The organism is Pseudoalteromonas sp. AOP31-A2-14 (assembly GCF_052378035.1).
GTDB lineage: Bacteria > Pseudomonadota > Gammaproteobacteria > Enterobacterales > Alteromonadaceae > Pseudoalteromonas.
On sequence record NZ_JBQSXI010000001.1, the window covers coordinates 3,304,728 to 3,352,500 of the forward strand.

Here is a 47,773-nt window from a genome sequence, read left to right on the forward strand (position 1 = left end):
TGGTTTTATATTGCAGAATTGCCGGTTTTTCCCCGTACGAGAAAAAAGAGCACGTCTTGCCTGAACAGTTACAGATTCAAAGCTTTTGCCAAATTCTGATGGATTACTTATCTGCCGGCCATTTTGAAGTTTATGATGATATAGCCAATGCGTGTAAAAATCGTGGCCCAGAAAGCCAAGAGCTTGCTAATTCGCTTTATCCGCGAATTACAGACACCACAGATATTGCCTTAGACTTTAACGATAAATACGCTGAAGTTAGCAAAGACGATTTACTAAATGAGTTTGATAATGACCTTTCTAAACTTGGCGAAGCACTTGAGCTACGCTTTGAGTTAGAAGATGAGTTAATTGATAACTTATATTCAAACCATACCGAAAAGTAAATATTGGTTTTAATAATAAGGGAGCGCTCGCTTCCTTATTCGTTTTATATCATATTTAATAACATTACCTGCGCAAACAAAATAATCAAATATTCCTAACAATCCCAAAAATTTGTAATATTTATTTTAATGCTGTAATTATAGGCTAATAGTGCATTAAAACCATAAGAGCCTAGACTATGAATAAACGTACATTTTTAAAGTCAGTATCATTAATTAGTGCCGGATTGCTCGCTAGCAATGGCGCTCACGCTGTTGACTTATCAAGCTCGAAAACACTCACTTTAAAAAAACCGAGCCCATTACCAAAAAAAGGCACCATTGGTGTAGTAAGCACGTCAGCAGCAACTTCGAATCAAAAAGACATTGTTTTTGCCACACAAATTATTGAGGCTCTAGGTTATGAAGCCAAATTAGCTCCTAATATTATGGCTCGCCGTGGACACTTAGCGGGCACAGATGCCCAACGAGCAGGCGATCTAAATGCTTTATTTTCCGATAGTAGTGTTGATGCTATTTTTTGCTTAAGAGGAGGCTCAGGCGCTGCGCGTATTTTACCTTTACTTGATTACGAATTGATCCGCGCTAACGCTAAACCATTAATGGGCTACTCTGATATCACAGCGCTGCATAATGCGCTACTTGCTAAGGCAGGTATTGTAAGCTTCCATGGTCCTAACGCATCAAGTGACTGGAATCCGTACCATGTACAGCAATTTGAAAATATGTTTGAACAGCAAAAGCGCATGCACTTTAGTAACTTACCTAAAGGTGAAAATGAGCTAATTAATAGTCAATACTTAACGCAAACAATTACGCCAGGTGAAGTAACAGGCCGCCTTATTGGCGGAAACTTAACCGTACTAACCGCATTGGCAGGATCTGAATACTTACCTGATTTTGAGGGCGCTATTTTATTTTTAGAAGATATCGATGAAGCACCCTATCGTATAGATCGCATGCTTAGTACTTTAAAGCTAATGGGTGCGCTTGATAAAATTGCCGGTTTTGTATTTGGTGATTGCAACGATTGCAGCCCAGGCAATGGTTATGGCTCATTAACTCTTGACGAGATTCTTGCTGATTACATAAAGCCATTAGGTATTCCAGCCTATCGGGGAGCGATGATTGGCCATATTAAACGTCAATTTATATTACCCGTGGGCACACAAATAACCCTAAATGCCGATGCAGGTACATTAACCATGAAAGAGTCTGCATTTAGCTAATTCAAAATCGCACGCACAAAAAAGGGGCTAATTAGCCCCTTTTTTCTGTAGAGTAAAAGTTACTCTACAGCTTCTGCTTGCTCTTCGTCTTGAATTTCAAGTAGTTCTACTTCAAAAATAAGTGTTGAGTTAGCTGGAATTTTACCTAGGTCACGCTCGCCATAAGCAATCTCTGATGGGATTGTAAATTTATATTTAGAACCCACATTCATAAGCTGTAAACCTTCAGTCCAACCCGCAATTACGCGATTAAGCGGGAAAGTTGTTGGCTCGTCACGTTCATAAGAGCTATCAAACGTTGTACCGTCTAATAAAGTGCCTTTGTAATGTACTTTAACTACATCTGTCGCTACTGGCTTTTCGCCGTCGCCTTCAGTAATTACTTCGTATTGTAAGCCTGAATCAGTAACCGTAACGCCTTCTTTTGTAGCGTTCTCAGCTAGGTATTTTTCACCTTCAGCTTTACTTTTTTCTGACTCAATTTTAGCTTGTGCTTCTTGCTTTGCACGTATTGATGTATCAAGTGTAGTTAATATTTCGCGAATTTTTTCTTCGTCGATTTTTGAGTTGCCTGCAAGTGCATCTTCAAAACCACGAATAAGTAATGTTTGGTCAAGCTCAACACCTAACTCTTTTTTCTCTGCTAAGTCTTTATTTAAAAAGCTACCTACAGATGCACCAATACCATAAGCCTGTTGCTGTACTTCAGTCTCAAGTTTAACTTCAGCTTGCTGTTCTTTTTTTGCTTCTTGATTACAAGCTGTTAGCGCTAAAACTGAAGCTGCAATCAATGACAATTTAATCGTCTTTCTCATTTTTAAATCTCCGACATACTTTGCAGTTGTCATTTATTGTATTATTACTAGTTAATGATTGGCGGCCTACTATGGTAGGCTGCTTGTTTAATAACTAATTCTATTTTGTTCGCTACACTAATTAGCACAAGTGATTAGACAAACAACCTAGGCCTTCAACAGCACCTAGTCTAACCTCTCAATCACTAAGAGTTAAGGGGAAATACCTGTAATATGTCGATATTTCGTACTTTTTTGTATCTCCTGAGCTGTACCTTATTAGTATCCTGCACAGGCCCTAAAGAAGATGCAATAGCCAGCTATGAACATTCAGCAAAAGGCTCATTTGCCTCTGCGGTATCACATGATGGCAAATACAGCATCATTTCCTCTATACACCATGGGGTCGCTCTGTGGGATAATCAACAGCAGGTGTTAAAGTACCAATGGTTTCAACAACCAAATGAAGAAAGCTTGGTACATACCGTGGCTTTTTCGTTTGATGATAGCCACGCCGTCACCGCTGAAAAAACCACTTTTGCAATATGGGATGTCACCACAGGTAAAAATACCGGCTATTACAAAATAAAAACCGCCACGATTCGCGATATCGCCATAAGTAATCAAGGCCAAAGTGTTTTGTACGGGCGTAGCGATAATGTAGTGGTGTATCTAAATTTAACAACCGGCAGACGCATTGAGTTTCTGGGTCATCAAGAAAAAATTAACGTGGTTGATTTATCACCTAACGGAAACTTTGCCTTGAGTGGTTCTAACGATTACGCAGCCTACTTTTGGGATACCCGCACCGGTCAAGTTACTCACCGCTTTAATCATCCAAGTAGGGTGACGCAAGTAGCACTTGATCCGCAAGGTCGCTATGCCTTTACCGCCGATAGTATGGCACAAGCACATGTATGGCAGCTGACTACAGGTGACCTTGTTGGTAAACTGGAGTATATTGCTCGCCAGAAAATTTTTACTGCGGTACGCTTTAATCAAGCAGGTAATTTACTGGTAACAGGTTCACCAAATCGATTAGTCGATTTATGGCAGTTACCCAGTGGTAAAAAAATTCAAAGCTGGCTGGTTGCCCCCCGCGAAGGGAGTCGGCCTAAATCGGCAGTGGTGCTTGATGTGGCTTTTACGGACAACGAAACCCAGCTACTAACCGAAAGCTCCAGTGGTATTGCAGAGCGCTTTAAACTAACTGCGGTAGATAAGTAATCACTCTGTTATTTACTTAACTCACGAGTTTACAAATCTCGCGTTGCGATTAAATCGCCCCTAGATTGAACAAATTTTAATCCTGAAAGGTCAACGTAACCTACTCATTATTATAAGAGAAACAAATGAACACGATTGAAAATCGCTTAACCGAACTTGAAGCTAAAGTGGCTTTTCAAGACGATACTATTGAAATACTTAACGATGAGCTAAAAGCACACCAACAATTGCTAGCAAAAATGAAGCGCCAAACAGAACTGTTAGCAGAGAAGGTTAAAGAGTCGCAATCATCTCCCTCGTTGATGTCACAAATGCCAGAGCCACCTCCGCCACATTATTAATACAGCTAGTGGATATTAATCGCCCGGTTTAAACACGCCAATAACTTGCTCAAATTGGCGTGTTGAGGCTTGCACAGCCTGATCTGGTTGGGTCATTTTATGGCCGCACTTTACGCACTCAACTTTTTCTACATCATTCTCTTTGTATAGCATCATTGTATCCATCGTTTTACATTCTGGGCATGATGCCCCTGCTATAAACCGCTTTTTTTGTCTCACAACTTTAATTCCCATGTCCTGCTCTTTGCCTTGCGTTATTTTAACGCATAAACCTCAAGGTTGATACGCCGACAATTGAAATACAGGTCAGCTTCCGTGCTATGATGTCGGCAATTAAATTAAGGCTTAGAAAAGTAACGCATTCATGATCCAGATTTCAGAAATAGAACTACTTCGCGGCGGTAAAGCACTGCTAAAAGATGCATCTGCAACCTTGTTTCCAGAACACAAGGTAGGCCTTGTTGGCCCTAACGGCTGTGGTAAATCAACGCTATTTAGTTTATTAAAATCTGAACTACAATTGGATGCTGGCAATTGCCACATTCCTAAAGACTGGTCTATTGCCTCAGTTAAGCAAGAAACCCCAGCACTTGATATCAGCGCCATTGACTACGTGCTACAAGGTCACCCCAAATATTATGCGCTACGTATTGCGCTTCGCGAAGCTGAAAAAAATAACGATGGTGACGCACAAGCCAAAGCACATATTGGCCTTGAGAACATTCAAGGTTATAACATTGAAGCCAAAGCCGGTGAACTGTTACATGGTTTAGGGTTTGCCAATCACCTTATAGAAAACCCAGTTAGTGACTTTTCGGGTGGTTGGCGTATGCGTTTAAACTTAGCCCAAGCGCTTATTCGCGATGCAGACTTACTACTGCTAGATGAGCCAACTAACCACTTAGATTTGGACGCCGTTTATTGGCTTGAGCGTTTTTTACGCGCCTACACCGGCACCTTAGTGCTTATTTCACACGACCGTGAGTTTTTAGATGCCGTTATCGACCAAATTTGGCATATCGACAAACAAAAAATCAACGTTTACAAAGGTCACTACTCACAGTTTGAGCGCCAAAAGGCCGAACGTCTATTGCAACAGCAAGCTATGTTTGAAAAACAACAAGATCAAATAGCGCACCTTGAACAGTTCATCACCCGCTTTAAAGCAAAAGCCACCAAGGCCAAACAAGCGCAAAGCCGCGTTAAAGCCCTAGAGCGCATGGAAAAGCTTGCTCCAGCTCATGTTGACTCACCATTTAGTTTTGAGTTTGCCGAGCCTTTAGCGCTGCCTAATCCACTTATGAGCTTAGATAAAGCCAAGGCAGGTTATGGTGATACCACCATTTTAAATAGCATTAAGTTAAACCTCGTGCCGGGTAGCCGTATTGCTTTATTGGGTCGTAATGGCGCAGGTAAGTCGACGCTAATTAAATTACTCGCCGGAGAGCTTGCACCACAAGCCGGTGAAGTATTTCAGCATCAAGGTTTAAGTGTAGGTTACTTTGCTCAGCATCAGCTTGAATCACTGGATTTAAAAGCGAGTGCGATCACCCATATTCAACGCTTAAACCCACAAGCAAGCGAACAATCACTGCGCGACTTCTTAGGTGGTTTTGCCTTCATTGGCGACAAAGCCCTTGAACCGGTAGCCCCATTTTCAGGCGGTGAAAAAGCCCGTTTAGTATTAGCTATATTGGTTTATCAAAAACCAAACTTATTGTTACTAGATGAGCCAACTAATCACCTTGATTTAGAAATGCGCCACGCACTGGTCATGGCATTACAAAGTTTTGAAGGCGCAATGGTCACGGTATCCCATGACCGTCACATGCTTAAAAATACCGCCGATGAGTTTTACTTAGTCGATAGCGGCGAGGTAACTCAATTTGGTTACGATTTAGACGAGTATTATCAATGGCTACTCAATGCCAATAAAGAAGCCGCTAAGGTAAACCAAGCTGACGATGAGCCAAAAGCCAACTCACAAGTTAACCGTAAAGAACAAAAGCGCCTAGAAGCCGAATTCAGGAAAAACACTCAACCACTTAAAAAACAAATTGAAAAGCTTGAAAAACAACTCGATAAGCACTCCGCAGAGCTTAGTGAAGTCGAAGAAGCGCTTGGTGATAATGAGCTTTACAACGACGATAACAAAGCCAAATTAAAAGAACTACTAGGCAAACAAGCCACATTAACGCCAAAGCTTAATGACATCGAAGAGGAGCTATTGATGGCACTCGAAGAACTTGAAGAAAAAGAACAGGCCTTTGCCGATGAACTTACTTAATAGTAATGACTTTTGGCAATTTTCTTGTTCTTTTTATGAACAGCGTGAGCACCAACAAACCTTACTTGCTTTACAAAACAAGCAGGGTAAAAACGTAAACTTATGCTTGTTGCTACATTACTTAGATTCTCTAGGGCTGAAAACTGACAGAAAACAGTTAAATATTTTAGTCGCAACGATAAGCAAGCTTGATCAAAACGTAATGCAACCACTACGCGCCGCCCGCGCTCACCTTAAAGCTAATCAAGCAGCGATTAGCGATTACAGTAACATTCGCAAAGAGCTGCTAAGCGCCGAACTCAAGCTCGAAAAACAACAACAACAAATGCTGATTGATGTTGTGAATGAATTTAACTTAACACCTTGCTCAACTCCAAATAACAGCGCTTTATATATGGACATTCAAGTCTTGTAGGATCTGGCTTTAGGTACGGATCAGAGAAAAGCTCAATAATGGCACTAATAGAGTGCCGCCACCTGTACCGCTCATGATAGACAGCCCACCTTTAATATCGTCAATAGGCCTTTATTAGGCATTTAACGTTCAATTATAGAGCTTCTTTTGGTACTGCTGTAAAACACCCTTGACCACACTGAATTCCACACTTACACAAAACACTAAGCGAACAACTTTTCTGGTAACCGTGCTAGCATAAAACCACTAATAAGAGCACCTAGGGCAACTCCCGCCATAACCCAAGAGGCTAATTTCCAGGATACATTGCCATTTTAAAGATAAGCAATTGCTGAAAAAGTTGATGTAAATAATATCGATACCAGTGACGTTGCAATTGCAACGGTGACCACCTAACTTGATGGAAAACACAACCTAAACCACTGTTTAATAACAGCTATTTAAAGTTCCACTACATTCAGCACAAATATACTAATATAAATGGCGCCCATGCATACTTTAAACTGCGATAACGCCTGAATATTCCTCATACTTTATATGAAATAAATACATCTTACCATTTTGGAGGTCTAGACGTTTAGATTACCAAGTCAGGCTTTTTATATTTTCATCCGATATCGTGAGTAAATTCTAATTAGGAGTGCTCACTTAAAATGAATAATGAATGTGGTTCATGTTTTAAGTGAAATAAAACCATTTTTATTCATCTACCAATCCACGTATAAATAATGCAGGTTTTATATCAGAAATTGGATACCAGATCACAATGAAAGATTTTATATTTACGATTAAGAGCACTAGCCTCGATGAAAACTATCACCCGTCAGACAATACGCGCATTACGACCAACTTTGCTAATTTGGCTAGAGGAACCTACCGCCAAGCAAACCTGCGCAATGCCTTAAAGATGATTGATAATCGTTTTAATGCTTTGGCGCATTGGGATAACCAAAAAGGAGAGCGTTACAGCGTAGAACTTGAAATCATTTCCGTTGATATAGATATTGAAGGCCGTGGTGATACCTTCCCATCTATAGAAGTATTAAAAACAAATATTGTTGATCATAAAACAAACAAGCGCATTGAAGGTATTGTAGGGAATAATTTTTCTTCTTATGTGCGCGACTATGATTTTAGCGTATTACTGCAAAACCATAATAAAAATCAGCCCAAATTTAGCATTCCAGATAACTTTGGAGAACTGCATGGAAATATATTTAAATCATTCTTAAATTCGAGCGCTTACCGTGAAAACTTTAATAAACCACCGGTTATATGCCTCAGTGTTTCGGATAAAAAAACCTACCATCAGACTGAAAATCAGCATCCTATATTGGGCGTTGAATACCAGCCAACTGAATCTTCGTTGACTGAGCAATATTTCAAAAAAATGGGGTTACAGGTTCGCTACTTTATGCCGCCAAATAGTGCTGCCCCTTTGGCTTTTCATTTTATTGGTGACTTACTCAATGATTACACTCATCTTGAGCTTATTAGCACCATTAGCACAATGGAAACTTTTCAAAAAATATACAGACCTGAAATTTATAATGCTAATGCTGCTGCAGGGAAGTGTTATCAACCAAACTTGAATAGCTTAGATCATTCATTAACTCAAATTGTTTATGATCGAACTGAACGTAGTCAATTAGCTAATGAACAGGGGAAGTTTACTGAGAAGCACTTTATAAATCCACATCAAACGGTGCTTGAGCAATGGTCTGCTAATTACACTTAATAGCTGCATTTTATAGCTACGTTTAATAATTATCCTAAATATACGGCATTATTCATTATGAAAACATTTCTTAACAAAACAATATTACCGACTTCAACTGCTGGCAGTTTGCCTAAACCTTCTTGGCTTGCAGAGCCTGAGACACTTTGGTCACCTTGGAAACTACAAGATGACCAATTAACGGAGGGCAAACACGATGCCTTGCGCGTATCGTTACAAGAGCAACAACAAGCTGGTATTGATATTGTCAGTGATGGCGAACAAACACGCCAACATTTTGTTACGACGTTTATTGAGCACCTAAACGGCGTTAATTTTGAGAAGCGTCAAACTGTTAGAATTCGTGATCGCTACGATGCGAGTGTACCGACAGTTGTAGGTCCTGTTACCCGCCAAAAACCTGTTTTTGTTGAAGATGCCAAATTTTTACGTCAGCAAACCAAGCAACCTATAAAATGGGCCCTACCTGGCCCCATGACAATGATCGATACACTTTATGATGACCATTATAAAAGTCGCGAAAAACTAGCTTGGGAATTTGCCAAAATTCTTAATCAAGAAGCCAAAGAATTGGAAGCGGCGGGTGTTGATATTATTCAGTTTGATGAACCCGCATTTAATGTCTTTTTTGATGAGGTAAATGACTGGGGAATTGCGACTTTAGAAAGAGCAATTGAAGGACTTAAATGCGAAACTGCCGTACATATTTGCTATGGCTATGGCATCAAAGCCAATACAGATTGGAAAAAAACGTTGGGGTCAGAATGGCGACAATATGAAGAGGCTTTTCCCAAGTTGCAAAAATCTAATATTGATATTATCTCATTAGAATGCCACAACTCGCATGTTCCAATGGAACTACTTGAACTCATTCGAGGTAAAAAAGTAATGGTAGGCGCGATTGACGTTGCAACCGATACCATCGAAACACCAGAGGAAGTCGCTAATACTCTACGAAAAGCACTGCAATTTGTAGATGCCGATAAACTCTACCCTTGTACCAACTGCGGCATGGCCCCTCTATCTCGCCAAGCAGCAAGAGGCAAACTAAACGCCTTGAGCGCAGGCGCAGACATCGTCCGAAAGGAACTACTAGCCTAGTTAGCGTTATAATAACAAATGGTAAAGTTACCTTTTCGGCTTGTATAGTATATAGGTGCTGCGCTTTAGAGGAAAATAGGCTAGGTGCTAAGTAAATCATGGCTAAAACTAGCTTCTACACGTGTTCAAATCTTGTAGGAGCTAGTTTTAGCTGCGAATGAGCTTTATATATTTATATTCGTGCTCATCCTTTTTTCTTTGTGTAAAAAGGTTTTAAATTATGTTGTAGTCACTAATTCCAAACATTTATAACTTACAGGTAGTATCGCAGAGCGCTTCTGTAACCTCGGTGGTGCAGCCACTTATACCGAAATATTGCCCGCATCTCACTTTAACCTCTTTTATTGCTAATTTTACCCTTGCAAACTCGCTAACTTCACTTAACTTTTTTGATCCAAATCAACTTCTATCTCGCTGCTTATCAACTTAATAAAATTGTTTGATCTCGATCATATCGACCATATTCAACCCACCCTATGATTAACTCATAGACATTAGGAGGCGGTTATGGACATATTCTTCAGAGATTTTTTTAGCGACCCAGTACTATTTTTATCATTTGGTTTTTTGGGCGTTGTGATTAGTTTATGTCTTTTCTTTGTGTATTTTTTTATTAAAAAAGTGCATGAAGCAAAACTCCCTAACCAACCACATTAAGCACGACGCACTAAAGCGCCTAATCAATTTATTGATTAGGCGCTTTTTATTTCTCTTTAAAGAAAGTTTGTTACACTAACCCTCAATTTTACAAAGTGCGTAGTCCCTTTATGATCTCACAGTTCAAGCCTGCGTGGTGGATGACTAATCGTCATGTGCAAACCATAATGCCACGATTTTTTCGCCCATCTCACGCAACTCGTTATCAATTAGAATTACTTGATACACCCGATGGGGATTTTTTAGAACTGGCTTGGTCACTTCCTAAAGACGATAATACGCCGCTTGCCATAGTGTTACATGGACTAGAGGGTAATATTAATAGCTTTTATGCCAAAGGCATGATGAAGGCGTTAAAAAAGCAAGGCTTTAGCGTAGTATTAATGCACTTTCGTAACTGCTCAACCGAGGCTAACCGCTTACCCCGCGCCTATCACAGTGGCGAAACTGGCGACTTAGACTTTTTGCTCCGCCACCTTAAACAACAACTCCCTAATCGCCCGATGGTTGCAGTTGGTTTCTCGCTGGGCGCAAATGTATTGGCCAAATATTTAGGTGAACAAGGCGAACAATGTTTACTCAAAGCCGCTGCGATAGTATCTGCACCTTATGAATTATCGGCGTCATGCCAAGTGATCCGTAAAAGCTTAGCAAAGATTTACCAAAAGTATTTACTCGATCGTATGAAGCAATCAATGACGCGCAAGCTCCCGCAAATAAAACAACAACTAGCCCTAACTCCCGAGCAACTAGCTGATATCGATGACCTATGGGATTTTGACAATCAACTTACTGCACCGTTACACGGTTTTTCAGGCGCTGAAGATTATTACCAGCAAGCCAGCGCGAAACCTTACTTAATTAAAATAGCCAGACCGACATTGCTAATACACGCGAAAGATGACCCCATGCTGTCAATCAAAGCCGTGCCGACTAGGCAGGAAGTAAGTGAGCATGTTACGCTGCGCGTCTCAGAGAAAGGCGGCCATGTTGGATTTATTAGTGGCAACAACCCTTTTAAACCTGTTTATTGGTTAGAGCACGCTATTCCGCAATATTTTAAGCAACAATTAGAGTCGTTATGATCATCCCACACGAACAGCTAGATAAAGATACCTTATATAATTTAATCGAAAGCTATGTGCTACGTGAAGGCACCGATTACGGCGAACAAGAGTTCAGCATTGAAAGTAAAGTTGCACAGGTTAATCAACAATTACAAAATGGTGAAGCCATGGTGTTTTTTTCAGAGCTGCACGAGTCAGTGACTATTATCTCTAAAGGTGAATTTGAAGCTCTGCAAAGCGAAGCGCAATTTAACGAGTAAACTTGCCAGCTGCACAATAAAACCTCACAATGTTTTTTTACTTTAAGAGCCATTAAAAATGATAAAACTAAGCTCAATTGTTATTGTCGCTTCACTTGCCCTCAACGCAAGCGCACAAGCACAACAAAAAACATATGACGCATCAGAAAAAGCGATAAAACTGACCCACGAAACCATTTTAATCGATACTCACATTGATGTTCCGTACCGTATTCATAAAAACTGGGTTGATGTCACCAAAGCGACAGATGGTGGCGATTTTGATTATCCTCGCGCTGTGAAAGGCGGTTTAAACGCCCCGTTTATGTCAATATATATTCCTGCTCATTTAGAGTTTGAAGGTAAAGGGAAGAGCTATCAGCTCGCCAATCAAATGATTGATAGTATGGAATCTATAGCTTTACGTGCACCCGACAAATTTGCAATTGCCAGCTCAACCGCTGATATAAAAGAGCAGTTTAAACAAGGCAAACTGTCTATTGCTATGGGTATGGAAAATGGCTCGCCAATTGAAGGCGACATGAAAAATCTACAACACTTTTTTGACCGTGGCATACGTTACATTACGTTGGCCCACTCACAAAGCAACCATATATCAGACTCATCTTATGATATTCGCCGTAAGTGGAAAGGCCTCAGCCCATTCGGTAAAAAGCTAGTAACTGAAATGAACAACATCGGTATGTTAATTGATGTATCACATATCTCTGATGATGCTTTTTACCAAGTAATAGAGCAGTCTAAAACACCGGTAGTGGCGTCGCACTCATCACTACGCAAATACACCCCCGGCTTTGAGCGTAATATGAATGACGATATGCTCTTAGCGCTTAAAGAAAACGGCGGGGTAATTCAAATTAATTTTGGTTCAAGCTTTGTCACTGCAAAAGCAGGCACTTGGGGTAAGCAATTAAAAAGCTCAAAAGAGTCTGCTAAAAAAGACGGGGCGACATTAACCAAAGATTTTGATGCTGCGTACCGTGCTAAAAATCCCTACCCATTTGCGAGTCTTGAGCAAGTGCTTGATCATATCGATCACGTAGTTGAGTTAATTGGTATAGATTATGTAGGTATTGGCTCTGATTATGACGGAGTTGGTGATTCACTACCAAGAGGCTTAAAAGATGTGTCGAGCTATCCTAATCTTGTTCAAGGTTTAATGGACAGAGATTACAGCGACAAAGATATTAAAAAGATTTTAAGCGGCAATATACTAAGAGTATGGCAGCAAGCCGAGGAATACGCTAAAAAGCATTAATTTTATTAAGCTAAACATGTAAAATTTAGGAGCGCGAACTATCGCGCTTCTTTTTTATTCATTGTTATTTGTCCGCCTCAATTGCCTTAGCAACCTCTTCAGCCAACGGACCTTGTGCAGTCGTTGCCGCTTGATTAATAAGCTTAAGTATATCGCTGTCCTTTGGAATCTTCGCTTGGGCGCAGCTAAAATCTTGCTTTAAATCCATTTTAAATTGCGATGCTTCAGCCAATAAACTACCGCTAGCCACCTCATAAGCATACATTTTTGCATTCGTATCTAGCGTCAATTAACTTGGCCGGTTCCGCGTCAATTATCTTGGCCGGTTGACACCGAATTTTATTTGCTCTTATTGAGCGCTGTTTTGCGTCGGTAACTTTCACCTTCGCAATGAATAATCGTTGCATGATGAACCAAGCGATCTATTGCCGCTACAGTCATCGTTGAATCATCAAATAGTTCATCCCATTGTTCGAATGATTTGTTTGATGTGATGATCATGCTGTGTCGCTCATAGCGATGGGCTATCAATTCAAACAGCACGCTCGTTTCCTGTTCCGTTTTTCGTACGTAACCAACGTCATCAACGATTAATAAGCTGTATTTATCGAGCTTTACAAGTTCGTCTTGCAAGCGTAAATGTCGCTTTGCTTGCTGGAGTTGTTGAACAATCGCTGACGCGGCAACAAACTTAACTTTATGGCCCTGCTCGATAAGGCCATAACCGATACTACTGGCGATATGCGTTTTACCAAGACCACTGGCGCCAAATAGCAATATATTGCCACCGTGCTTCAACCAATCCGGCTGATTTATTAAATCAGCAACAAGGGGCTTACTAACCCCATCAACAAGGGTAAAGTCGAAGCTGCTAAGGTGTTTACCCACGGGCAATTTTGCATCTTTTAAAAGCCGCTGAAGGCGTTTATCATCGCGTGTCGCAAGTTCAATATGGCACAGCTCAGATAAGTATTGCTGTGGGCTCCATTGTTCTTCTATCGCTTTTTTGCCCAGGGTATTCCACTGTTGAAGCATGGTGCTAAGCTTTAATTGTTTCAGCATTAAAGGTAACGAGGCCGTGAAGTTATCCATGTAGACCTCCCGGTATCATGCTGCTATAAGCGCTCAAGCTGTGTTGCTTTATTGTTATTGTGGGTATGTTTGATGCAATCACTAAAAATTGCGCTTCACATTCTCGGATGGCCGGTAATTGTCGCTGAGTAATTGACGCTGCTACAAATCGTCCTAATTGACGTTCGCACCCACTTTGTTTTGCTAAATGGAGCAGTTTTACCATGTAATAGCTCGCTTCATCCGCTAAAAGGTGGGCATTAACGTATTCCCAAATAGCTTTGTAATTGTCGCTTGGAAGTAAGTCGTCACGTAGTTGTGAGTAGCGAAATGCCAATGGTTTTTTAACCAGTGCGTCAATAACATGCAAGTAACTAATATTACGTGCACGGCATCCTTTAGAAGCATAGACACGCGCTAACGTTTGAACTAAATCGCTGCCATAGTGCAGCTCTAAACGGTTGTCATATAAACGAACCAGTAATCGGCTACCAATAAGGCGTGACGGGACGCTATAGGTAACACGTTTCAATGAAATAGTACTCGTACGTGACACCGTTAGATAATGCTCGGTGTAATTGACGCTCATCGTCCGTGGTAAAGCATGTAATTGTCGCTGCTCTACTGCGTATTTATCACTTACACGGCGATTACGGCGAGCTACAATGTCGGCAACAAACGATTCATAGACTTCTCTTGTCTGAAAGTCATAACTACCACGGATTTTTAATGCTTGCTCCAGTTGCGATTTAAGATGCCCATGAGGGCTCTCAATAGCCCCATTTTCATGCGCAATACCGCGGTTATTGCGGGTCGCTTTAAAGCCATAATGGGTGACTAATTCATTAAAGCGCTCTGTAAAATCGTTATCATTAGTGTGATTACGATAGGCGGCACTCAGACTGTCTGTACGCACTTCTTTAGGCACACCGCCGGCTGCTTTAAATGCGTTTTGCACGCCATCAGAAAAAGCAGCAAAGCTTTCACCGCCGTAGATCACTTGGGCGTAAGCCCAGCCACTGGCGGGCATACGATAATGAAACAACATATGCTTTAAGGGTTCACTAGCAATGGTAACGGGTGACTTCACATGTGTAAAATCACACATACCTAATAGGCCATACTCGTGTGTTTGCAGGAATACGACCTCTTTACTTGAGCCATACAGTGCCCGCCATTTATGAATTCGACGCTCTAATGTACGCCGTGAGCTAGGGTTAAATTTGTCGGTGTGAAACTCGCAAAGGTGATCAAAAATTCCCACCGGAGTTAACGTTGCATCACCTTGAAGTAGAGGGACAACAATACTGTCCCAGATAGACTCAAGTGGATCTATACGCGTTCGCCATTGGCGTTTATTAGACAATGGCTGCTCATCCAGTTTATCAATGCGCCTTGCTGAACGTTCTGAAATACCTGCTTTCGCAGCCGCGATAACTTGGCTATTACGTTTTCTATGTTTCATATAAATAGTGACCTGCTGATCAGTGATTCGTGTTCCCGGCACAGTGAACTCCTCCGTTCTGCTGTACCGAACCTTATCAGATCAACCGGCCAAGATAATTGTCGCTAGACCGGCCACCGTAATTGTCGCTTAATACATTCGTGTTTAATGCGTTATCACTTGCATAAAAGCCTTCTTTTGACTTGTAATGATAGTCACCATCAAAAATAACTAGCATATCCACCTCATCGCTATTGTTAAACTCTAAGTTTTGCCATAACGACGCCCCCTGTTCAGCATCTTTGAGTATAATAAGCTCTCGCTTAAGCGGAACAAACTCCGTGTTCACCTGTGAACTTACATCAGTTAGCGTTGAGCTTAATTGCTCGCTAAAGCTTTTATTTAATGAATGAGGCAGCTTATAAACCTGACGCTCGTTACTAAATACCGTCAAAGCGGTATAAGTACAGAGTAAGTTATCGCCAAGTGTGGAAATAACTCCAATCTTCTTAATTGGCTGCTGAGTAAGTTTTACTTTTGGTGCCTCTGATTGAGCTGCGCATCCTGATAAAAATAGTACAATGAAAATCCACCTACTCATTTCCGCATCCCTTATTTGTTTATAATTTTAAGACGCTCAGTATATTCAGGTATAGCTTAATTTTATATGAAAATAACCATTTACATGAGCGTTTTTCGCTATTATTGATAGTGCTGTTTATCAAGATTAAACTTTCGACATTAAAGCGCCACCTACAAAATCCAAAGCTTGTAACTCAAATCGCAGGCATTAAAAAAGGCCACCTAAGTGACCTTTTTAGTAAGTAAATTAGCTAAGCTAATAATTACTTAACGATAGTTGCTACTAAGCACCTACGTCTAAGGTAACAGCGCCACCTTCACATGACACAAAACTCAAATCGCAGGCATTAAAAAAGGCCACCTAAGTGACCTTTTTAGTAAGTAAATTAGCTAAGCTAATAATTACTTAACGATAGTTGCTACAACACCAGCACCTACAGTACGGCCACCTTCACGGATAGCAAAACGAAGACCTTCGTCCATCGCAACTGGCGCGATAAGCTCTACAGTCATCTTGATGTTATCACCAGGCATTACCATTTCTACGCCTTCTGGTAACTGTACGTCACCTGTTACGTCAGTTGTACGGAAGTAGAACTGTGGACGGTAACCTTTGAAGAATGGAGTATGACGGCCACCTTCATCTTTCGAAAGTACGTATACTTCTGAAGTGAAAGTTGTATGTGGGTTGATTGAACCTGGCTTAGCTAGTACTTGACCACGTTCAACGTCTTCACGTTTAGTACCACGTAGAAGTGCACCAATGTTCTCACCAGCACGACCTTCGTCAAGTAGCTTACGGAACATTTCAACACCCGTACAAGTAGTCTTAGTAGTATCTTTGATACCTACGATTTCTACTTCGTCATTCACGTTGATGATACCCGCTTCAACACGACCAGTTACAACAGTACCACGACCTTGGATAGAGAAAACATCTTCGATAGGCATGATGAATGGCTTATCGATGTCACGCTCTGGCTCTGGGATGTAAGAATCTAGTGCTTCTGCAAGCTCAACGATCTTGTCTTCCCATTGCTTTTCACCTTCAAGTGCTTTAAGTGCAGAACCTTGAATTAGTGGTAAGTCATCACCTGGGAAGTCGTATTCAGAAAGAAGTTCACGAACTTCCATCTCTACTAGCTCAAGTAGTTCTTCGTCATCAACCATGTCACATTTGTTCATGAACACAACGATGTAAGGAACGCCAACTTGGCGAGAAAGTAGGATGTGCTCACGCGTTTGTGGCATTGGACCATCAGTCGCCGCAACTACTAGAATAGCGCCGTCCATTTGTGCAGCACCCGTGATCATGTTTTTTACATAATCGGCGTGACCAGGACAATCTACGTGTGCGTAGTGACGAGTTGGCGTATCGTATTCAACATGTGAAGTTGAGATTGTGATACCGCGCTCGCGCTCTTCTGGAGCGTTATCGATTGATGCGAAATCTTTAGCAACACCGCCGTATACTTTTGCAAGTACGTTAGTGATTGCTGCAGTTAGGGTTGTTTTACCGTGGTCAACGTGGCCGATTGTACCTACGTTTACGTGCGGTTTTACGCGTTCAAACTTTTCTTTTGCCATGACGGAACCTATCAGTTTTGTGTATCTAGACTACATATGAAAATAATCCACCATAAGTAGATTAAGTTAATTTTTTCAAATTTTAAATAGTTTTTTCTGACAGATAAAAGGAGAAGTCAAGAATGGGCTTAGAAACTGGTGCTGATAGGCAGATTTGAACTGCCGACCTCACCCTTACCAAGGGTGCGCTCTACCAACTGAGCTATATCAGCAACACCAGAAACTGGAGCGGGCAGCGGGAATCGAACCCGCATCATCAGCTTGGAAGGCTGAGGTAATAGCCATTATACGATGCCCGCGTAAGAACCTGTTCTTAAACTACCTCTAACCGTCAAGAATAAAGTGGTGGAGGGAGCTGGATTCGAACCAGCGAAGGCTGAGCCGTCAGATTTACAATCTGATCCCTTTGGCCGCTCGGGAACCCCTCCACGAAAATTCTTTACTAAGTCACTTCCGGTAAAAGGAAAGTGGTGCCGACTAACCGAGTCGAACGGTTGACCTACTGATTACAAGTCAGTTGCTCTACCAGCTGAGCTAAGTCGGCACTGCTTTAGTACGGGGCGAGATTCTAGAGTAAGGTTTGTTGGGATGCAACAACAAAATCAAAAAAAGTGTGAATTTACACTTCAAATGCTCAGTTTTCAGACAAAAGTAGCTGTTTTTAGTCTTTAATACTGAGTTGCTGCCAATAACTCAATCCTTTCATAACTAACAAAGAATCAAAATCACTACCTGGAAGGTGCTGTTGTAATAACGCTCCATACCCCCCTGCTAAAACTATTTGTGCTTCATCAGGTAAATGCAACATTGCTTGTTCAATGGCACCAATGGTAGCTACTAACGCGCCATTTTTTAAGCCATTTGGGGTATTCACTCCCAGCTCATTACTAAAAAGCGTATTTTTATCATCAAACACACGTTGAGTGTTTTGTGTTAATGATTGGGTCATCAAATCTAGGCCCGGTAAAATCCACCCCCCTAAGTGCTGCCCCGTATCTGTTAACACATCAATGGTGGTTGCCGTGCCTGCATCAATAATAATGCAATTTTTTTTAGGCCACAGGCTATAAGCGGCAATAAGTACTAGCCAACGATCAATCCCTAAATTATTTACTTGTCGGTAAGCGCATTTAAGCTTACCAAGTTCTGCGGTTACTTTAGCCTCGGTGCAATTAATTCCTAGTTCAGTAGCGCGAGCTAAAAGCTTGTTCATCATCTCGCTTTTACCTACGCAGGCGTAAACCAACTCGGTTACTTGTGACCAAGGAATACTATTAGCTTCGCAGGGAGTTAGCTGCTGCGTTTGGCATAGCACTATTTTGACTGAAGAGTTACCCACATCAACAAGTAGCTTCATGATTTAACCTTACGTAAAGAAATTTCTCCACCGTAATAACTTTTCACTTCGCCATCGCATCTAATACGAATCCCCCCTAGACCGTCAATCCCTTCACAAATACCTTGCCAGCTGCGATTTCCGGTAGAGAGCTCCACATACTGTTTGGCAAAAGCATTAAGGCTATTCCACTGCTGATACATCTGCTGTAAACCATGTTCACTAAATTCAGCTAAGCGTTGCTCTAAACTAAAGGTTAACTGCGCTACTAAGTCGTTTTTATCGATTGTTTGGCAATGCTGACTTAGGTCGGTCCAAGCTTGGTCAATCTGTTGGCTCGCACTTTCTGGCATTTGCAGGTTAATACCAATACCAATCACTAACTGACAAGGTCCTTGTGGTTGACCATCTAATTCCACCAGCACACCTGCGAGCTTTTCTTTGTTTAAGTAAATATCGTTAGGCCACTTCAGCTCAACATCCAGTTGATAAAGCGTTTTTAAAGCATCATATACAGCAAGCCCTACCGCAATAGATACGCCCATAGCCGCTTGTAAGCCATCATCTAAGCACCAAAAATAGCTATAATATAAGTTCGTACCAAATGGAGATTGCCACACGCGCCCTCTGCGCCCGCGCCCGGCTTCCTGCATTTCTGCAACTACAACAGATCCAGATTCAAGCGCTGGGTTTACTTGAATACGACGCATTAGTTCGCTGTTGGTCGAATCAATAATAGGCTGCACATCAACTTGCGCTGTTTTGCCTCCTAATTGCTGATACTTTGTTTTTATTGCATCACTACTTAATAAACCAACATTATTATTTAAACAATAACCCTTACCGCTCACTTTAAATATATCTAGCCCCATTTCTTGCAATGAACTTATATGCTTACCTACTGCGGCACGGCTAATGCCTAGTTGCTCACCTAATAACTGCCCAGAGATAAACCCGCCTTGATTTAACGCATTTAAAATTGCCTGCTTGTTGCCATAAGGCGCTTTCATGGCTGCTCCTGTAAATTAATATTACACTCATCAGAATCGGCCATTAGCCGTACTTCATGGTGTAAGTGTATTTGATAGCGTTGCCATACTTGCTGCTGGATGTGTTTTATCATAGCAACTAAATCACCGCCTTGGCTGTTGCCATGGTTAACTAATACGAGAGCTTGTTGCTCGTATACCTCAATACCTGCAATACGATGTCCTTTTAAACCCGCTTGTTCAATCAACCAACCAGCAGCGATTTTATGATGTGCATCATCATAAAAATAATGAGGTAATTGCGAGTGGCTTTTTAATAAAGCATGTAATTGTGAGTTAGGGATTATGGGATTTTTAAAAAAACTACCAGCATTTGCAAGCACATACGGGTCAGGTAATTTACTATTTCGGGTAGTTATAACCTGCTCATAAACGGCTTTTGCTGTGACCTTACTAAGCTTTTGCAATGGCCCATAACTTAGCTCTGGCTGCCATTGTTTTGGTAAACAAAGTCCGACTTGAGTGATCACCACTTTATTTTTTAAAGCATGCTTAAAAATTGAGTCGCGATAGCCAAACTGACACTCTACTTTACTAAGGCGTATAACTTGCTTTTGAGCAATATCAAAATACTCTACGTATTCAATATACTTTGCCAGCTCTACACCATAGGCACCAATATTTTGCACCGGCGCCGCCCCAACGGTACCCGGTATTAAGGCTAAATTTTCAAGCCCAGGCATATCGTGATCTAAGGTGTAAGTAACTAATTTATGCCAGTTTTCACCGGCCGCGACTTCCAATAAGTAATCATTTTCACGAGGAGTTAGGGAAATCCCCTTAGTAGCCATTTTAATCACGGTACCTTGGTAGTCGTTTAAAAAAACAGTATTACTACCCTCACCTAAAATACAAAAAGGGACACTAAACAATTGCTGCTGCAATTGTTTAGTGTCGGTGATTTCACATAGGTGCAAACACTGACTAGGTAACGAAAATGTATGGAAAGTTTGCAGGGACTGAGCCACAATAAGCCTCAAAATTTACCAGTAACTAATCGCACTAGTTTAACCTATCGTCGCAAAACGCGCACTAGATTGTAAAAAATGCTCAACCCTGCCTTTCAATCATGATATAAAACCAGCACTTTTTATTCGTTCCAGGGTATTTATGAAAATCAAACCTCTCTTTTTAAGCCTCGCTATGGCAGGTATGTGCTCTCAAGCAATGGCCAGCGCCATTGACCAAAATTCGTATGCCAACCTTGATGATGTAATCACTACACATTTAAACCTTGATTTAGATATCGACTTTGCCGACAAGCAGTTAGAAGGTTTTGTTGAGCATACCCTTAAGTGGCAAAATACCAGCAGTAAAAAGTTAGTGCTTGATACTCGTGATTTAGATATTGATAAAATAATGTACCAGTCACAAGATGGTCATTGGCATAAAGCAGCCTTTACGCTTGCTAAACGTGATGATGTTAAAGGTTCGAAACTTACTATTACTTTTAAAAGCCAAGCGCCTAAAGTACGTATTTACTACAACAGTCGCCCTGAAGCATCCGGCTTACAATGGTTAACACCAGAGCAAACTGCAAGTAAAACGCTACCATTTATGTATAGCCAATCGCAGGCTATTCATGCCCGTAGCTGGATCCCAGTACAAGATACACCTGCGATGCGTGTAACGTACTCGGCGCGTATCCATACACCTGAAGATATTCGTGCTGTAATGAGTGCAGATAACAAAGATGCACTTTATAAAGATGGCGATTATCACTTTACTATGCCCCAAGCGATCTCTCCTTATTTAATCGCTATTGGTGCGGGTAATCTTGAATTTAAAGCCATGTCACACCAGACAGGTGTTTTTGCTGAGCCAACAATTTTAGATGCCTCAGTGGCTGAGTTTAACGACACTCAAATGATGATCGACAAAGCCAATGCTATGTACGGCGAATATGCCTGGGGTCGTTATGATCTATTAATGCTTCCGCCAAGCTTTCCGTTTGGTGGCATGGAAAACCCACGTCTATCGTTTATTACCCCAACAGTTGTAGCGGGTGATAAAAGCTTAGTTAATTTAATTGCTCATGAACTTGCTCATTCGTGGTCAGGAAACCTAGTGACTAACGCTACATGGGAAGACTTATGGCTTAACGAAGGTTTTACCTCGTACGTTGAAAACCGCATTATGGAAGAAGTGTTTGGTCGAGACCGTGCGATTATGGAGCAAGCGCTAGACACTGCAAGCCTTCGCGCACAACTTAAGACAATAGACGCACCAGATACACGCCTTAATCTAAAACTTAATGGGCGCGATCCGGACGATGCATTCAGCTCAGTGCCTTACACTAAAGGTCAGCTATTTTTGATCTACCTTGAAGAAAAGTATGGTCGCGACAAGTTTGACCCATTTGTAAAAGCTTACTTTGATGAGTTTGCGTTTAAATCGCTAACTACCGCTGAGTTTGTAACTTACTTAAAAGCCAACTTAATTGAAGAATATCCAGGCGTAGTAAGCATGGATAAAGTAAATGAGTGGATTTTTGAGCCAGGCTTACCCAGTGATGCGCCAAACCCAACATCAGATGCGTTTGATAAAGTCGATAATGTGACTCAAGCATGGCTAAAAGGCGATACAACTGCGGCTGAACTACCCACAGCTGATTGGACTGTCCATGAATGGCTTCACTTTTTAAATAACCTACCTCGTGATTTAAGCATTGAGAACATGACCGAGCTTGATAGCCAATTTAACCTTACTCAATCAACTAACACAGAGCGCGCATTTGCTTGGTATATGCTGGCAGTAGGTAATGGTTATCAACCAATTTATCCAGCACTTGATAAGCATTTATCTGGGATTGGTCGTCGTAAATTAATTGTGCCTTTATATAAAGCACTAATTAAAAATGGCAAACGTGAATGGGCGCACGATGTATACATGAAAGCACGTCCGGGTTATCACCCATTAGCACAAGGTACAGTCGACAACTTATTTGCTAAATAATAACGAGCAAGTAACACCATTTAAAAAGGGCGATAACTCGCCCTTTTTTGTGTTTTAAGCCCAACATGGATGTAGGTAAGGGTCGTGAGTAGGGCGCGGTAGCTTTGCTCAATTTTTTACTTAGCTCGTTAGTTTACAAGTCTCGCGTCGCGATTAAATCGCCTCTAAATTGAACACACTTTTATCTTAAAAGGACAACCAATCCTACCCCTTACTTTTTAGTCACTTTGTTCAAAAATGCTTGGCGCTCTTGTACTGTCGCTTTTTGCCACCAAAAATCTAGCATTGCCGCTGCGCTCGGTTCTTTTTGCGTGGCTGCATGGCGACTCGATGCTTTAGCAGGAAATATTGCTGCCTTGCCCGTAGTAACCGTTGCTGTAGCGACCTGTGCTGGGGCTACTTGCTTAACAGTGGGTGCTGCGCTTACTTTTGGGCTACTAAGTATACTTAACGGTTCAGCCAGCGCACTCCCTTTAGGTTTAAGGCTAACTTGGGGTGACTCGGCAAATGCTTTAGCAGCTACAGCATTATCAGCACGATTAAACACGACCTCGTAATCTGTACCTTCATCAATGGTAACTTGCACCCAAAATGGTTTTGAATCAACAGTGGTATGGTTGTCATAACCTTGTTCGTATAAATCCGTGTACCTAAGTTTTAATTTATGTGTACCCGGCGCCAATTCGATATCATCAACACGGCTAAAAAATGACTGTTCAATCACTCGATCATCGGCTTGCAGTGGGACCAACTCTTCAGGAAAGTGAATGATTTCTGCCACACTATTTAAACTAAAGCACAATGCAGCAGCTGTTGTTAGTCTTATTAATTTACGCATACTTACCCCTTTATGTTTAATTTCAGTTTGACACCACAAACAAATTTTGTCATTAGTGGGGGAATCTTATGTAATCTATAATATGAGTATAAAATGAGCCAAGAGACTATTTTTAGTAAAATAATCAACCGTGAAATTCCCGCCGACATCATTTATGAAGATGAGCAATCACTCGCTTTTAAAGACATCAACCCGCAAGCGCCTTTTCATGTTTTGATTATCCCAAAAAAAGCGATTGCGACAATTAATGATATTACCGAAGAAAATGCATCATTAGTGGGCCATTTATACGTAGTTGCAGCAAAACTCGCTAAACAACATGGATTTAGTGATGATGGCTTTCGAGTTGTGATGAATTGTAACGAGCATGGCGGACAAACTGTTTATCATATTCATTTACATATGCTAGCGGGTAAGGAAATGGGATGGCCACCATACCAAGCTAAGAAGAAAGAATTGCATTAAGTTTTTTAATGTAATTTTATGTAAACAACACCTTTGCTATAGATTGGGTTACAATAAAAAATAGCAATAAATACAAATATATAAAACAGAAAGAAAACAAAAAATTACACAAGATAGTACTAAACTAGCAATAAAACTGTATTTACATAGGAAACTTCTAATACTAAAGGCCCGTCTTGCATGATAGGATTCATAAGTCAACTTTATTCAAGAGTATGTAAACCATGAGCAATTCAGCCTTTTTACTATTAGACGTAGAACCGATTAATACGATTGGTATCAATGTATTAGAACCCCTTTTGAAAACTCAGGGGCTTGAGGTAACGACTGGGACTAATATCGCCGACGTACCTGAAGACACCCGCTTATTGTTTATTGAAGCGTCAAGCCGAGATGCTTGGAACAAGCTAAAAGAGCAGTTCGTTAATTTGCGTTTTAAGTGCGATATTGTATTGTTTAATTTAGACGAAAATCCTGAACTTGCTAATCGCGCCCTATTAAGCGGTATTCGCGGCGTATTTTACACCACTGATAACGCTGATGTATTAATGAAAGGCATCCGCCTGCTACTTGAAGGCCAGCTTTGGTATCGCCGTGATATCATGTGTAACGCGCTAAACCGTATGTTGCAGTTTAATCAAGACACTCTTCATAAGTTGACCGACGGCGATATTGAGCCAATAAAACTCACTAAGCGAGAAAAAGCAATTATTGCCTTAATGAGCAATGGTTCTAAAAATAAAGAAATTGCCGAAGAGCTAAGCATTAGTCCGCATACAGTTAAAACTCACTTATACAGTGCATTTAGAAAAACCAAATGTCGTAACCGTATTGAGTTACTATCATGGGCCCAGCAAAATATTCCTGACGAAATTCGTTAGTTTTATCGAAAATAGGCACTTTTTTGAGTGCCTATTTCTCTTCTGCCGATAAGCGTTATATTTATTTAGCTATAGCGCCATCGTTTTGATGCGGCTAATTCTTTTCGCTTGGAACCGCAATGCTCGACTCCGTAACCCTTTATTTTACCAGCGCCGCCATGATGCTAGTAATGGCATTATTGAACTTCCTTACTTGGCGAGCCAATAAAAAAACCCCCGGTACACTACTTTATATTTATTATCCATTAATGGTGTTTGCCGCCGTAATGAGCTTTGCTGTTCATAGCTATTTAGATAACACCACCATTGGTGGTTTAGCCTATGGTTTATTCTTTAGTGCATCTATCATTCATGCCTTAGTAATTAGTCAATTTTTAAATTATCGCGGCGTGGAGTTTAAAATCTTTGTTGCCGTGACGATTATACTTGCTGGTGTATTAATGTACTTTAGTGCGGTTGATTCTAACTTGCGTAACCGCGTGCTCGCTTCTGACTTACAGCATATCTGTGAAGCGATTTTTTTACTGTATTTATTCATTCGGTTTGCCCGTAAAGCCTATCCAAATGGCAGTATTGTTTATATTTTGATTCTTAGTATTATTGTCATCGTATTTACACTGCGGGCATTTTTAATGGGCGAAGTTGACCGCTCAACACTCATCAATGAAAACTGGTTTAGTATCACCTTATTTATATACGGCGTCATTGCACCGATGTTCTACGCCACTGGCATGGCACTATTGTGTAATGAACGCCGAGAACAAAACTTAAATCAACTCGCAGAAAAAGCACATAAAGATTTAGAAATTCGGGGCTTATTTTTATCTACTATTAGCCATGAAATACGTACACCACTAAATGGAATTTTAGGCAGTGCGCAGCTTATTTTGAACCAATCAAGCGATCCCCGTGATAAACCTTATTGTGAAGCCATTATTAACTCTGCCGAATCGCTAAACTTACTCGTTGATAAAGTGCTCGACTATGCGAGCCTTGATCAACATAACGAAGCCCTTTATGAAGAAGATGTAGAGTTTAAAACTTGGCTTAATAATTTATGTTTATTACTGAGCCCGCTTGCAGAACAAAAGAACTTAACCTTTTCACTTTCCTACCAGTTACCTGAACAAGCCTGTTACTACTGCGACCAACAAAAATTACGGCAAATTATTATTAATCTAGTGGGTAATGCCATAAAGTTTACTGATCAAGGAAATGTCAAAGTTAATATATCATTACTTGAAGAACGCCAGCTTGAGCACCGTGTTCGTATCAGCGTGATCGATTCAGGCCCTGGCATTGAAAATGACGAAATTGAATACCTTACCGAGCCGTATATACAAAGTAATGCCGGCAAAGAAAAAGGCGGTACTGGCCTTGGCCTTGCCATAACAAGCCGCTTACTGGGTAAACTAAATAGCCAATTAAACATCACCAGTGAGCTAAATAAAGGGAGCTCTTTTAGTTTTGATATTAACCTCACTATTGGTGAGTTAAGCCTTGTTGAGCAGCGTCATCAATCAAAAGATTACTTAACCGGGCTCGACGTTTTGCTGGTCGAAGATTTAGATCTAAACCAAAAAATTGCTATTGAGTTTATGGCCGATGATGAGCATAAAATCAAGCTCGCTAGAGATGGTAAAAGTGCTATTGAATTGATGCAGCGGCACCATTTTGATGTCGTGCTGCTAGATATGAACCTGCCTGACTTAAATGGTCAAGATGTACTTAAAGCACTAAAAAAAATTGATCATAAAAACCAGCGTACACCTGTACTTGCGTTTACTGCAAGTCTAAGCCCCGATGAGATTAAAGAGTACTTCGCGTTGGGTATTAAAAATATTGTTGGCAAACCAATTAAGCAGCAAAAGTTACGCCAAGCTCTCAGTGACTCTCAAACCACGCAAAGCTCTAACTTTGCGGTTGATCTGAGTGATGTGTTGTACGACCAAAGCGCCGCTGATACATTAAAAAGTTCATTTAGTGAAGATGAAGTATCGTCAATTTATAACGAGTTTGTACTCTCTGCGCGTAATAAACTCATTCGCGCCCAACAACTTTGCGAACAACAACCAGAGCAATGTATAAAAATACTCCATCGCCAAGCCAGCACCGCCCTGCAACTAGGCTTTAATCGCTACGGCATGGAGCTTAAAAAACTCGAACGACGCTTACTCGACAATAAACCGCTTAAAGAATCACTTACCGACACTCTCGTGCTTTGGCAAAGCAGCCTAGAGCAGTATTTAAAGTATGTACGGAGTCAACTGAATTAGTTGGCTAGTTGCCGATAGTAAGGCTTCAAGGGACAAGTGCTTTGCTCTAGCAACATTCTAAAATAGCCTGTAAACACGGATTTATTCCACGCTTTTAATTCATTATCCGCCTAACTTTACTCTTTCTGCTATGGCGCTATTTACGTCCATACTGATCGTCAAAGCGTTCTATATCCGCTTCATCTAAAATCCCACCGGTTTGCACTTCAATCAGCATAAGAGGTTCATTTTGTCCATTAGCTAGGCTATGAATTTGACCGGCAGCTATATAACATGACTGGTCGGGTGTTAACGTATTTGCTTTTCCATCAATGTTTACATCAGCAGTACCTGATACCACCACCCAATGCTCAGCACGGTATTGATGGCGCTGAGTAGAAAGCTTTGCACCTGGAGTTACAATTATTTTCTTTACTTTAAAGCCAGCGCCTTCAACCAATACCCGATAACTACCCCACGGTCGATACACAGCTTGATGATGGATCAGTTTATTACTACTTTTAACAGCTAATCGCTTTAATAATTCAGGTAACTGATCTAGCTGGTTTTTATCAGCTACTAATGTGGCATCATGAGTGTGAATAACAGCTAAGTCTTTGACCCCTAAAGCGGCAATAGTATGGCCGCGCTCACTATTGAGTAAGTTATTTTCACTATTTAACAACACTGCATCTGCGTTTTTGTTATTGCCTTGCGCGTCTTTTTCTGCACTTTGCCACAAAGCATTAAAACTGCCTACATCATTCCATTTAAGCGCAAGTGGTAGTACCGCAACATTAGGGCTTCTCTCTAAAATAGCATAATCAATCGAATCACTTGGGCAATTTTGTAATGCACTTTCATCTGCGCGAGTAAAATCTAAATCGTGTGAAAACACCGCAGCATTCGCTACACTCTTGGCTATTTTAGGGGCAAAGCGCTCAAGCTCAGCAAGGTAAGCTTTAGGAGTAAATAAAAACATACCGCTGTTCCACGCATAACGACCATCTACAAGATATTGCTCAGCGACTGCGAGGCTTGGCTTCTCTTTAAACTCATCGACCTCAAAACAATAACTATCAGTAATCGGCGAGCCTTGCTTGATGTAACCATAGCCACAATTTGCAGAGTCAGGCTTGATAGCAAAGGTAATTAATTTGCCTTGCTCCGCGAGTTTTATTGCATCAGGTAGCTTATCTATAAGTAACGAGAAATTATCAATATGATGATCAGCAGGCATCACTAGCATCGGTGTATTCATACCTTGCTGAAGTGAAAAATGTGCTGCAAGTGCAATTGCCGGAGCGGTATTTTTACCTTCGCGTTCAAGTAATAATGCTGTGGGATCCACATGCTGTTGCTTACATTGGTCACTTGCAATAAAGCGGTGTTGTTCGTTGCACACTAAAATTGGCGCATTAAAAAATGGGGGATTTACCCGCTTGAGTGTATTTTGTAGTAGTGACTCATCCCCTAGCAACGGCAAAAATTGCTTTGGCATAGCTTGGCGCGATAAAGGCCAAAGTCGCGAACCAATACCCCCTGCTAAAATGACAGGAGTAACTGATGAAGTCATACTAAACACACCATATACAAACAAATGCTAAGTTTAGCAAACTACTCTGTGTGAAGATATTTGAATTACACAAAGCCGTTTACATGCTAGGTTTATATACGCAAGTCATCAACTTGGATTAGAATATTCATGTATAAATTGTTTGTTTTATTACTTACCGTTTTTTATAGCCATATAGCCGCAGCAAAAACAAATGTGTATCACTGCACTATTGAGGGTACTGCCACCTTTAGCCAGTTTCCATGTGGAAAAGACGCCAAAAAAGTTAATATCGCTGTTACTAATATCGCTAAATCTGCGGTAAATAATGACGACCAAGGCGTATCTGCCGAAATAGGAAACTACCTCACAGGGCAACAGATTGATCGTCAAATAAAAAAAAGTAAAAATAATATAAAAAAATTACAAGAGCAGCTTAATAGCCGAAAAATTCAAATAGATTATATGACTCAAGACAGCGCTAATCGTTTAGGGGCTAGTTCTATTAGCGATGCTATTACTCAACAGCGTAATAAAGTTGACCAACTTTATAAGCCTAAAATAGAACAGCAGCAAAAACAGATTGATCAGTTAACAGCGCTTAAAAGCAAAATAGATCAGGGTAGCTAGGGTCTTATATGGACTCCCTATTAATGTCAAAAATAAAATTGAAATAAATTAGATGCTAGCTTATATACGGGCTCAAATTGAGGAGCTACCCCTGGCCTCAAATGTATTCGCACCTTCATGACTTTTCTGTTGAGCAGTTTTTCAAACTTCAGACCCTAACAGTCTATTGAAGGTCGGTCTTACCTATTTCAATCGATCTTTCTGACAAGTCTTTAAGCCACAAGTAATTGTGGCTGATAATCTTTGTTATGCTTTTGCATTGCAAAAGCCGTTCTGATTGTTTTATTTGCTAACGCTATAGCGGCTACTTTTTTGCCTCGACGTACACTTAATGCTTTTAACCATATATCTTTTTGGCTACGAACTTCTCTTTTTTCTAGTTGTGAAACAACAGCTAATGCGCCTTTATACAAAGCACTACGCAGCTTCTTATTTCCTACTACTTTAGATATCGAGCCTATATTTTGTTTTCCCCCGCTACTATGCTGTACTGGTGTTAGACCAAAGCAGGCCGCAGCTTCTCGACCATTTTTAAAATGGGTTATATTACCTAGTGCTATTTTAATCAGTATTGCACAGACAGGTCCCACGCCTTCTAATGCTTGCAAACGTATACAGGTTTGATCTTCTTTAATTACTTCATGCAATTGCTTTTCAATCAGCTTCACCTCTTCAATCGCCTCAGTAAAACGCTGATAAACTCGGTTAATTGTGAAGCGAAAAGCGCCTGTTAGGCTGTTTTCAGCATCTTCTAATATCTCAGGTATCGCTTGGGTCAACTTCGTATCCCCTTGAGCAATTGGGTAACCAAACTCTAACAATAAAGCTCTTAGTTGATTACCTAAACTGACTTTTTCTTTGACTAATAAATCACGCATACATTCAATGCCTTGTAAGCATTGCTCTTGCACTGAAAGTAAACGACTTCCTTTTATATGAGGCTGTCTCGCTGCAACTGAAATAGCCAGCGCATCATTTGCATCGGTTTTCTGCCCTTGACGAAACGCTTTTACCTGTCGCGCGTTAATCGCTTTGATCTGGTGCCCTGCCTGTTTAGCAAATTGCGCCCAATAATGCGTTCCGCCACATGACTCCATAGCAACTAAAGATTGCTTTTCTTTAATTAATAACTCTTTAAGCTTGGCTCTGCTTATTGTTTTGTTATAAATAACTTTGCCATTGCTTTGCGTTTTGCAAACTTGAAATAAATTTTTTGCTAAATCAATCGCTATCACATTACAATTCAACATGTATGGGCTCCTTAGTAAAAGTTTGGACACTTATTACGTTACTTCTGATGGAAGTGGGAGTCCATACATCTGTTGACCTTACAGGAGTAAAACTTGTTCAACCTAGGGACGATTTAATCGCGGCGCGAGATTTGTAACCTAGTGGACTAAGTAAAATCAGAGCAAAGCTTGCGCGTCCTGATCACGCCCTTTATCTGCATCCTTTTAGGCAACAAATAGTTAATCCCCTTTAGGACAGCGTGTTTGCTATTTATGCTACATTACTGTGTGTTTATTAGGCAGCCACACTACATATTTTGTTAAATATAAGCTTGGAACGATTAATTTTATTGCTAATATAGAATCGACAGTAGTGCTAAAGCAATCATTTAGTAAATATAATTTACCGCTGTAAAAGCATCTGTAAATCAACTACTCTTGATAATAAGTTAAAGGTCAACTCATCCTAGTTAATAAGGAAGTATGTGAAGGTTTTTCTGTCACCACGCTTTTCGTTGGTATTTTATATCCTTTTTGCATTTGGCTACTTTTTAACAGGTAAGCTGCTTACTAACTTTGCATTTGAATCTCAAGTTATACCTATTTGGCTGCCTGCTGGAATTGCGCTTGTTGGTTGTTTTATTTGGTGGTGGCGCTTTGTACCCGCACTCTTTTTAGCCTCGATATTCTTTAACCTGAGCATTCACGATAACCTAACTGGTGAGCAGATACTGGTTGGCAACACTTTAAAAGAAGTTACCTTAATTGGCTTTGGGGTTGTGTTACAAGGCATGATTGGCGCCGCTCTTTTAAAATACAGGCTTGGTCATCCTCTTTACTTAAAAAAACGTAAATCTATATTCTATTTCATTTTAGTGATTGCCATAGCGGTAAGCGCTATATCTGCTAATATCGGCATGCTCGGATTAAGCTTTTTTAACCCTTTATATAGCAGCGAAAACCATTGGAATAATGTTATATTTTGGTGGCTTGGCGATATACTAGGCGTATTAATCACCGCGCCCTTTTTACTCGCACTTATACAAATTAAGAAAAAACAAAACTATATAACCTCATTACCCACCATAACAGTATGTTTAGTGCTGTTTATTTCTGTGGCTGCAACATCAAAATTATATAACCAAGAAACTCGCTCTAACGGAATTAAAATTGCGGAACGAGAAACTCGAGTCATTGAGAACAGTTTATACCGTTATATAAATCGTAGTTTAATCGCCGTGCAAAGCTTAGCAGGAAAAATTCAAGCAACCCCAACTCTAAGCCTACAAGAGTTTAATAGTTACACTGAAGAACTACTCCATCAGCATGAGTTTATTCGCGCAATGTCATGGAATATTAAAGCTGCGCAGTCTCAACGAACAGAATTAGCCGGGCAACTTAGCGAGGTTTACCAAAAAAATATAACTATTGAAGGGCCATCACTTACAAAAAGTGATCCACTCGTGATTATTAAATATAGCGCTCCTTATGATGAAAATAAAAATGTGATTGGCTATAACCTATTTTCAAAGCCCGATCGAAGAGCCTCTTTATTAAAGCCTGAGTTACGTTACCGGCCTGTTGGCTCTGAAATTATTCAACTATTAAAAATGCAGCAGCCACAAGCAGCCTATTTATTATTTGCACCTGTTTACCAGCAAAATAACGAACAAGAATTAATAAAAGGCTATGCCACAGGGGTGTTTTTAGTCGAGAGCATAATTTCTAAAGCTCTCAGTGCCGAACAATTTGAAATGTTTACTTTAAGTATTTACGAACAAGGTAAAAAAACACCATTTTATAGTAATAAAGATAAAACCATAAAGCCCGCCAAAGGCCTTGAAACCGCAGCCTTTGATATTAACTTTGCTAGCCAAACTTGGCACTTAGAATTAACCCTTAAAGAGCAGTTTTTATCCCATCACAATAATCAACTAACCCTGTTTTTATTATTTTTACAGGTTTTTGTTACGGCGCTTATTTTATTGGTACTGTTGTTATTTAACCACCAGCATGTCGCTTTAACTCGGTTAGTAAAAGAGCGAACTCGCTCATTAGTAAAGGCTAAAAAGCAATCAGACTTTGCTAACCAAGCTAAAAGCCGTTTTTTGGCCAATATGAGCCATGAAATACGTACACCTTTAAACGCAATAATTGGCTTTTCAAGCTTAGCGCATCAACAAGATAGCGCTAAAACCTTATTGAATTACCTTGATAAAATAGGGCTATCATCAAAAATTTTACTTAGCTTGATAAATGATGTGCTCGATATTTCTAAAATTGAGTCTGATAAATTAGTTTTAGAGGTAACCCCTTTTGACTTCAACGCGCTAATCCAACGAATTAATAGCATGTTTGAGCAAAGTGCTAATACCAAAGGCATTGTTTGGCAGGTGAATAATCAACTACCAACAGAAGGTTGGTTTTTGGGCGATCCCACCCGTATTGAGCAAGTACTGCTTAACCTATCAAGTAATGCAATTAAGTTTACAACCCAAGGGCAAGTAACCATGAGCGCTACAGCAAGCCCTATAAACGAGCATACAATAGAGATAAATATTGCTGTTACTGATACCGGTATTGGCATTTCACAAGCTCAACAGGCCACTTTATTTGATGCATTTACTCAAGCCGATAGCTCAACCTCAAGGCAGTTTGGTGGTACAGGTTTAGGCCTAACTATCGCCAAAGAACTAAGTAATTTAATGCAAGGCGATATCACCTTGCATAGTAAAGAAGGCGAAGGTTCTACCTTTACTTTTTCACTTAAACTCGCTCAATGTGAAGCCAAACAACAAACGGTTAATCAAGTAGTACCACAAGACTTATCAACATTACGTATTTTAGTTGCTGAAGATAATCCAATTAATCAGTTGGTTATCAAAGCCATGCTCGACTCATTGATGATTACACCGACAATTGTTGGTAACGGAAAGTTGGCTGTAGAGCAAGTGAAACAACAGTCGTTCGATCTAGTGTTAATGGACTGCCAAATGCCGGTAATGGATGGCTACCGCGCCACAGCGCTTATCCGTGAATTCAAAACAGCTTCTGAGCTCCCAATTATTGCACTCACAGCTGATGTTATGCCACAAGATAAAGCCCACGCTCTCGCAGTTGGATGTAATCAACACCTTGCAAAACCGTTAGAACTCGATAAGCTAACCGCGTGTCTTAAAAACTATACTACAAGTACTGATGAGCCTAACAATTAAGATAAAAAAATTATTTTTGCTACTAATCACCACGGTAACATTAAGCGCACAAGCCGAAGGACAAACTTGCCTTGAGCAATTAACCGACACGCAACTTATAATGCAAAGCAAGGAGCAAGGTTTATTTCGTTTTGAAAATGACACTCCAGCGCCTTCCTTCAACTTTGCGAGCAACCGTCCATTTAGTGAATATTTAAAGTTTGCTTATCAGCATATAGCTATTAAAAATCCGCGCTCAAAACTACCTTGTCCTATAATAACGGATACTTATAAACTGCTAGTGCGTCAAGGTGCACGCCCTGCAGATGCGACAGTTAATGACTTAATTGCTCCCTTTGAATTACAGCAAAGCAACAACCAAAAAGCAGTTTTACTTATCCATGGCTTAACCGACTCACCTTTTACTTATCATGATTTAGCCGCCTTTTATTACAAACAAGGCTACACCGTTCGCACTTTGTTATTGCCAGGCCACGGAACTGCAGCTGATGCATTGAGCTCTATATCAGCCAAAAAATGGCAACAAGCAACACAATATGCAATTAAGCAAACCGTTGAAGATTTTGATCAGGTTTTATTAGGAGGTTATTCAACAGGTACAGCTTTGATTATTGATTATATAACGTCTAAACCCGTTAACCCTAAGCTTTCAGGTGTTATGCTATTTTCACCTGCGAGCGAGCCACATAATAAAAACGGCTGGCTTGCCAAGTGGATTGATTACATTCCATTTATTGACTGGATTGATGAAGATGCCGACATTGATTTTGCCAAGTATGAATCGTTTCCATTTAATGCCGCTGCAGCAGCTGACGAAGCAATGGCCGCGGTATCACAGGCAAGCATACAAAAACGTACTATTCCTAACCTAGCTATTTTTAGTGCATTTAGCGAAGCTGATACCACGATAGACAACCAAGCGACGTTGCAACTATTAAATACCTTACACGACCCGAAAAAGCGCCCCGCAAACAAATTAGATAGACTGATTTTTTATGGTAATAAAGCCGCGATCCCGACTGATTTTGCCAAAGGTTACATCGTAATAAATCCACAGTGTAATAAAGAGTTGTGTAAAAACATTTTCAATATATCCCATATTGCTATTCCTAACGCCCCTGACAACCCACACTACGGAGTGAGCGCCCACTACCGAAATTGTGGCAGTTACTTGAACGATGATATACTTTATAAGCAGTGTAAAAGTAATCCAGATCCTAATATGGGAGAACGCACAGCGCACAATTTAGCGAAATATGCACCTCTACAGCGTTTAACTTTTAACCCTTACTTTAATGAGTTAACAGAACAAATGGCGATATTTATAAAGGCTGTTGAAAATAACAATGACTGAACAACAATTATTTAGCTATCGCTGGCTTAATAGCATTACTGAGATAGATGCCACAACATGGCAAACTTTTTTTTCAGATAACCCTTTTACTGATCATGGTTTTTTATTAGCGCTTGAGCAAAGTGGTTGTGTTAATGAAACTACAGGCTGGCAGCCAAAACACTTAGCAATTTATCAGCACGAGCAATTGGTAGCACTTGCCCCAGGCTATGTAAAAACGCACTCTTACGGCGAGTACGTATTTGATTGGGCATGGGCTGAAGCCTATGATAAAAACGGCTTAGATTATTACCCAAAATGGATATCGGGCTCGCCGTTTAGCCCGGTTGAAGGGCCACGTATTGCCATTAAGCACAAAACACCAACATTGATTTATAAATATATTAGCCAGCTACTTGATCAGCAATGCCAAGAAAATGGCTGGTCTGGTTGGCATATTAACTTTTGCTCAGAGCAACAGGTAGAGGCACTTAGTGAGCACTCAGCAATGCGACGCTTAGGAGTGCAGTTTCAGTGGTTTAATAGATCTTATACTCATTTTGATGATTTTTTACTACAACTTACGGCACGTAAGCGAAAAGCCATTAAAAAAGAGCGCGCTAAAATAACCCAACAAGGCATTACTATAGAGTGGTTGCAAGGCGAGCAAATAACAGCGGCTATTGTCGAGCAATTCTGTGAATTTTATCAGCGCACTTATTTAAAACGTTCTGGCCACTTGGGTTATTTAAACCCGCAGTTTTTCACTTTGCTGTACAATTTAATGGCCGATAAATTAGTAATTATGCAAGCAAAACATGGTGCTCAGCTTATTGCTGCAACATTAAGCTTTATTGACGGGCAAACCTTATATGGTCGTTACTGGGGAGCAAGCGCAGACGTTGACTGCCTGCACTTTGAGCTATGTTACTACCAAGGTATTGAATACTGCATTAAACATAACCTAAATTGCTTTCACTCGGGCGCTCAAGGGGAGCATAAAATCAGCCGTGGATTTGAAAGCGTATTTACCTATTCAGCACACGCGATTGCTCATCCAGAGTTTCGTTTAGCCATTGCGGACTTTTTAAAACGTGAAAGCAGTCACTTAAAAATTTATCACCAGCAATGCCAAACGCTACTGCCGTTTAAACAATAAAATTTGGTTATTTGCAGGCATTTTAATATCATCCTCAAGAATAAGACCTGCTTGCTCTGCTAATTTTAAAATTGCCTCAAAGTCGCGAATACCACTTTGTTCATCTTGTCGTTTTAAAAACTGATCAAACGCTTGGTTACTCTCGCTTGTATATTGTCCTTGATACTTAAAAGGTCCGTAAATAGCAAGCTTGCCTTGGCTTGGTAAGTGCACTTTGACTTCAGTAAAAAACCGCTCGACTAACGTCCAGCTAATAATATGTAATGTATTTGCACTAAAAATAGCGTCTATTTTATTAACCGGCCAAGTATTATTAAGATCAAGCTCTATAGGTAAATGTAAATTACTCAGTTGCACTTCTCGGTGCCATAATTCAATCGCTGCATGATTTATTACCCGATCGCTAGTATGCCACTGTAAATGAGGTAAGTGGGCAGCAAAATACACACTGTGTTGCCCTGTTCCTGAGCCTACTTCTAATACATTTCCGACATCACAAAAATAACTTTTTAATACTAAAAGTATTGGTTCTTTATTATTTTCACAGGCTTGCGAGTATGGTTTGATCATGCTGTTTTGCACCAAGTTTGGAAAATTATGGTCACCAGTAGAGCAAACTTACTTACTTTTGTCTTCTATTAAATAGCTAGAATAACAATAAGTATCAATAATTCAGTTAGTTACAAATAATCATTTTGATTGGTATGACTTATGCAATCTTAGTTTTAAGCAACTAAACTGGAGAGTAACTATGTATATTTCCCCTTATACAGCATTAGATGCAGCGTTTGCTGCAAGCGAAAAAAGTAAACTAGATAACAGCTTAGCTGTAGACGAAAGAGCCACTGTCATCAACTTATTATCAGAGGTAAATAACAAGGAAGAAAGCCATCATGCGACAGACCAAGCTTTTATTCTTGGCTATAATTAAAAGTCATCATACTTGCCAATATGATCTGCCAATAAAAGAAACTTGCGAATAAACCGCTTAGATGTAATGATAACTATTATCGTTACATCTAAGCGGTTTTGTTATGCATCCACATCAAGCTATACTTTATTATCAACACCAAATGAAATGTGTATGTCACCGTCCGGGGTTACATGCTCCAGCTTTAGTTGCAAACTATATAGAAGCAGGTTTGATGGTTGCTAAATGCTATGAAAAAAATCATAACATATTATTGCAAGAGCTATACTTACGACGCACTTTTCATGAACTAATTAACAAGATGTGCGATTCGTTAGTACATAACACCATCAGAAAACAATGTTTAGAACAGCTTTATAAATCACAAATGGCCTTAAAGCGCTTTTATAAAACCCATAATGGTATTGAAAAATATCTCATCCTCGAACGAGAAGCCCGTATTCTCAGTCACGAATTCAACCCATTTTAGGAGCTAATATGAGCACATTTAGAACCGAATCAGACAGCATGGGCGAACTACAAGTCCCAATAGATGCTTTATATAAAGCGCAAACACAGCGTGCCGTCAACAACTTTACAGTAAGCGGCTTAACGATGCCTAAGCAATTTATAACCGCACTTGCTTATGTAAAACAAGCTGCAGCACAAAGTAACTGTGAGTTAAATCATTTAAGTAAGCCTAAGGCACAAGCAATTGAGAAAGCATGCCAAGAAATTATAGATGGCCAGCATCTTGAGCACTTTCCTGTAGATATTTTTCAAACTGGCTCAGGCACTAGCACAAATATGAATGCTAACGAGGTTATTGCCACTCTCGCCTCCCGCTATGGTGAAGAAGATATTCACCCAAATGATGATGTAAACATGGGGCAAAGCTCTAATGATGTGATCCCAACAACTATCGCGGTAAGTAGTGCAATAAATTTAGTTTATGAGCTATTTCCTGCTCTTACTCACTTATCGCAAACACTCGAAACTAAAAAGTCTGAGATTGGCGAAGTGGTTAAAACAGGACGTACTCATTTAATGGATGCTATGCCAGTGACCTTTGCGCAAACCTTAGGTGCTTGGCAACAGCAAGTTGATAACGCCATGACTGGTATTCAACATAGCCTAGAAACGGTTACTATGCTTGCCCAAGGTGGTACAGCTGTAGGTACCGGTATTAATGCTGATCCTGCATTTTCTGAGCAATTTTGTAAAAGCCTCAGCGCTAATGTCGGTATTCGTTTCAGTCCCAGCAAAAACTTCTTTTATAATATTGGCTCGCAAGATGCCATTGTCGCACTTTCGGGTCAATTAAAAGTGCTAGCCGTAGCACAAATGAAAATAGCCAATGACTTACGCTGGATGAACTCAGGACCCCTTGCTGGGCTTGGTGAAATAGAACTTGAAGCATTACAGCCTGGCTCATCAATTATGCCAGGCAAAGTAAACCCCGTAATTCCTGAAGCTGCCGCCATGGTAAGCGCACAAGTAATTGGTAATGATGCAACGATTACTGTCGCCGGCCAATCTGGTAATTTTGAGCTTAATGTTATGCTACCTGTAATTGCTTATAACACTTTACAAAGCATTGAATTATTAGCAAATAGTAGCCAGCTAATGGCCGACAAAGCAATTACTAGCTTTACTGTTAGAGAAGATAATTTAGATAAAGCGCTGGCAAAAAATCCAATCTTGGTAACTGCACTCAACCCCGTAATTGGTTATGAAAAAGCAGCTAAAATCGCTAAGCAAGCTTATAAAAGTGGTAAGCCGATTATCGATGTTGCAGAGCAAGAAACTGACTTACCACGCAGCGAACTTGAAAAGCTACTTAACCCAACCAAACTTACGCGAGGCGGTTTGTAGAATTTCAACTACACACCTTAAAAGCGCGGCATTAAAGCCGCGCTCACTGCAAGGCTTACATTTGATAATGCTGGTTTTTTATTGCCGTGAAAAATACACCGTGTATGATAGTAATTCATTGTGATCACATTTACGGTTATTTATGCGTCTACCTATTTTTGCTGTTTTATTACCTCTTTGTTTGTCTGCTTGCACAGACGCAGACACGGGCAAGAACTCACTGACACCGGCAGATAATGAAGTCGAAAAACCTATAAATACAAAAATAACTCCACAATCCAAAACCTCAGTCAGCAAAGAAAGTATTCAACAAACTCGTAAACAACTTAACGCCCAAATTGACACTCGGTGTGATAGCAGCACACAGTGCCAAGTACTCCCGGTAGGTAATCGTGCTTGCGGTGGCCCAAGTAGTTATATCGTATATTCTAACAAAACCACTAATCTGCAAAAAATAGAACAGCTTGCGGATAAAGTAACAGCGCAAGAAAGTCAATTTAATGCCCAAACCGGTATGATGAGTATTTGCCAGCATTTATCTGCACCTAGTGCACAATGTGTAGAAAATAAATGTGTTGAGATTGAAGGCGATGCGAAAAGTGTTTATTAAAGGAAATTATATGAAGTGGTTTCATATTCTAAATTAGTGATAGCCGGTTTATTAATTTGTTAGTGGCTGTAAGCACAGGCTCAAATAACGCTGACAACCTCTCATAATCTAACCAAGCACTTAACGAATTGGTTGCCTGTTCAACGTTAAATACTGAGCAAAAAGCCGCAGAGCAACTAGCAAATAAAATTACAGAGCAAGTGACAATAGCCAATCAAGCCAGCGGAGCCAGTGATTGTTTACCGATACTGCCAATACAAACATTATGTATTAGCAACCCATGCCAGTCGTTTAATCTAAAATAAACATAGTGTTTAATGGGCTAAGCCAATAATGGCATTAGTGCAGAGATCACGATGACTACGACAATACAAGCACAGGCCTTAAAAATATACTCTATTGGCATTTGATTTTTAACCCAATAAGCATAAATAAAGCGCACAAAATAACTAGCTGCGGTGCCAAATAAAGCAAATATTAATAAGTAAGCGATTAAAACTGTATTCACAACAACTCGTTATTATAATGATTTATACTCAGTGTAAGGACTTAGCTCAACAAAGGCAAAAGACTAAAGCTTATTGGTGTGCGCAATTAATAGCTCAGCAACCTGTTGTTTAACTGCGCGCTTATCATCAGCATCAACGTCAAAGCGCTCTGCTAATAAAGCTATTTCTTCATCATTAAGGTTAAACGATAAACGCTGGCGGGTTTTTTTTGACTTTACATCAAGAGCCAAAATTTTACGAATCATATCCGACGGTGTAAGTTCTTGGTCAATCGCTTGTTTTTTTATTGATTTTTGCACTTCGCTACTTAAGTCAAAGGCCATTTGAGTTGCCCTTACGGCCTGCTCTTGGCGTTGCCATTTGGCCTTTGCATCACTCACTTACCGTCTCCGGGGAACAAATCAACAATATCAGAGACTGGACGAGTAAGCGTAAGTGAGACCTCAGTTTCACCGCCATCCCAAATTTCAATATTAAGGCTGTGGCTTTCATCATCTGACGCTAAACAAATCATTTCACAGGGTTCTCCACCGTCTTGTTCATAGCGTGGTAATGCTTGATGACGATAATCTTGCTTATGAAAGTAACAAACGAATGCTGACTCACTTTGTTGATAGCTTTTAGCTAAAAACTGTATATAACGCTCAGGCGTATTATTAACTGTTATATGAGTTAATTCATCTTCATCAAAAATACGCGAAAATTCATCTAAGGTAAAAATTTCATCCACTTCGTCGCGCTGGATTTTTATTGAAAAGTTAGCCCATTGCTCTCCGTCTTCATCCTCAATTTGCAAAAAAACCACTTGGCCGCTGTTGGTCTCAAGCACCAACTCGGTATCACTGCTATGTTGATATTGATATGTTTGTACATCAACAACTCGCACAGTTTGACCTTTTAACCAACTAGGATAAGCAAACGAATCAATAATACTCAGCATATCGCCTTTTTTAAGTTCACTCGGTTGGCTTAACTGACGTTCTGGTTTTTTTTTCGATTTAAAAAAATTAAACATTGGGTGCCTCTTAAGTAAAAAAGGCAACGAGCGAATGCAACGTTACCTTTTTATGAATATAAACAAAAATGTTAGCCGTTTTGCTTAGCTTTAATGCGGGCTAAAATATCAGCACTTTTTGGATTAGTATCACCGATGCCTGCTTCGGCCATTTTTGATTTTAAATCGTCGCCATTCGCATCAGCTTCAAGCTCTTTTGCTGCACCAAGTTGATCTTGACGATCTTGCTGGCGTTGCTTAATACGCTCAAGCGACTGACGTGCATTAGTCATCGATGAGCTGTTAGTATTCAGTGTACTATTAACAGCCATTGTCGCTTGTTGTACGCTTTCTGTGGTTTTTACCATAGTTAGCTGGCGCTGGTTTTCTTTAATTGACTTTTCAGCATCTTTTACTTGCTTTTTTAGCGTAACAATGTGATTACTAAAACCAGCTAAGACTTGTTCATGCTCTGATTTTTCAGCTTCAAAATCACCAATTTTTTCAGCTATTTCTATCGCTAATGCTTCATTATCTTTTTCAAGCGCTTGTCCTGCGTATGCTTCATGTTCAGCAATTGAAGCATCAATAGCACTTAACTTACGCTTAGTTTGCATTTCTTTAGCCATAACTTCTGTTAGGCTTTTCTTAGCACGGTGTAAGGCATTTTTCGCATCTGCTATTTCTTGCTCAAAAATGCGGATACCATTGGCATCAACAACGGCTTCACCGGCTTCACGAGCGCCACCACGTACGGCAGTAAATAATTTCTTTAAAATACTCATAATCTTAACTCCAGTATTCAATAATTAATCGTTTAAATAGATAGTCACAGCTTCAAGAGCATCAATTGCATTATCAGCTAAAGCCACTAATTCATGAGTAATATCATCAAACGATGAATTCACAGATAGTGCGCCAAAAATTGCGTATTTGTTGTCAATCTTTGCAAATGCACTTAGCGGGATAGGTACATTTAAACGTAATAATGTTTCGTTTAACTCATGACGTAATTCAGTTTTTACTTCGTCATTTTCAAACAGGTAACTAATACACAGCAATTGCTCTTGGGTTTGAGTAACAAAAATTGGAAGCTCATCATTTCCCTCAACAATGACTTGTAGCACATCTTGTTCACCAGGGTTGGCAATCAAGAAAGATTCAAAGCTCACACCTTCGGTTTCAAAAGACGCCAGTTTTATTGAAAGTTCATTTAATTCCATGTTTCTGCCTTTTTGTCGATTGACATATTATGTCTGAGTTAAGATTCTCACGGAAGACATATTATGTCAACCGTGTTTTATTAATTTTTATACAATTCACTTTCTACTTGCCAAGCTGTACGGTAATAATCGTATAGTTGACCAGAGCCTAACCTATTGACCTTAACGTCTTTAACTTGTTCAAAGTAATGGTTAGGAAATATAAAGCTAGCCTGTAAATACTCTTTACTTATCCATCTAGATGGCACCGGCATATTGTTTATATTTTCAATTCGTCCACTGGCTGGTTGGCCCATTTTAGTGGCTATAGTCCAACCCCATTGCCCAAACGAAGGGATATTTTGTTGATACTGTTCGACATAACCAAAACCAGCTGCTTTAACCGTTTTACCTATACTTAAAAATGCTTTTTTAGCATGATAAGGCGAGGTAGATTGAACCGCCATTGCACCATCGGATGCCAATAATTGACGTACATGGTTGTAAAAGTAGTCGCTGTACATTTTGTTTAAATCAGGATGGTTAGGATCGGGTAAATCAATTAAAATAGTATCAAATTGCTTATTTTGATCGAGTAGATTTTCGACTTCTAAAAAAGCATCTCCCACTATGATGTGTGAACGCGAGTCTTGCATCGATTTATGATTTAGTTTTAACAAGCGGTTATTGATACTTTCAGGAGGAGTAAAGTCACCGTCTTTATGACCAAATAAGTTAAGCAGCTGTGCATCTAAGTCGATGAGTGTTACTTCGCTCACTGGCCATTTTAAAACATCTCTAAGTGCGAGCCCGTCGCCACCACCAATGATCAGTACTTTATCGTGTCGGTTTGATGCGAGCATCGCAGGGTAAACCAACATAGAGTGATATATTTGCTCATCAACACTTGAGAACTGCAAGCGTCCGTTTAAGTATAAATCGGTTATAGGTTGCGGCTGGTTTTTACTTAACCGCTCGGTTAAAACAACATGTTGATATTTAGTAGCTTGTGAGTAAATCACTTTATCTTTGTATAACACATTACTTAAGCTATTCATCCAACTAATGCCAAATACCAAAATAAAACCAAATAATGCCAGCAGTGCTATATGGCAAATTAAAAGTGCCTTAGCAAAGCGCACATGGGTATGGTAGCGCCATAAAAAGGCAAGCCCTGCAATTATATTAAAAAGTGCCGTCCATGCTGCAGCTTGCATTATAGGCATTGAAAGCATAATACTCACCCAAATAGCGGCACCAATACCAGCTCCAATATAATCTGCGCCATAAATAGTGCCGGCGTTATTTTCTAGAAATCGCCCATAAACATGTTGACGAATACGCGCTATAAGCGGTATTTCCATACCAATAAATAGCCCAAGAACTAAGCCAAATACGTAGGGTAAAAAACGTGACCATTCTTGAATTTTTTGAAATACATAACCGTTAAGTACAACATCAGGAGGTAAATTAAATATACTCGAAAATAAATGAGGGAGTGAATAACTTACGGCAATGACACCTGCTATAGCTAAAATGCAGCCCATGCCAAGCAAAGCAATAATGCTTTCTAGCCATGCAAAAGCGGTAAAAGCATCTTTAAACCAACGCGCTAAAAATGCCCCAATACCCATGGCAACAATCATAGTACCAATCATCGCATAAATAGCACTTTCAACAGAGCCAAGTACACGTCCGGCATAATGAGAAAGAAGGTATTCATAAATAAGGCCGCACCCAGCGAGTACGGCCATAACAGTAATTAATAAAAAGTCATGCCCAAGTAAGGAGAACTTACTTGGGGCTGTAGTTTCATGTGACAATCTCTATGCGCCTAGTAATGTAGCCATGGTTAAACCAACAGAAAATGATACTGCAGCAGAAATAGCACCCACACCTACATTCTTCTGACGATTAACTTCATCTGAAATATCGCAACCAGAAAGGATTATTTTAATTGTGATCAAGTGCAGAACAATGAATACCGCCAAGCAAATTACGGCACTAATAGCCCAATATAACAAACTTGCATTAATACTATCAGCTACATACGGTGCAATTCCTGAAGCAGCTGTAATCGCTAATGAGCTACCGATTAAAAAGCCTGCATAGCGAATACCTACAGCAAGATTGCCATCAACAATCGCTTGCTGTAGACAATCACCACTGCGATTCGTGCGCTTAAATAACTGCACTCTATATTGGCTAACTAATAACAACACAATACTACCAATAATAAATGCCGCTATGACGATTGGCAGACCTTGCCAGCCTTCTGTCGCCACCCAAAATAATGCTGAGCGTATAACAATTGCAACACTGACCACATGACCAAAATCTATAATAGCAGCCGTTGCATTACCTTTAACTATTTCATTGTGAAGACTTACTTTACGCAGTGCGACTTTATCTTGAAAAAAATGACCTAGCTTAATTAACACGATTGCTAACAGGCCATAACCTGCCATTTGTAGTGCTTCTTGTTGTAATGAAACAGCAAACGCACCACTACTAACACCTGAAAGCACAATAGCTAAAGCAACTAAACCCGCAGCAAAACTAATTCCAAAAGCAAAATTATCACGTTCCGTAATTTCGTCATTAGCATGTAAGTTGGACACCCAGCCTTTGATAAACTTAAGACTAACAAATAGCGCGATAATAATTGCAAAATCAATTGCCAGCGCTTGCAATGACCACATAGTTATTCCATTAAATTGAGACATATTCTTTAACTCCAACACTCATTCTTTTTATCAAGTCGTTATTTACCGCGACTAATGCCACGCGAGGTTCTACTGAAACTATTCCGCACTGAGCCCGATCTTTTACTATAACTACTGCGGCTTTTTGGTGGCGTATAACTACTTCGACTCAACCCTGATGCACCTGACTTTTTAGTCGAATAAGGGCTGGTAAATTGCCTACCTTGGCGCCGATACGACTGACTAGTTTTTGTTGCGAGTGCTGATTGTGCCTTCATTCTTTTAGGGCTTGTATAGCGGGCGCGACCATAATCATTATAGTAACTATACTTTCGATTGCGGCTCCAACGACCATATTCAACACGGTTAGATACATCACCAAAAATACGGTACATGCCATACCACTGCCAAAAACTAATACCGTTGCTATTAGTTTCCCAGTGACCGTAGTTAGGGTTGCCCACTAACTGATTGCCTTCACCTTCACCTTCAGCTTGTTGGCTAATAGCGCCAACACGCGCAAGCGAACCATTGGACATATCAGCCAACATATTTATAGGATCGGTTAATGCATCACCAAATAGTGTCAGCTTAGCTGCATCACGTAATAAATCTATATTACGTAACGTTTCATCATAAGGAGGGGTTGTATACGTACTTTTAATATCTCTGAGGCGCTCTGTGAGGCCACTGTAAAGCGCCCCATTACGTGTCGCATCTCTGCCTAACACCGAGGCTATTTGTGACAGCTCTGGCTGCTCTGTTTTGATAATTCGTACGTACTCTTTCAATATCCCTGCATTTCGAATTGAGCCATTATCTAATGCATTGCCAAGATTGTTTAACTCAACCTCTGCTTTACCAATAGATTGTTGAATTGTTTGTTTTAACTGCTCTTCTCTCGATTGGCAGCCCATAAGCAAGCTTATCAAACAAAACAGGCTTATAAGTTTCCAAGCTTTTATATTCGACATTCATGTCACCTGATTTACTAAATTAACTGGCGTAGTTTTACACATGTAAGCTATTAAACCAACAATGAAATTATAACAAATGATGATTGATTATGTTTTGCGTTGGGTTTGACTTATAAAAAGAGTAAATTTGTAATCCAAAGTTGAATGGATTTCATACCAAGCATTATTTTGTATCGGTTAAATGCAAGACCTATTGGTTTATTAAAGGGGTATAGAATGTACTTTATATACATTCGGCTACACTCAAAGCTATAAAGCACCACCTACCACAAGAATATATAATGTGCGGCGCAGAAGCGCTTTAGCCGGGATAGAATGTCTACAGAGCTCGTGAGCCACATAAATAATGTGACAGTATATGGTAAGTCGCAAGGCCTTCCATGAGGCTCGCCTAGGGCTGCTGTATTTCTTTTTGCGAGACTACTGAGTTCGGTACGGGGTCTTGGCTTGGTGTTTTTACTTTATTTCAGACGTAAAAAAGCCCGACTCTTTCGAATCGGGCTTTCTACAATTTGAAGCCTGGTAATGTCCTACTTTCGCATAACAAATGCTACACTATCATCGGCGCTGTTTCGTTTCACTACTGAGTTCGGCATGGAGTCAGGTGGGTCCAAAACGCTATTGTCACCAAGCAAATTTGGGCGTTAATTCGTATCGCTACAAACTAACTAAATTTGGAAATAGCTAATAATATTTTTTAAGTCTTTCAGTAATTATCTACTTTAGTCATATTAACTTCTGTATAAACTGTCGCATAAAACGCGTTTGGCGTTGTATGGTTAAGCCTCACGGGTAATTAGTACAAGTTAGCTTAACATGTCACCATGCTTCCACATCTTGCCTATCAACGTTGTAGTCTTCAACGGCCCTTCAGAGACTTTAAAAGTCTAGTGAGAAATCATCTCGAGGCCTGCTTCGCGCTTAGATGCTTTCAGCGCTTATCAGTTCCGAACGTAGCTACCGGGCAATGCCATTGGCATGACAACCCGAACACCAGCGGTTCGTTCACTCCGGTCCTCTCGTACTAGGAGCAACCCCTCTCAATTCTCAAACGCCCACGGCAGATAGGGACCGAACTGTCTCACGACGTTCTAAACCCAGCTCGCGTACCACTTTAAATGGCGAACAGCCATACCCTTGGGACCGACTTCAGCCCCAGGATGTGATGAGCCGACATCGAGGTGCCAAACACCGCCGTCGATATGAACTCTTGGGCGGTATCAGCCTGTTATCCCCGGAGTACCTTTTATCCGTTGAGCGATGGCCCTTCCATTCAGAACCACCGGATCACTATGACCTACTTTCGTACCTGCTCGACGTGTCTGTCTCGCAGTTAAGCTGGCTTCTACCATTACACTAACCGTACGATGTCCGACCGTACTTAGCCAACCTTCGTGCTCCTCCGTTACTCTTTAGGAGGAGACCGCCCCAGTCAAACTACCCACCAGACACTGTCCGTAATCCCGATTCAGGGACCAACGTTAGAACATCAAAACTACAAGGGTGGTATTTCAAGGTTGACTCCAACAAAACTAGCGTCTCATCTTCAAAGTCTCCCACCTATCCTACACATGTAGGTTCAATGTTCAGTGCCAAGCTGTAGTAAAGGTTCACGGGGTCTTTCCGTCTAGCCGCGGGTACACAGCA

Annotated in this window: 46 protein-coding genes, 4 tRNA genes, 2 rRNA genes and 2 pseudogenes (2 of these 54 only partly in view); 25 read left to right on the forward strand and 29 right to left on the reverse strand. The window is 40.3% G+C overall.

Annotated elements, in window-relative coordinates; genetic code table 11:
- Both rsd and ACT3S9_RS15320 read left to right on the forward strand, forming a co-directional pair.
- Positions 1-386 carry the 3' portion of a sigma D regulator gene (gene rsd, locus ACT3S9_RS15315; RefSeq protein WP_441834954.1) on the forward strand. The gene continues 88 nt to the left of window position 1, outside the view, so the window shows 386 of its 474 coding nt (coding positions 89-474); its start codon lies beyond the left edge, outside the window; the stop codon is at positions 384-386.
- A gap of 179 nt (positions 387-565) precedes the next feature.
- On the forward strand, positions 566-1,615 hold the full coding sequence (locus ACT3S9_RS15320; RefSeq protein WP_444751054.1) for a S66 peptidase family protein: 1,050 nt from the start codon (positions 566-568) through the stop codon (positions 1,613-1,615).
- Positions 1,616-1,674: 59 nt separating this feature from the next.
- On the opposite strand, the gene fkpA is transcribed toward ACT3S9_RS15320, so the two are convergent.
- Positions 1,675-2,430 (reverse strand): FKBP-type peptidyl-prolyl cis-trans isomerase, encoded by a 756-nt coding sequence (gene fkpA, locus ACT3S9_RS15325; protein WP_441993076.1) that lies wholly within the window; start codon positions 2,428-2,430, stop codon positions 1,675-1,677.
- Positions 2,431-2,643: 213 nt separating this feature from the next.
- Here fkpA and ACT3S9_RS15330 point away from each other — a divergent pair, with 213 nt between their 5' ends.
- Together ACT3S9_RS15330 and ACT3S9_RS15335 are read left to right on the forward strand one after the other, a co-directional pair.
- The gene (locus ACT3S9_RS15330; RefSeq protein ID WP_444751055.1) at positions 2,644-3,636 is read left to right on the forward strand and encodes a WD40 repeat domain-containing protein; all 993 of its coding nucleotides are present in this window, start codon (positions 2,644-2,646) and stop codon (positions 3,634-3,636) included.
- 125 nt (positions 3,637-3,761) lie between these two features.
- On the forward strand, positions 3,762-3,977 hold the full coding sequence (locus ACT3S9_RS15335; protein ID WP_444751056.1) for a SlyX family protein: 216 nt from the start codon (positions 3,762-3,764) through the stop codon (positions 3,975-3,977).
- A 15-nt stretch (positions 3,978-3,992) separates the two neighbouring features.
- Here the strand turns inward: ACT3S9_RS15335 and ACT3S9_RS15340 are convergent, their stop codons facing one another.
- Entirely contained in the window at positions 3,993-4,196 is a 204-nt protein-coding gene (locus ACT3S9_RS15340; protein ID WP_441834959.1) for a YheV family putative zinc ribbon protein, read from the reverse strand.
- A gap of 145 nt (positions 4,197-4,341) precedes the next feature.
- Here ACT3S9_RS15340 and ACT3S9_RS15345 point away from each other — a divergent pair, with 145 nt between their 5' ends.
- Together ACT3S9_RS15345 and ACT3S9_RS15350 are read left to right on the forward strand one after the other, a co-directional pair.
- Positions 4,342-6,264, forward strand: a complete 1,923-nt coding sequence (locus tag ACT3S9_RS15345; protein ID WP_444751057.1) for an ATP-binding cassette domain-containing protein — start codon at positions 4,342-4,344, stop codon at positions 6,262-6,264.
- Positions 6,251-6,679 carry a TIGR02444 family protein gene (locus ACT3S9_RS15350; protein WP_444751058.1) on the forward strand — a complete coding sequence of 143 codons (429 nt, stop codon included), beginning with the start codon at positions 6,251-6,253 and terminating at the stop codon, positions 6,677-6,679. Before ACT3S9_RS15345 ends, ACT3S9_RS15350 begins: the two co-directional genes overlap by 14 nt.
- 27 nt (positions 6,680-6,706) lie before the next feature.
- On the opposite strand, the pseudogene ACT3S9_RS15355 reads toward ACT3S9_RS15350, so the two are convergent.
- Positions 6,707-7,071: pseudogene (locus tag ACT3S9_RS15355) on the reverse strand (TSUP family transporter); the annotation flags it as partial.
- Between the two features lie 374 nt (positions 7,072-7,445).
- On the opposite strand from ACT3S9_RS15355, the gene ACT3S9_RS15360 reads away from it, so the two are divergent.
- From ACT3S9_RS15360 to ACT3S9_RS15380, 5 genes are all read left to right on the forward strand, one after another.
- On the forward strand, positions 7,446-8,417 hold the full coding sequence (locus tag ACT3S9_RS15360; protein ID WP_441993079.1) for a DUF1852 domain-containing protein: 972 nt from the start codon (positions 7,446-7,448) through the stop codon (positions 8,415-8,417).
- 57 nt (positions 8,418-8,474) lie between these two features.
- A complete protein-coding gene (locus ACT3S9_RS15365) occupies positions 8,475-9,518 on the forward strand; it encodes a methionine synthase (protein ID WP_441834962.1) in 1,044 nt (347 codons plus the stop codon).
- Between the two features lie 767 nt (positions 9,519-10,285).
- A complete protein-coding gene (locus ACT3S9_RS15370) occupies positions 10,286-11,260 on the forward strand; it encodes a hydrolase (RefSeq protein WP_444751059.1) in 975 nt (324 codons plus the stop codon).
- Complete coding sequence (locus ACT3S9_RS15375) at positions 11,257-11,502, forward strand: YheU family protein (protein ID WP_444751060.1); 246 nt, start codon at positions 11,257-11,259, stop codon at positions 11,500-11,502. Before ACT3S9_RS15370 ends, ACT3S9_RS15375 begins: the two co-directional genes overlap by 4 nt.
- A 58-nt stretch (positions 11,503-11,560) precedes the next feature.
- A complete protein-coding gene (locus ACT3S9_RS15380; protein ID WP_444751061.1) occupies positions 11,561-12,760 on the forward strand; it encodes a dipeptidase in 1,200 nt (399 codons plus the stop codon).
- A 64-nt stretch (positions 12,761-12,824) separates the two neighbouring features.
- Here ACT3S9_RS15380 and ACT3S9_RS15385 read toward each other — a convergent pair whose 3' ends face one another.
- The 12 genes from ACT3S9_RS15385 to murB all read right to left on the reverse strand — a co-directional run bounded on the left by ACT3S9_RS15385 (position 12,825) and on the right by murB (position 20,797).
- Positions 12,825-13,049, reverse strand: a complete 225-nt coding sequence (locus ACT3S9_RS15385; RefSeq protein WP_444751062.1) for a hypothetical protein — start codon at positions 13,047-13,049, stop codon at positions 12,825-12,827.
- A 50-nt stretch (positions 13,050-13,099) separates the two neighbouring features.
- The gene (gene istB / locus ACT3S9_RS15390) at positions 13,100-13,852 is read right to left on the reverse strand and encodes an IS21-like element helper ATPase IstB (protein ID WP_208835222.1); all 753 of its coding nucleotides are present in this window, start codon (positions 13,850-13,852) and stop codon (positions 13,100-13,102) included.
- On the reverse strand, positions 13,845-15,338 hold the full coding sequence (istA, locus tag ACT3S9_RS15395) for an IS21 family transposase (RefSeq protein ID WP_443490040.1): 1,494 nt from the start codon (positions 15,336-15,338) through the stop codon (positions 13,845-13,847). Before istA ends, istB begins: the two co-directional genes overlap by 8 nt.
- Before the next feature lie 34 nt (positions 15,339-15,372).
- Positions 15,373-15,876: a hypothetical protein gene (locus tag ACT3S9_RS15400; RefSeq protein WP_444751063.1), complete on the reverse strand. Its 504-nt coding sequence runs from the start codon at positions 15,874-15,876 to the stop codon at positions 15,373-15,375.
- 383 nt (positions 15,877-16,259) lie between these two features.
- Positions 16,260-17,444 carry an elongation factor Tu gene (tuf, locus tag ACT3S9_RS15405; RefSeq protein WP_444751003.1) on the reverse strand — a complete coding sequence of 395 codons (1,185 nt, stop codon included), beginning with the start codon at positions 17,442-17,444 and terminating at the stop codon, positions 16,260-16,262.
- 136 nt (positions 17,445-17,580) lie between these two features.
- Positions 17,581-17,656: transfer RNA gene (locus ACT3S9_RS15410), tRNA-Thr, on the reverse strand.
- 12 nt (positions 17,657-17,668) lie between these two features.
- Positions 17,669-17,743, reverse strand: a tRNA-Gly gene (locus ACT3S9_RS15415).
- A 44-nt stretch (positions 17,744-17,787) separates the two neighbouring features.
- Positions 17,788-17,872: transfer RNA gene (locus ACT3S9_RS15420), tRNA-Tyr, on the reverse strand.
- A gap of 40 nt (positions 17,873-17,912) precedes the next feature.
- Positions 17,913-17,988 (reverse strand) — tRNA-Thr (locus ACT3S9_RS15425).
- 117 nt (positions 17,989-18,105) lie between these two features.
- Complete coding sequence (locus tag ACT3S9_RS15430) at positions 18,106-18,801, reverse strand: type III pantothenate kinase (protein ID WP_444751064.1); 696 nt, start codon at positions 18,799-18,801, stop codon at positions 18,106-18,108.
- Positions 18,798-19,790, reverse strand: coding sequence for a bifunctional biotin--[acetyl-CoA-carboxylase] ligase/biotin operon repressor BirA (gene birA / locus ACT3S9_RS15435; RefSeq protein WP_444751065.1), 993 nt, complete (start codon positions 19,788-19,790; stop codon positions 18,798-18,800). The genes ACT3S9_RS15430 and birA overlap by 4 nt, the downstream gene beginning before the upstream one ends.
- Positions 19,787-20,797, reverse strand: a complete 1,011-nt coding sequence (murB, locus tag ACT3S9_RS15440; RefSeq protein ID WP_444751066.1) for a UDP-N-acetylmuramate dehydrogenase — start codon at positions 20,795-20,797, stop codon at positions 19,787-19,789. Before murB ends, birA begins: the two co-directional genes overlap by 4 nt.
- A 142-nt stretch (positions 20,798-20,939) precedes the next feature.
- Between murB and ACT3S9_RS15445 the strand changes: the two genes are divergently transcribed.
- Positions 20,940-22,784 carry a M1 family metallopeptidase gene (locus ACT3S9_RS15445; RefSeq protein WP_444751067.1) on the forward strand — a complete coding sequence of 615 codons (1,845 nt, stop codon included), beginning with the start codon at positions 20,940-20,942 and terminating at the stop codon, positions 22,782-22,784.
- A gap of 211 nt (positions 22,785-22,995) precedes the next feature.
- Here ACT3S9_RS15445 and ACT3S9_RS15450 read toward each other — a convergent pair whose 3' ends face one another.
- The gene (locus tag ACT3S9_RS15450; protein WP_444751068.1) at positions 22,996-23,622 is read right to left on the reverse strand and encodes a DUF2057 domain-containing protein; all 627 of its coding nucleotides are present in this window, start codon (positions 23,620-23,622) and stop codon (positions 22,996-22,998) included.
- Between the two features lie 93 nt (positions 23,623-23,715).
- Between ACT3S9_RS15450 and ACT3S9_RS15455 the strand changes: the two genes are divergently transcribed.
- The 3 genes from ACT3S9_RS15455 (at position 23,716) to ACT3S9_RS15465 (ending at position 27,244) form a co-directional block, all read left to right on the forward strand.
- A complete protein-coding gene (locus ACT3S9_RS15455) occupies positions 23,716-24,087 on the forward strand; it encodes a histidine triad nucleotide-binding protein (protein WP_441835907.1) in 372 nt (123 codons plus the stop codon).
- Positions 24,088-24,311: 224 nt separating this feature from the next.
- The gene (locus ACT3S9_RS15460) at positions 24,312-24,968 is read left to right on the forward strand and encodes a response regulator transcription factor (RefSeq protein ID WP_441993487.1); all 657 of its coding nucleotides are present in this window, start codon (positions 24,312-24,314) and stop codon (positions 24,966-24,968) included.
- Between the two features lie 119 nt (positions 24,969-25,087).
- Entirely contained in the window at positions 25,088-27,244 is a 2,157-nt protein-coding gene (locus ACT3S9_RS15465; RefSeq protein WP_444751069.1) for an ATP-binding protein, read from the forward strand.
- A gap of 136 nt (positions 27,245-27,380) precedes the next feature.
- Here ACT3S9_RS15465 and ACT3S9_RS15470 read toward each other — a convergent pair whose 3' ends face one another.
- Positions 27,381-28,799, reverse strand: coding sequence for a mannose-1-phosphate guanylyltransferase/mannose-6-phosphate isomerase (locus ACT3S9_RS15470; RefSeq protein ID WP_441835904.1), 1,419 nt, complete (start codon positions 28,797-28,799; stop codon positions 27,381-27,383).
- Positions 28,800-28,928: 129 nt separating this feature from the next.
- Here ACT3S9_RS15470 and ACT3S9_RS15475 point away from each other — a divergent pair, with 129 nt between their 5' ends.
- Positions 28,929-29,408: an RNA-binding protein gene (locus ACT3S9_RS15475; protein WP_441835903.1), complete on the forward strand. Its 480-nt coding sequence runs from the start codon at positions 28,929-28,931 to the stop codon at positions 29,406-29,408.
- A 212-nt stretch (positions 29,409-29,620) separates the two neighbouring features.
- Here ACT3S9_RS15475 and ACT3S9_RS15480 read toward each other — a convergent pair whose 3' ends face one another.
- Positions 29,621-30,658: an IS110 family transposase gene (locus ACT3S9_RS15480; RefSeq protein ID WP_301563131.1), complete on the reverse strand. Its 1,038-nt coding sequence runs from the start codon at positions 30,656-30,658 to the stop codon at positions 29,621-29,623.
- Between the two features lie 295 nt (positions 30,659-30,953).
- Here ACT3S9_RS15480 and ACT3S9_RS15485 point away from each other — a divergent pair.
- From ACT3S9_RS15485 to ACT3S9_RS15500, 4 genes and pseudogenes are all read left to right on the forward strand, one after another.
- Positions 30,954-31,052 (forward strand): annotated as a pseudogene (locus ACT3S9_RS15485) (Lrp/AsnC family transcriptional regulator); the annotation flags it as partial.
- Positions 31,053-31,122: 70 nt separating this feature from the next.
- A complete protein-coding gene (locus tag ACT3S9_RS15490; protein WP_441992950.1) occupies positions 31,123-33,852 on the forward strand; it encodes an ATP-binding protein in 2,730 nt (909 codons plus the stop codon).
- Positions 33,836-35,206: an alpha/beta hydrolase gene (locus ACT3S9_RS15495; RefSeq protein ID WP_441836585.1), complete on the forward strand. Its 1,371-nt coding sequence runs from the start codon at positions 33,836-33,838 to the stop codon at positions 35,204-35,206. Before ACT3S9_RS15490 ends, ACT3S9_RS15495 begins: the two co-directional genes overlap by 17 nt.
- Positions 35,199-36,344 carry a GNAT family N-acetyltransferase gene (locus ACT3S9_RS15500; protein WP_441992949.1) on the forward strand — a complete coding sequence of 382 codons (1,146 nt, stop codon included), beginning with the start codon at positions 35,199-35,201 and terminating at the stop codon, positions 36,342-36,344. The genes ACT3S9_RS15495 and ACT3S9_RS15500 overlap by 8 nt, the downstream gene beginning before the upstream one ends.
- On the opposite strand, the gene ACT3S9_RS15505 is transcribed toward ACT3S9_RS15500, so the two are convergent.
- Positions 36,324-36,914, reverse strand: a complete 591-nt coding sequence (locus tag ACT3S9_RS15505) for a DUF938 domain-containing protein (RefSeq protein WP_441836197.1) — start codon at positions 36,912-36,914, stop codon at positions 36,324-36,326. The two genes, ACT3S9_RS15500 and ACT3S9_RS15505, sit on opposite strands and share 21 nt — an antisense overlap.
- Before the next feature lie 181 nt (positions 36,915-37,095).
- Here ACT3S9_RS15505 and ACT3S9_RS15510 point away from each other — a divergent pair, with 181 nt between their 5' ends.
- The 5 genes from ACT3S9_RS15510 to ACT3S9_RS15530 all read left to right on the forward strand — a co-directional run bounded on the left by ACT3S9_RS15510 (position 37,096) and on the right by ACT3S9_RS15530 (position 40,044).
- The gene (locus ACT3S9_RS15510; protein WP_441836196.1) at positions 37,096-37,275 is read left to right on the forward strand and encodes a hypothetical protein; all 180 of its coding nucleotides are present in this window, start codon (positions 37,096-37,098) and stop codon (positions 37,273-37,275) included.
- Between the two features lie 103 nt (positions 37,276-37,378).
- Positions 37,379-37,744, forward strand: a complete 366-nt coding sequence (locus tag ACT3S9_RS15515; protein WP_441836195.1) for a hypothetical protein — start codon at positions 37,379-37,381, stop codon at positions 37,742-37,744.
- A gap of 8 nt (positions 37,745-37,752) precedes the next feature.
- Complete coding sequence (locus ACT3S9_RS15520; RefSeq protein ID WP_441836194.1) at positions 37,753-39,129, forward strand: class II fumarate hydratase; 1,377 nt, start codon at positions 37,753-37,755, stop codon at positions 39,127-39,129.
- A 142-nt stretch (positions 39,130-39,271) separates the two neighbouring features.
- Positions 39,272-39,739 carry a hypothetical protein gene (locus ACT3S9_RS15525; RefSeq protein ID WP_441836193.1) on the forward strand — a complete coding sequence of 156 codons (468 nt, stop codon included), beginning with the start codon at positions 39,272-39,274 and terminating at the stop codon, positions 39,737-39,739.
- A gap of 128 nt (positions 39,740-39,867) precedes the next feature.
- The gene (locus tag ACT3S9_RS15530) at positions 39,868-40,044 is read left to right on the forward strand and encodes a hypothetical protein (RefSeq protein WP_441995894.1); all 177 of its coding nucleotides are present in this window, start codon (positions 39,868-39,870) and stop codon (positions 40,042-40,044) included.
- 17 nt (positions 40,045-40,061) lie between these two features.
- Here ACT3S9_RS15530 and ACT3S9_RS15535 read toward each other — a convergent pair whose 3' ends face one another.
- The 10 genes from ACT3S9_RS15535 to ACT3S9_RS15580 all read right to left on the reverse strand — a co-directional run.
- Positions 40,062-40,247, reverse strand: coding sequence for a hypothetical protein (locus ACT3S9_RS15535; protein ID WP_441836192.1), 186 nt, complete (start codon positions 40,245-40,247; stop codon positions 40,062-40,064).
- A 63-nt stretch (positions 40,248-40,310) separates the two neighbouring features.
- A complete protein-coding gene (locus tag ACT3S9_RS15540; protein ID WP_441836191.1) occupies positions 40,311-40,628 on the reverse strand; it encodes a hypothetical protein in 318 nt (105 codons plus the stop codon).
- On the reverse strand, positions 40,625-41,263 hold the full coding sequence (locus ACT3S9_RS15545) for a DUF4178 domain-containing protein (RefSeq protein WP_444751070.1): 639 nt from the start codon (positions 41,261-41,263) through the stop codon (positions 40,625-40,627). Before ACT3S9_RS15545 ends, ACT3S9_RS15540 begins: the two co-directional genes overlap by 4 nt.
- Before the next feature lie 71 nt (positions 41,264-41,334).
- Complete coding sequence (locus ACT3S9_RS15550) at positions 41,335-42,027, reverse strand: PspA/IM30 family protein (RefSeq protein ID WP_441992948.1); 693 nt, start codon at positions 42,025-42,027, stop codon at positions 41,335-41,337.
- Between the two features lie 24 nt (positions 42,028-42,051).
- Positions 42,052-42,465 carry a YjfI family protein gene (locus ACT3S9_RS15555; RefSeq protein ID WP_441836188.1) on the reverse strand — a complete coding sequence of 138 codons (414 nt, stop codon included), beginning with the start codon at positions 42,463-42,465 and terminating at the stop codon, positions 42,052-42,054.
- Between the two features lie 80 nt (positions 42,466-42,545).
- Positions 42,546-44,198 (reverse strand): polyamine aminopropyltransferase, encoded by a 1,653-nt coding sequence (locus tag ACT3S9_RS15560; RefSeq protein WP_444751112.1) that lies wholly within the window; start codon positions 44,196-44,198, stop codon positions 42,546-42,548.
- Between the two features lie 72 nt (positions 44,199-44,270).
- The gene (locus ACT3S9_RS15565; protein ID WP_444751071.1) at positions 44,271-45,170 is read right to left on the reverse strand and encodes a DUF350 domain-containing protein; all 900 of its coding nucleotides are present in this window, start codon (positions 45,168-45,170) and stop codon (positions 44,271-44,273) included.
- 38 nt (positions 45,171-45,208) lie between these two features.
- On the reverse strand, positions 45,209-46,123 hold the full coding sequence (locus ACT3S9_RS15570; RefSeq protein WP_444751072.1) for a CHAD domain-containing protein: 915 nt from the start codon (positions 46,121-46,123) through the stop codon (positions 45,209-45,211).
- A 520-nt stretch (positions 46,124-46,643) separates the two neighbouring features.
- Positions 46,644-46,758: ribosomal RNA gene (gene rrf, locus ACT3S9_RS15575) — 5S ribosomal RNA — on the reverse strand.
- A 143-nt stretch (positions 46,759-46,901) separates the two neighbouring features.
- Positions 46,902-47,773: ribosomal RNA gene (locus ACT3S9_RS15580) — 23S ribosomal RNA — on the reverse strand; it runs 2,015 nt beyond the window's last position.

Coding starts and splice junctions, on each gene's coding strand:
- ACT3S9_RS15320 (WP_444751054.1), top strand. CDS start 566: ATGAATAAACGTACATTTTTAAAGTCAGTATCATTAATTAGTGCCGGA.
- fkpA (WP_441993076.1), bottom strand. CDS start 2,430: ATGAGAAAGACGATTAAATTGTCATTGATTGCAGCTTCAGTTTTAGCG.
- ACT3S9_RS15330 (WP_444751055.1), top strand. CDS start 2,644: ATGTCGATATTTCGTACTTTTTTGTATCTCCTGAGCTGTACCTTATTA.
- ACT3S9_RS15335 (WP_444751056.1), top strand. CDS start 3,762: ATGAACACGATTGAAAATCGCTTAACCGAACTTGAAGCTAAAGTGGCT.
- ACT3S9_RS15345 (WP_444751057.1), top strand. CDS start 4,342: ATGATCCAGATTTCAGAAATAGAACTACTTCGCGGCGGTAAAGCACTG.
- ACT3S9_RS15350 (WP_444751058.1), top strand. CDS start 6,251: ATGAACTTACTTAATAGTAATGACTTTTGGCAATTTTCTTGTTCTTTT.
- ACT3S9_RS15360 (WP_441993079.1), top strand. CDS start 7,446: ATGAAAGATTTTATATTTACGATTAAGAGCACTAGCCTCGATGAAAAC.
- ACT3S9_RS15365 (WP_441834962.1), top strand. CDS start 8,475: ATGAAAACATTTCTTAACAAAACAATATTACCGACTTCAACTGCTGGC.
- ACT3S9_RS15370 (WP_444751059.1), top strand. CDS start 10,286: ATGATCTCACAGTTCAAGCCTGCGTGGTGGATGACTAATCGTCATGTG.
- ACT3S9_RS15375 (WP_444751060.1), top strand. CDS start 11,257: ATGATCATCCCACACGAACAGCTAGATAAAGATACCTTATATAATTTA.
- ACT3S9_RS15380 (WP_444751061.1), top strand. CDS start 11,561: ATGATAAAACTAAGCTCAATTGTTATTGTCGCTTCACTTGCCCTCAAC.
- istB (WP_208835222.1), bottom strand. CDS start 13,852: ATGGATAACTTCACGGCCTCGTTACCTTTAATGCTGAAACAATTAAAG.
- ACT3S9_RS15400 (WP_444751063.1), bottom strand. CDS start 15,876: ATGAGTAGGTGGATTTTCATTGTACTATTTTTATCAGGATGCGCAGCT.
- tuf (WP_444751003.1), bottom strand. CDS start 17,444: ATGGCAAAAGAAAAGTTTGAACGCGTAAAACCGCACGTAAACGTAGGT.
- ACT3S9_RS15430 (WP_444751064.1), bottom strand. CDS start 18,801: ATGAAGCTACTTGTTGATGTGGGTAACTCTTCAGTCAAAATAGTGCTA.
- birA (WP_444751065.1), bottom strand. CDS start 19,790: ATGAAAGCGCCTTATGGCAACAAGCAGGCAATTTTAAATGCGTTAAAT.
- ACT3S9_RS15445 (WP_444751067.1), top strand. CDS start 20,940: ATGAAAATCAAACCTCTCTTTTTAAGCCTCGCTATGGCAGGTATGTGC.
- ACT3S9_RS15450 (WP_444751068.1), bottom strand. CDS start 23,622: ATGCGTAAATTAATAAGACTAACAACAGCTGCTGCATTGTGCTTTAGT.
- ACT3S9_RS15455 (WP_441835907.1), top strand. CDS start 23,716: ATGAGCCAAGAGACTATTTTTAGTAAAATAATCAACCGTGAAATTCCC.
- ACT3S9_RS15460 (WP_441993487.1), top strand. CDS start 24,312: ATGAGCAATTCAGCCTTTTTACTATTAGACGTAGAACCGATTAATACG.
- ACT3S9_RS15465 (WP_444751069.1), top strand. CDS start 25,088: ATGCTCGACTCCGTAACCCTTTATTTTACCAGCGCCGCCATGATGCTA.
- ACT3S9_RS15470 (WP_441835904.1), bottom strand. CDS start 28,799: ATGACTTCATCAGTTACTCCTGTCATTTTAGCAGGGGGTATTGGTTCG.
- ACT3S9_RS15475 (WP_441835903.1), top strand. CDS start 28,929: ATGTATAAATTGTTTGTTTTATTACTTACCGTTTTTTATAGCCATATA.
- ACT3S9_RS15480 (WP_301563131.1), bottom strand. CDS start 30,658: ATGTTGAATTGTAATGTGATAGCGATTGATTTAGCAAAAAATTTATTT.
- ACT3S9_RS15495 (WP_441836585.1), top strand. CDS start 33,836: ATGAGCCTAACAATTAAGATAAAAAAATTATTTTTGCTACTAATCACC.
- ACT3S9_RS15500 (WP_441992949.1), top strand. CDS start 35,199: ATGACTGAACAACAATTATTTAGCTATCGCTGGCTTAATAGCATTACT.
- ACT3S9_RS15505 (WP_441836197.1), bottom strand. CDS start 36,914: ATGATCAAACCATACTCGCAAGCCTGTGAAAATAATAAAGAACCAATA.
- ACT3S9_RS15510 (WP_441836196.1), top strand. CDS start 37,096: ATGTATATTTCCCCTTATACAGCATTAGATGCAGCGTTTGCTGCAAGC.
- ACT3S9_RS15515 (WP_441836195.1), top strand. CDS start 37,379: ATGCATCCACATCAAGCTATACTTTATTATCAACACCAAATGAAATGT.
- ACT3S9_RS15520 (WP_441836194.1), top strand. CDS start 37,753: ATGAGCACATTTAGAACCGAATCAGACAGCATGGGCGAACTACAAGTC.
- ACT3S9_RS15525 (WP_441836193.1), top strand. CDS start 39,272: ATGCGTCTACCTATTTTTGCTGTTTTATTACCTCTTTGTTTGTCTGCT.
- ACT3S9_RS15545 (WP_444751070.1), bottom strand. CDS start 41,263: ATGTTTAATTTTTTTAAATCGAAAAAAAAACCAGAACGTCAGTTAAGC.
- ACT3S9_RS15550 (WP_441992948.1), bottom strand. CDS start 42,027: ATGAGTATTTTAAAGAAATTATTTACTGCCGTACGTGGTGGCGCTCGT.
- ACT3S9_RS15555 (WP_441836188.1), bottom strand. CDS start 42,465: ATGGAATTAAATGAACTTTCAATAAAACTGGCGTCTTTTGAAACCGAA.
- ACT3S9_RS15560 (WP_444751112.1), bottom strand. CDS start 44,198: ATGGCCGTACTCGCTGGGTGCGGCCTTATTTATGAATACCTTCTTTCT.
- ACT3S9_RS15565 (WP_444751071.1), bottom strand. CDS start 45,170: ATGTCTCAATTTAATGGAATAACTATGTGGTCATTGCAAGCGCTGGCA.
- ACT3S9_RS15570 (WP_444751072.1), bottom strand. CDS start 46,123: ATGTCGAATATAAAAGCTTGGAAACTTATAAGCCTGTTTTGTTTGATA.